Origin of the sequence: Paraburkholderia sp. LEh10, assembly GCF_017814945.1 — a bacterium.
Taxonomy (GTDB): Bacteria; Pseudomonadota; Gammaproteobacteria; order Burkholderiales; family Burkholderiaceae; genus Paraburkholderia.
Map to the genome: position 1 here is coordinate 1 of NZ_JAGIPX010000017.1, position 57,671 is coordinate 57,671.

At 64.2% G+C, this 57,671-nt stretch carries 50 protein-coding genes (1 of these 50 running past the window's edge); 19 read left to right on the top strand and 31 right to left on the bottom strand.

The genetic code is table 11. The features are described 5' to 3' along the window. The coding region (locus J8I87_RS16135; RefSeq protein WP_209932479.1) for a hypothetical protein at positions 1–257 on the bottom strand (257 nt) is incomplete at its 3' end. A 39-nt stretch (positions 258–296) separates the two neighbouring features. Here J8I87_RS16135 and J8I87_RS16140 point away from each other — a divergent pair. The 3 genes from J8I87_RS16140 (at position 297) to J8I87_RS16150 (ending at position 3,693) form a co-directional block, all read left to right on the top strand. Next, the gene (locus tag J8I87_RS16140) at positions 297–1,508 is read left to right on the top strand and encodes a DNA-binding transcriptional regulator (protein ID WP_209932480.1); all 1,212 of its coding nucleotides are present in this window, start codon (positions 297–299) and stop codon (positions 1,506–1,508) included. A 49-nt stretch (positions 1,509–1,557) separates the two neighbouring features. After that, entirely contained in the window at positions 1,558–2,649 is a 1,092-nt protein-coding gene (locus J8I87_RS16145; RefSeq protein WP_209932481.1) for an aldose epimerase family protein, read from the top strand. A 339-nt stretch (positions 2,650–2,988) separates the two neighbouring features. Further along, on the top strand, positions 2,989–3,693 hold the full coding sequence (locus J8I87_RS16150; RefSeq protein WP_209932483.1) for a PepSY-associated TM helix domain-containing protein: 705 nt from the start codon (positions 2,989–2,991) through the stop codon (positions 3,691–3,693). A 100-nt stretch (positions 3,694–3,793) separates the two neighbouring features. Here the strand turns inward: J8I87_RS16150 and J8I87_RS16155 are convergent, their stop codons facing one another. Further along, on the bottom strand, positions 3,794–4,567 hold the full coding sequence (locus J8I87_RS16155; RefSeq protein ID WP_209932484.1) for an SDR family NAD(P)-dependent oxidoreductase: 774 nt from the start codon (positions 4,565–4,567) through the stop codon (positions 3,794–3,796). 155 nt (positions 4,568–4,722) lie between these two features. On the opposite strand from J8I87_RS16155, the gene J8I87_RS16160 reads away from it, so the two are divergent. Beyond that, the gene (locus J8I87_RS16160) at positions 4,723–5,313 is read left to right on the top strand and encodes a TetR/AcrR family transcriptional regulator (protein ID WP_209932485.1); all 591 of its coding nucleotides are present in this window, start codon (positions 4,723–4,725) and stop codon (positions 5,311–5,313) included. Positions 5,314–5,536: 223 nt separating this feature from the next. After that, on the top strand, positions 5,537–5,848 hold the full coding sequence (locus J8I87_RS16165) for a hypothetical protein (protein WP_209932486.1): 312 nt from the start codon (positions 5,537–5,539) through the stop codon (positions 5,846–5,848). Positions 5,849–5,974: 126 nt separating this feature from the next. On the opposite strand, the gene J8I87_RS16170 is transcribed toward J8I87_RS16165, so the two are convergent. The 5 genes from J8I87_RS16170 to J8I87_RS16190 form a co-directional block, all read right to left on the bottom strand. After that, complete coding sequence (locus J8I87_RS16170) at positions 5,975–6,826, bottom strand: carbohydrate ABC transporter permease (RefSeq protein WP_209932487.1); 852 nt, start codon at positions 6,824–6,826, stop codon at positions 5,975–5,977. Between the two features lie 11 nt (positions 6,827–6,837). Next, a complete protein-coding gene (locus tag J8I87_RS16175) occupies positions 6,838–7,761 on the bottom strand; it encodes a sugar ABC transporter permease (RefSeq protein ID WP_313064724.1) in 924 nt (307 codons plus the stop codon). A 106-nt stretch (positions 7,762–7,867) separates the two neighbouring features. Further along, positions 7,868–9,139, bottom strand: a complete 1,272-nt coding sequence (locus J8I87_RS16180; protein ID WP_209932490.1) for an ABC transporter substrate-binding protein — start codon at positions 9,137–9,139, stop codon at positions 7,868–7,870. 81 nt (positions 9,140–9,220) lie between these two features. Next, complete coding sequence (locus tag J8I87_RS16185; protein ID WP_209932491.1) at positions 9,221–11,203, bottom strand: beta-galactosidase; 1,983 nt, start codon at positions 11,201–11,203, stop codon at positions 9,221–9,223. 11 nt (positions 11,204–11,214) lie between these two features. Further along, positions 11,215–12,366: an ABC transporter ATP-binding protein gene (locus J8I87_RS16190; RefSeq protein ID WP_209932492.1), complete on the bottom strand. Its 1,152-nt coding sequence runs from the start codon at positions 12,364–12,366 to the stop codon at positions 11,215–11,217. A gap of 246 nt (positions 12,367–12,612) precedes the next feature. Between J8I87_RS16190 and J8I87_RS16195 the strand changes: the two genes are divergently transcribed. Together J8I87_RS16195 and J8I87_RS16200 are read left to right on the top strand one after the other, a co-directional pair. Beyond that, positions 12,613–13,635, top strand: a complete 1,023-nt coding sequence (locus J8I87_RS16195; protein WP_209932493.1) for a LacI family DNA-binding transcriptional regulator — start codon at positions 12,613–12,615, stop codon at positions 13,633–13,635. 229 nt (positions 13,636–13,864) lie between these two features. Next, entirely contained in the window at positions 13,865–14,848 is a 984-nt protein-coding gene (locus J8I87_RS16200) for a MerR family transcriptional regulator (RefSeq protein WP_209932494.1), read from the top strand. 55 nt (positions 14,849–14,903) lie between these two features. On the opposite strand, the gene J8I87_RS16205 is transcribed toward J8I87_RS16200, so the two are convergent. The 3 genes from J8I87_RS16205 to J8I87_RS16215 all read right to left on the bottom strand — a co-directional run bounded on the left by J8I87_RS16205 (position 14,904) and on the right by J8I87_RS16215 (position 18,539). After that, positions 14,904–15,863, bottom strand: a complete 960-nt coding sequence (locus J8I87_RS16205; RefSeq protein WP_209932496.1) for a sensor domain-containing diguanylate cyclase — start codon at positions 15,861–15,863, stop codon at positions 14,904–14,906. A 166-nt stretch (positions 15,864–16,029) separates the two neighbouring features. Further along, positions 16,030–17,631, bottom strand: coding sequence for a histidine kinase famiy protein (locus J8I87_RS16210; protein ID WP_209932497.1), 1,602 nt, complete (start codon positions 17,629–17,631; stop codon positions 16,030–16,032). A 311-nt stretch (positions 17,632–17,942) separates the two neighbouring features. Beyond that, positions 17,943–18,539 (bottom strand): lipocalin family protein, encoded by a 597-nt coding sequence (locus tag J8I87_RS16215; protein ID WP_209932498.1) that lies wholly within the window; start codon positions 18,537–18,539, stop codon positions 17,943–17,945. A 193-nt stretch (positions 18,540–18,732) separates the two neighbouring features. On the opposite strand from J8I87_RS16215, the gene J8I87_RS16220 reads away from it, so the two are divergent. Further along, a complete protein-coding gene (locus J8I87_RS16220; protein ID WP_209932499.1) occupies positions 18,733–19,728 on the top strand; it encodes an aldo/keto reductase in 996 nt (331 codons plus the stop codon). A gap of 15 nt (positions 19,729–19,743) precedes the next feature. Here the strand turns inward: J8I87_RS16220 and J8I87_RS16225 are convergent, their stop codons facing one another. The 8 genes from J8I87_RS16225 to J8I87_RS16260 form a co-directional block, all read right to left on the bottom strand. Continuing rightward, positions 19,744–20,316, bottom strand: coding sequence for a YbhB/YbcL family Raf kinase inhibitor-like protein (locus J8I87_RS16225; protein ID WP_209932500.1), 573 nt, complete (start codon positions 20,314–20,316; stop codon positions 19,744–19,746). Positions 20,317–20,423: 107 nt separating this feature from the next. Further along, positions 20,424–21,221, bottom strand: coding sequence for an ROK family protein (locus tag J8I87_RS16230; RefSeq protein WP_245253973.1), 798 nt, complete (start codon positions 21,219–21,221; stop codon positions 20,424–20,426). Positions 21,222–21,261: 40 nt separating this feature from the next. Beyond that, positions 21,262–22,866, bottom strand: a complete 1,605-nt coding sequence (zwf, locus tag J8I87_RS16235) for a glucose-6-phosphate dehydrogenase (protein ID WP_209932502.1) — start codon at positions 22,864–22,866, stop codon at positions 21,262–21,264. Positions 22,867–22,948: 82 nt separating this feature from the next. After that, positions 22,949–25,684: an MGH1-like glycoside hydrolase domain-containing protein gene (locus tag J8I87_RS16240; protein WP_209932503.1), complete on the bottom strand. Its 2,736-nt coding sequence runs from the start codon at positions 25,682–25,684 to the stop codon at positions 22,949–22,951. A gap of 56 nt (positions 25,685–25,740) precedes the next feature. Next, the gene (locus J8I87_RS16245) at positions 25,741–27,726 is read right to left on the bottom strand and encodes an amylo-alpha-1,6-glucosidase (protein ID WP_209932504.1); all 1,986 of its coding nucleotides are present in this window, start codon (positions 27,724–27,726) and stop codon (positions 25,741–25,743) included. A 109-nt stretch (positions 27,727–27,835) separates the two neighbouring features. After that, positions 27,836–29,218: an ATP-binding protein gene (locus J8I87_RS16250; protein WP_209932505.1), complete on the bottom strand. Its 1,383-nt coding sequence runs from the start codon at positions 29,216–29,218 to the stop codon at positions 27,836–27,838. Continuing rightward, positions 29,215–29,928 carry a response regulator gene (locus tag J8I87_RS16255; protein WP_209932506.1) on the bottom strand — a complete coding sequence of 238 codons (714 nt, stop codon included), beginning with the start codon at positions 29,926–29,928 and terminating at the stop codon, positions 29,215–29,217. The genes J8I87_RS16250 and J8I87_RS16255 overlap by 4 nt, the downstream gene beginning before the upstream one ends. 75 nt (positions 29,929–30,003) lie before the next feature. After that, positions 30,004–30,297: an EF-hand domain-containing protein gene (locus tag J8I87_RS16260; RefSeq protein WP_209932507.1), complete on the bottom strand. Its 294-nt coding sequence runs from the start codon at positions 30,295–30,297 to the stop codon at positions 30,004–30,006. 343 nt (positions 30,298–30,640) lie between these two features. Here J8I87_RS16260 and J8I87_RS16265 point away from each other — a divergent pair, with 343 nt between their 5' ends. From J8I87_RS16265 to J8I87_RS16275, 3 genes are all read left to right on the top strand, one after another. Next, complete coding sequence (locus J8I87_RS16265) at positions 30,641–30,997, top strand: hypothetical protein (RefSeq protein ID WP_209932508.1); 357 nt, start codon at positions 30,641–30,643, stop codon at positions 30,995–30,997. Positions 30,998–31,100: 103 nt separating this feature from the next. Next, positions 31,101–31,574, top strand: a complete 474-nt coding sequence (locus J8I87_RS16270; protein ID WP_209932509.1) for a bacterioferritin — start codon at positions 31,101–31,103, stop codon at positions 31,572–31,574. Positions 31,575–31,956: 382 nt separating this feature from the next. Next, positions 31,957–33,561 carry an efflux transporter outer membrane subunit gene (locus J8I87_RS16275; protein WP_209932510.1) on the top strand — a complete coding sequence of 535 codons (1,605 nt, stop codon included), beginning with the start codon at positions 31,957–31,959 and terminating at the stop codon, positions 33,559–33,561. On the opposite strand, the gene J8I87_RS16280 is transcribed toward J8I87_RS16275, so the two are convergent. Beyond that, entirely contained in the window at positions 33,522–33,707 is a 186-nt protein-coding gene (locus tag J8I87_RS16280) for a hypothetical protein (RefSeq protein WP_209932655.1), read from the bottom strand. The genes J8I87_RS16275 and J8I87_RS16280 overlap by 40 nt on opposite strands. Here J8I87_RS16280 and J8I87_RS16285 point away from each other — a divergent pair. Both J8I87_RS16285 and J8I87_RS16290 read left to right on the top strand, forming a co-directional pair. Further along, complete coding sequence (locus J8I87_RS16285) at positions 33,667–34,818, top strand: efflux RND transporter periplasmic adaptor subunit (protein WP_209932511.1); 1,152 nt, start codon at positions 33,667–33,669, stop codon at positions 34,816–34,818. The genes J8I87_RS16280 and J8I87_RS16285 overlap by 41 nt on opposite strands. A gap of 11 nt (positions 34,819–34,829) precedes the next feature. After that, complete coding sequence (locus J8I87_RS16290; RefSeq protein ID WP_209932512.1) at positions 34,830–37,883, top strand: efflux RND transporter permease subunit; 3,054 nt, start codon at positions 34,830–34,832, stop codon at positions 37,881–37,883. A gap of 36 nt (positions 37,884–37,919) precedes the next feature. Here J8I87_RS16290 and J8I87_RS16295 read toward each other — a convergent pair whose 3' ends face one another. The 5 genes from J8I87_RS16295 to J8I87_RS16315 form a co-directional block, all read right to left on the bottom strand. After that, entirely contained in the window at positions 37,920–39,002 is a 1,083-nt protein-coding gene (locus J8I87_RS16295) for an ABC transporter ATP-binding protein (RefSeq protein ID WP_209932513.1), read from the bottom strand. Beyond that, positions 38,999–40,042 (bottom strand): carbohydrate ABC transporter permease, encoded by a 1,044-nt coding sequence (locus tag J8I87_RS16300; protein WP_313064656.1) that lies wholly within the window; start codon positions 40,040–40,042, stop codon positions 38,999–39,001. Before J8I87_RS16300 ends, J8I87_RS16295 begins: the two co-directional genes overlap by 4 nt. Beyond that, complete coding sequence (locus tag J8I87_RS16305; protein WP_209932514.1) at positions 40,039–41,205, bottom strand: carbohydrate ABC transporter permease; 1,167 nt, start codon at positions 41,203–41,205, stop codon at positions 40,039–40,041. Before J8I87_RS16305 ends, J8I87_RS16300 begins: the two co-directional genes overlap by 4 nt. A gap of 27 nt (positions 41,206–41,232) precedes the next feature. Continuing rightward, positions 41,233–42,711, bottom strand: coding sequence for an extracellular solute-binding protein (locus J8I87_RS16310; protein ID WP_209932515.1), 1,479 nt, complete (start codon positions 42,709–42,711; stop codon positions 41,233–41,235). 146 nt (positions 42,712–42,857) lie between these two features. Then, positions 42,858–43,598 carry a GntR family transcriptional regulator gene (locus J8I87_RS16315; protein WP_209932516.1) on the bottom strand — a complete coding sequence of 247 codons (741 nt, stop codon included), beginning with the start codon at positions 43,596–43,598 and terminating at the stop codon, positions 42,858–42,860. Positions 43,599–43,813: 215 nt separating this feature from the next. On the opposite strand from J8I87_RS16315, the gene J8I87_RS16320 reads away from it, so the two are divergent. Then, positions 43,814–45,112 carry an L-fuconate dehydratase gene (locus J8I87_RS16320; RefSeq protein WP_209932518.1) on the top strand — a complete coding sequence of 433 codons (1,299 nt, stop codon included), beginning with the start codon at positions 43,814–43,816 and terminating at the stop codon, positions 45,110–45,112. Positions 45,113–45,302: 190 nt separating this feature from the next. Continuing rightward, complete coding sequence (locus J8I87_RS16325) at positions 45,303–45,962, top strand: LysE family translocator (protein ID WP_209932519.1); 660 nt, start codon at positions 45,303–45,305, stop codon at positions 45,960–45,962. A gap of 97 nt (positions 45,963–46,059) precedes the next feature. Here the strand turns inward: J8I87_RS16325 and rarD are convergent, their stop codons facing one another. Then, complete coding sequence (gene rarD / locus J8I87_RS16330; RefSeq protein ID WP_209932520.1) at positions 46,060–46,935, bottom strand: EamA family transporter RarD; 876 nt, start codon at positions 46,933–46,935, stop codon at positions 46,060–46,062. A 360-nt stretch (positions 46,936–47,295) separates the two neighbouring features. Here rarD and J8I87_RS16335 point away from each other — a divergent pair, with 360 nt between their 5' ends. Continuing rightward, positions 47,296–48,084 (top strand): sulfite exporter TauE/SafE family protein, encoded by a 789-nt coding sequence (locus J8I87_RS16335; protein WP_209932521.1) that lies wholly within the window; start codon positions 47,296–47,298, stop codon positions 48,082–48,084. A gap of 58 nt (positions 48,085–48,142) precedes the next feature. Here J8I87_RS16335 and J8I87_RS16340 read toward each other — a convergent pair whose 3' ends face one another. From J8I87_RS16340 to J8I87_RS16355, 4 genes are all read right to left on the bottom strand, one after another. Continuing rightward, a complete protein-coding gene (locus J8I87_RS16340; protein WP_209932522.1) occupies positions 48,143–48,397 on the bottom strand; it encodes a hypothetical protein in 255 nt (84 codons plus the stop codon). Between the two features lie 200 nt (positions 48,398–48,597). Then, entirely contained in the window at positions 48,598–50,718 is a 2,121-nt protein-coding gene (locus tag J8I87_RS16345; RefSeq protein WP_209932523.1) for a D-(-)-3-hydroxybutyrate oligomer hydrolase, read from the bottom strand. A gap of 385 nt (positions 50,719–51,103) precedes the next feature. After that, positions 51,104–51,451, bottom strand: a complete 348-nt coding sequence (locus J8I87_RS16350; RefSeq protein WP_209932524.1) for a BON domain-containing protein — start codon at positions 51,449–51,451, stop codon at positions 51,104–51,106. Positions 51,452–51,741: 290 nt separating this feature from the next. Then, complete coding sequence (locus tag J8I87_RS16355; RefSeq protein ID WP_209932526.1) at positions 51,742–51,945, bottom strand: hypothetical protein; 204 nt, start codon at positions 51,943–51,945, stop codon at positions 51,742–51,744. Positions 51,946–52,477: 532 nt separating this feature from the next. Here J8I87_RS16355 and J8I87_RS16360 point away from each other — a divergent pair. The 3 genes from J8I87_RS16360 to J8I87_RS16370 all read left to right on the top strand — a co-directional run bounded on the left by J8I87_RS16360 (position 52,478) and on the right by J8I87_RS16370 (position 56,122). Further along, on the top strand, positions 52,478–53,959 hold the full coding sequence (locus J8I87_RS16360) for a TAXI family TRAP transporter solute-binding subunit (RefSeq protein ID WP_209932527.1): 1,482 nt from the start codon (positions 52,478–52,480) through the stop codon (positions 53,957–53,959). Between the two features lie 230 nt (positions 53,960–54,189). Beyond that, a complete protein-coding gene (locus J8I87_RS16365) occupies positions 54,190–54,834 on the top strand; it encodes a 2-hydroxychromene-2-carboxylate isomerase (protein WP_209932528.1) in 645 nt (214 codons plus the stop codon). A gap of 259 nt (positions 54,835–55,093) precedes the next feature. Further along, on the top strand, positions 55,094–56,122 hold the full coding sequence (locus J8I87_RS16370) for a LysR substrate-binding domain-containing protein (RefSeq protein ID WP_209932529.1): 1,029 nt from the start codon (positions 55,094–55,096) through the stop codon (positions 56,120–56,122). Between the two features lie 3 nt (positions 56,123–56,125). On the opposite strand, the gene xdhC is transcribed toward J8I87_RS16370, so the two are convergent. Together xdhC and xdhB are read right to left on the bottom strand one after the other, a co-directional pair. Further along, on the bottom strand, positions 56,126–56,716 hold the full coding sequence (gene xdhC, locus J8I87_RS16375) for a xanthine dehydrogenase accessory protein XdhC (RefSeq protein WP_209932530.1): 591 nt from the start codon (positions 56,714–56,716) through the stop codon (positions 56,126–56,128). Between the two features lie 22 nt (positions 56,717–56,738). Beyond that, positions 56,739–57,671, bottom strand: partial view of a xanthine dehydrogenase molybdopterin binding subunit gene (gene xdhB, locus J8I87_RS16380; protein ID WP_209932531.1) — the end only. It continues 1,419 nt past the right edge of the window; 933 of the gene's 2,352 nt are visible here — the last part of the coding sequence; its start codon lies off the right edge, out of view — the gene reads right to left on this strand; it ends in the stop codon at positions 56,739–56,741.

Here is a 57,671-nt window from a genome sequence, read left to right on the forward strand (position 1 = left end):
GGTGTGAGCGGCTTTCTTTGCCTACTTTCTTTGCCGCGGCAAAGAAAGTAGGTGCCGCCCCGCACAGGGGCGACGCCTGCGCCGCGAGGCGCATCGCGGATGCCAGCGAAAGCGGCAAAAGAGCAAACCGCGTCGCGGAAGCCAGCGAAAGCGGCAAAGAGCGAACCGCGTCGCGGATGCCAGCGAAAGCCGCAAAGAGCAAACCACATCGCGGATGCCAGCGAACGCGGCAAAAGGGCTGCCAGCGAACGCAGCAAATGAGCTGCCAGCGAAAGCGGCAAACACCTGGAGACCCAATGACTCATCGCACGCATCGGATCGCACTGCTCTTCAACGCGAACAAGGTCTACGATCGCGAGATCATCACGGGCATCGGCCAATATCTGCTATCCACCCGCGTCGCGTGGGACCTGTTCCTCGAAGAAGATTTCCGCGCGCGTCTGAATGGCATCGAGCGCTTCGAAGGCGATGGCTTCATCGCGGACTTCGATGATCCCGCCGTCTGTGCAGCTCTCGCCGATTCCCATCTGCCCGTGATCGCCGTCGGCGGGTCATATGAAGATCCTTCGAAGTACCCACCAAATCTCCCGTATATCGCGACCGACAACATGCAGCTGGTGTCGCTCGCGTACAAACATCTGATCGGCGCAGGGCTGCAACGTTTCGCGCTCTATAGCCTGCCCGAATCGCCGACCAACCGCTGGGCGCAGGAACGAGAGCTCGCATTCAATGCGCTTCTCAAAGCAGACGGACTCGAAGGCGACGTGCATCGCGGGCTGCCCACCAGCGCGCCCGTGTGGCATCAGGCGAGCGTGCAGCTGACGGAATGGCTGCAAGGCCTGCCGAAGCCCGTCGGCATCATCGCGGTGACGGACGCGCGCGCGCGTCAGGTGTTGCAGGCGTGTCTGATCAGCGGCATTCCCGTGCCCGAACAGGTGGCGATCATCGGCATCGACAACGATCCGTTGACGCGCTCGCTCACGCGCATCCCATTGTCGTCGGTGATCCAGGGGACGGAGGAGATGGGCCGCACGGCAGCGCATCTGCTGCATCAGATGCTAGGCGGCGCGCGCTTCGCCGGCCGCCGCATTCTCGTGCCGCCCGTCGGCATCAACGTGTGCGAATCGACGAAGCATGAACCGCTCGCAAGCCCTTACGTGATGCGCGCGCGTCACTACATCCGCCAATACGCGTGCCAAGGCATCAAGACGGAACAGGTCGCCGACTACGTGGGCGTGTCGCGTTCGTCGCTCGAAGACTATTTCCGCCGCGAACTGGGCTGCACCGTGCATCAGGAAATCCTCAAGCACAAGCTCGATGTCGCGAAGCAACTGCTCGTGCAGCAGGACATGTCGAGCGCGGAAGTCGCGATACGCTGCGGCTTTACTTCGTTGCAGTACATGTACGCGGTGTTTCGCCGCGAACTCGACTGCACGCCGCGCGAGTATCAGGAACGCATGCAAGCCGCCCAGGGATCGCACGCTGCGCCGTCGGCGCAAATGCCTTAATCTGGTTTCGATATCCGGGTTCAATAGCTGACCTTACGCCGCGACCGTCATGAATTTCGCCGACATGCAAAGCACCGACTCCTTCACTTCATCCAGCGTCCAGGTCGAACGCTGGGGCACGTTGCCCGGTCTCGGCGACATTCGTCTGTTCACGCTGCGCAACGCGCACGGCATGCGCGCGGTGATCAGCGATCTCGGCGCGACCCTCGTCGCGTGGCACGCGCCCGATCGCGCGGGGCGCATCGCCGATGTGCTGCTCGGCCACGACACGCCCGCCGGATATCTCGCGAGCCGCTGGTTTTTCGGCTCGACGATCGGGCGCTGGGCAAACCGCATCGCGCATGCGCGCTTTACGCTCGATGGCGTCACATATCAACTCGATCGCAACGATGGCGACAACCTGCTGCACGGCGGCGTGAGCGGATTCCACAAGGCGCTATGGAGCGCGCGCGAGGCGGACGGCGCGCTGGTGCTGTCGTACGAATCGCCCGAAGGCGACGCGGGCTTTCCCGGCGCGGTGACGGCCACGGTGCGCTATGCGCTCGACGACGACGGCGCGCTTACGATCGACTATGACGCCACGGCCGACGCGCCCACGCCGCTCAGCCTCACGAACCACGCGTACTTCAACCTGGCGGGTGACACGCGCGCCGACGCGCCCGATATCCGCGGCCACGTCATTTCAATCGACGCCGATGCCTTCTTCGCCGTCGATGAAGCAATGATCCCCATTGAGAGAAAGGATGTCGCGGGCAGCGTGTTCGATTTCCGCGCGGGCGCGCCCATCGGCGCGCGGCTCGACTGGCCGGATGCGCAGCTCGCGCGCGCGGGCGGCTTCGATCATTGCTATGTGCTGCGCGAATGCGCGGGCGCGATGCGCGCGGCGGCCGTTCTGTATGACCCGGCGAGCGGCCGCGAACTGACGGTATCGACGGACGCGAAGGGGATGCAGTTCTATACGGGCAATTTTCTTGCGGGCGTCGACGGCCGCAATGGCAGGACGTACAGCAAGCATGCGGCGCTGTGCCTCGAAACGGGCGCGTTTCCGAACCAGATCAACATGCCGGATGCCGAAGACGTCGTGCTGCGCCCAGGCGAGCGCTACACGCACACCACCGTCTACCGGCTCGGCGTGCGCTGAATATCGGCGATCGCGAGCCATCCGGTGCGCAAGGGTCGTAATCGGTCGAAACATTCACGGTGTTGTAAATCGCGTCCGGCGATTGCGGCATTCATTACGCCGTGAAATCATAAGCTCCCTTAGCTGTTTTACCTGATCGCAAAGCCAGCCCACTGCAGCGCCCCATTTGCTGGGCAAAGCGGCCAGCCAGCCAACGCCATCGCCTCCCCCGTCGATGGCCATTCCGTATCGAAGCACAACGCGCGTCGCGAGCCTTCACGGCCTGCAACGTGTGCGCGGCTGTTCGATCACGGTTGAGGTCAGTTGCAACCGCGCGTTGTCTTGCCCCTGGAGCGACCTGTGAATACACCCGAAACCGTGGCCATCGATCCCGCGACGCGCGGCAATGGCCAGCACAAAAACACCGGCAATGGCGCGCCGCCGATGACTTCGCGCCGCATCACGTTCATCAAATGGCTGCGCAAGGTGCACAGCTGGATTGGCCTGTGGGGCGCCGCCCTCGGCCTGTTGATGGGCACGAGCGGCTTCCTGTTGAATCATCGCGGCGGACCGCTGCGCGTACCGACAGGCGAGCCGCAAGTCGAGTCGCTGCAGGTGCAGTTGCCCAAGCCCGCGCCCGAGTCGCCGCGCGATCTCGCCCAATGGCTCAAGCAGGACCTGAAGGTGCAAGGCAAGCCGGGGCGCGTGCAGAAGGAGCCATCGCATCCCGTCGCATGGGGCGATCGCAAGGCGATGCAGCCGGAGCGCTGGCAGGTGTCGTTAGCGTCGCCAGGCGAAAACACATCGGCGGAATACTGGGTCGGCAACGACTACGTGAGCGTCAAGCGCAGCGCGAACACGTTCCTCGCCACCCTCACGAATCTGCACAAGGGCGTGGGCCTGAGCGTCGGCTGGGTGCTGCTGATCGACACGTTCGCGGGCGGCGTGATCCTGCTGTCGCTGACGGGCGTGCTGCTGTGGACGCAGTTGAACCGGCGCAGGACGGTCGGCGCCGTGCTGGTGCTGGGATCGATCGTCGCGGCGATGGTCGCGGGCCTGATTTGACGCTGCGCTAGCTGCGCATCGCGCGCATCAACACGGCAAAAGGGCGATGGCAGCCGCAAGGCTGCACATCGCCCTTTTTGCGTTCAGCCCTTACGGGCGCTTACTTGCGGAACGCCGGCGCGCCCATCGGCGCACCCGTGTTGCCGCCGTCGACGACGATTTCCGCCGCGGTCATGCCCGACGCCGCATCCGACGCGAGGAACACGGCGGCTTGTGCAACTTCCTCGGCCTCGGCGAAGCGGTTCATCGGGATCATCGGCTTGAGCGCGGTTTCCGTGGCGTCCAGCGTCGCGCCTTGACGGTCGCCGCGCGTCCAGATCGACGTGCGCGTTCCGCCCGGGATGACCGTGTTCACGCGGATGCCGCGCGTGACCAGCTCCGACGCGAGCACGCGCGCCATCCCCGAAATCGCCGCCTTCGAAGCCGAATACGCCGACGAGCCCGGGCTGCCCAGCTGGCGCATCACCGATCCGTTCAGCACGATCGCGCCGCCCTCGCCCATCAGCGGCACCGCAGCCTGCACCGTCAGGAACACGGCCGTCACGTTGGTGCGCATGATCGATTCGAACTTTTCAGCCGTCGTGCCGCCGACGGGCGTCGCACCGCTGACACCTGCGTTCGCGAACAGCACATCGAGCTTGCCGAACTTGTCAGCGATCACTTTCATCACTTCGTCGATGGCTGCCGGGTCGTTGAGATCCGCGCGAATCGCGAGCGCCTTCGGGCCGAGTTCGGCGACGGCTTCGTCGAGCTTCTTCTCGTCGCGGCCCGTGATCGCGACCCGCGCGCCCTGCGCGATCAGCAGACGCGCCGCCGCGAAACCGATACCGCCGTTGCCGCCTGTCACGAGCGCCGTCTTGTTTTCGAAGGACATATGTATTTCTCCAAGGTGGAAGGGTCGATGCGGATATTCATCCGCTTGCAGCCGCGTTATAATTGCAAGTGCAATCTTAAATTAATCATAGTGAGCGCAATCAATACGTGTCAAGCGTTTTTTGCGCTCGCATCGTTGGGCACGGTGAACAAGCGATGAAAGTCAGCAAGGAAAAGGCGGCGCAAAACCGGGCGGCGCTTGTCGAGACGGCCGCTCGCCTGATCCGCGAGCGCGGTATCGACGGCGTCGGCGTGGCGGAAATCGGCAAGGCGGCGGGACTCACGCACGGCGCGCTCTATGCGCACTTTCCGTCGAAGGAAGCGCTGGCGGCAGAGGCGCTCGCGCATGGGCTGCACGCGAGCCACGCGCGCATGACGACGTCGCACGACGGCCGTCTGCCGAGTCTCAAGGATCTGCTCGACAGCTATTTGTCGGAGGAAAAGCGCGACGACATCGCGAACGGCTGCGCGATGGCGGCGTCGGCGAGCGAGATCGGCCGTCAGGACGAGACGATCAGCGCGCGCTACAGCGAGGGGTTCGAGATGATGGTCGCCGTGTTCGAGCAGCATCTGGCCGCGCACAAGGTCAAGGGCAACCAGCGCGACAAGGCGATCGCGATATCGTCGGCGCTGATCGGCGGTATCGCGGCGTCGCGTGCCGTGTTAAAGGCAAAGCCCGAACTGGCCAACCAGATCCTGCGCGCGGTGCGGCGCACGGTCGGTGAGATCGCGGGCGAGCACGCCTGAGCGCCGCCGCCGGGTCGATGAACGACGCGCGATATGTTCGCGCATGCTGTCGTCATTGCGCTTGCACGCCCGAACAAATGCAACAAAAGCGCGACATGATGACGTCCGCGCACGTCACGCCTTGAACTCCCGCATCCGATATCCAATAGTTAAAGCGGACTGCGGGTGCGCCATGCCGGCTCCTTTCGCACGAGCGCGCCATTCTTCGAGCAAGGAGTGCATCGTGCGCAAGCCCCTCGTTTCCCTTCAACTAGCAACCGCTGTCGCGCTTTTAGTCAGTGCCGCCGCGTCGCATGCGCAAGGTTTGTCCGTGTATGACGACATGAACGCACCCATCAACAACACGCGCCTGATGCCGAACGCGGCGCTCGGCAGCGAATATCCGACACACGGCAACCAGCAGGCGGGTGAACTCAATCTGAATCCCGTCGATCCGCGCGCGCAACTCGTCAATGGTCTGCCGAACAATGCCAATTCGGGCGGTTATGGATCGCCGCTCGCCGGTGTGCGCACTTATGTGCAACCGGGGCAGTAGCATATCGGCGCGTAGGCCCCATGGAAAAAAGCCCCCTTTCGCGGGCAACCTTCTACGAGGAGAGAAACAGGGACACGCGCAGGAAAAAGCGCAGGAAAGCGCACAGGAAAAGCGCGCAAGAAACTGCTAACCTTTGGTCGCGCCGAACGTGAGACCCGCGACGAAGTGCTTTTGCATCGCGAAGAACATCGCGACGGAAGGCAGCGCAGCCAGAATCGAACCCGCCGACACGAGATTCCACGCAGTCGTCCATTGGCCCTTGAGCGCCGCGACGCCGACCGTGATCGGCGCCGCCTCGTCGCCTTGCGTCAGACACAGCGCCCAGAAGTAATCGTTCCAGACGAACGTGAAGACGAGAATCGCGAGCGCAGCAAGCGCGGGCCGGATCAGCGGCAACACGATGCGGTAGAACACCGTCCACTCGCCCGCGCCTTCGATGCGCGCCGCCTCGATCAGTTCATAGGGCAACTGCTTGATGAAGTTGCGCAGAAACAGCGCGCAAAAGCCCGTCTGAAACGACACGTGAAAGAGAATCAGCGCGCCCAGCGTATTGAAGAGCCCGAGGCTTAGCGACAGATCGCGCACGGGAATCATCAGTATCTGGATCGGCACGAAGTTGCCCGCGACGAAGGTCGCGAAGAGCGTCGTGTTGCCGCGAAAGCGGTAGATCGCAAGCGCGAAGCCTGCCATCGACGCGAGCACGATCGCGCCGATCACGGAAGGCACCGTGATCAGCACGCTATTCCAGAAGTAATGCAGCATCGGCGACGTGGTGAGCGCTTCGTGGTAGTTGTCGAAGAACGCGATGTGCTTCGGCCAGCCCCAGTAATTGCCTTCGCTCAGCTCTTGCGTCGAGCGCACCGACGTGACGAGCACCGCGATCATCGGCAGCAGCCAGATCAGGAGCGCAACGGGCAGCGACAGTTTGTACAGCCGCCGGTTGAACGGCTTCCATTTGGCGACGGGCATCGGATACATGGTCCGCTCCTTTACTGTTCGTGGCGCAGCATGCGGCGCAGGTGATAGACGATGTAGACGAGCATGATCGCGAACAGCACAACGGCAATCGACGCCGAATAGCCGATCCGGTAATACTTGATCGCCTGGTCGTACATGTAATACGCGAGCACGGTCGAACTTTCGAACGGGCCGCCGCCCGTCATCACCGAGATCAGATCGAAACTGCGCAGCGCGCCGATCACGGTCACGACGATCGCCATGAACGTGACGGGTCGCAATTGCGGCAGCACGACATGCCACAGCATCGACCAGCCCTTCGCGCCTTCCATGCGGGCGGCTTCGAGCTGCTCGCTGTTGAGCGTCGTGAGGCCCGTCAGATACAGGATCATGCAGTACGCCGTCTGCGGCCACAGCGCGGCGAAGATGATGCCGAAGGTCGCATAGCGCGCATCGCCGAGCACGGGGATGCCGTGACCGAGCATCATCGCGAGCAGGCCGAAGGTCGGGTCGTAGAACCACGAGAAGATCAGCCCGACGACGACGCCCGACAGCACGAACGGCGCGAAGAACAGCGACTTCACCACACGCATGCCCGACACCGCCTGATTCAGATACAGCGCGACGGCGAGTCCCATCGGCGGCGCGAGCAGGAACAGCACAAGCCAGATCAGGTTGTTCTTCAGCGCGGTATAGAACGTCGGCGCCTGGAACAGCTCGATATAGTTCGCGAGTCCGACGAACGCCTTGTCGGTCATGCCGTCCCAGTTGTAGAAGCTGAGCCAGATCGACGACAGGATCGGCCAGACGACGTACACGGCGACCATGAAGCACGCGGGCGCGAGAAACAGCAACGCGGCCTTGCGCTGCCGGCGCGCGGTCGGCGACGGCCCGCGCCTGCTGCGCGCCGCCTTCGGCGCAGGCGCGGCTTGCGGCGACGGCGGCGTCGCATTGATATCCTGACGTGTGACGGAGTGCGACACGACGGTTCTCCCATCCTGAGCTTTCTGCTATGCGCGGGACCGCAGGTTCAAGGCGGTCCCGCGCCACGGCTTTACACCCTTACTTCTTGTAGATCCGCTTGCGCGTCTGTTCAAGCTGCGCGAGGACCGCATCGAGCTTCGCCGGATCCGCGACGAACTGCTGCATGCCCTTCATCCCTTCGTCGGCCATTTCCTTCGTCATGTCGCGGTCATAGAACTGCGCGATGCCGCCCTTCGTATTCGACAGGATCTGGAACCCGATCTTCGAAATGGGATCTTCCGGTTCCGGCGACTTGCTGTTCGCCGACAGCGAACCCAGGCCCGCCGCGAGCTTCGCGCCCTGCTCCGGCGTTTCGACGAACGCGAGGAACGTCTGCGCGTCGGCCTTGTTCTTCGCCTTCGCCGGAATGTGCAGCGATTCGACGGGACCATCTTCCGCCGTCGGCACATTCGAGTCGATGATCGGGAACTGGAAATAGCCCATGTTCGGCTTCACGCTCGCCGGAAAGCCGCCCGTGATGAACGTGCCCATCAGCATCATCGCGGCCTTGCCCTGGAACAGGAACGGCTGCGCCGCATCGAGGTCGTAGGACAGCGAGTTGTCGATGAAGTCCTTGTCGTCGAGCAACTGCTTCCACGCCGTATAGACCTTCTTCACGCGCGGGTCGGTATAGGGCACGTCGCCCGCCATCAGCTTCTGATGAAATGCGTTGCCGTTGATGCGCAAGTCGAGGTAATCGAACCAGCCCGCGAGCGTCCATGCATCGCGGCCACCGACAGCAAACGGCGTGATGCCTGCCGCCTTCAGCTTCTTGCAGGCGTCCATCAACTGGTCCCACGTTTTCGGCTCGGACGTGATGCCGACCTTCTGGAACAGGTCCTTCCGATAGAACAGGCCCCACGAGTAATAGACGGTCGGCGCCGCGTACTGCTTGCCGTTGTACGTCGACGATTCCTTCGTCGATGCGTACATGCTGTCCCAGCCGTTCTTCTTCCAGTCGCCGCTCAGGTCTTCGAAGAGGCCGCGCCGCGCGTAGTACGCCATGCGCTCGCCGTTGTGCCAGTTGACGACATCAGGCGCGACCGTCGACAGCCAGCCCGGCAGTTGCACCTTGTACGCTTCCTCGTCGACGAACGACGCCTTCACGTCGATGTCGGGATGCGCCTTCCTGAAGTCGTCGATTACCGATTGCCACACGGCGCGCTGGCTTGCGCCCTTGAACGCGATGTTCATCGTCATCGTGCCCGCTGCGGCATTCGTCGCGGTGACGGCCAACGACGACACGGTGGCTGCGACGGCGAACGCCAGCGTGGCCATCGCTTTGCGCGGGTTGAATTGCCTTGCTGTCATCCTGTTGTCTCCTGTCATTTTATTGCGTGGTTTTTAGATGCCGGATCACTGCTGTATTACTGGTGTTAGCCATTCGCTGCGCTACGCCGTCCGATAAGCCGATACGCCTTGCGGCTCCACTTCATGCGTGCCGATCACGAAACGCGACCCATCGACGCCTTCGATCAGATGCTTGCCGTTCGCGTAGTTGAAGACATAGGTGAGACCGCCGCGACGGCTGATGCGCACGCTGTCGCCCAGCGGCGTCGGCGTGAGTCCGGCCTGCGTCGCGATGCGCGCGAACAGCGACTCGGTCAGGCGGTCGTCGAACAGGCTCGCGAAGTAATGAACCGAGCCGTGCTGCACATACGCGGGATGACCATCGGCGAAGCGCGCGCGCACAGCGAAGCTGCGCTCGTCGGCGGCGTCGATCAGATCGCGCCAATGGCGCGCAAAGCCTTCGCGCGGCGTATCGCCCGCGCCGTTGAAATGCACGGGCTCCGTCACGTTGGGCCGCATCGATTCGACGCGCCACACGCGGATCGGCAGCAACGATGCGAGCGCGCCGGGCGGCAGGTTCGCGGGAATCTGCAGGTCGCGCGTCTTCGAGCCCGTGCGCGGACCGAGCACGACTTGCGCGCCCGACGCCGCGAGCCGCGCCGCGAAGTCGCCGGGCACGACGGGCAGCGGCGGCACGACGATCATCCTGTAGCCGTCGAGCGGCGCATCGGCGGCAATCACATCGACGTCGAAACCGAGCGAGCGCAACGCCGAGTAGTACTCGAACGCGAAACGCGGATAGTGAAAGTCGGCGCCCTGCGGATGGATTTCGAACAGCCACTTGGCTTCGTAGTCGTAGATGAGCGCGATCTTGCTGCGCAGGTCCGCATTCGCGTCGGCGTTCGACGCCGACACGCGCACGATCTCCTGCGCGACCTGCTCCGCTTCGCTGCCGCCGATATCGAGGCGATTGTCGGGCGTGTTCAGACCCGCATGCATCTGCTCCTGCGCGAACGGCGCCTGACGCCATCTGAAGTACGACACGCAGCCCGCGCCGTGCGCAAACGCTTCCCAGCTCCACAAGCGCACCATGCCCGGCAGCGGCGCGGGATTCCAATGCGCCCAATTGACAGGACCGGGCTGCTGCTCCATCACCCAGAACGGCAGCTTCGACATGCCGCGATACACGTCATGATTGAACGAGGCGAAGTCGGGATGCCCCGTGCGCAGGAACTTTGCCTTGATCTCCGGCGCGAACCACTGCTCTTCGAGCGCGCCGAGCGGGTAGCTGTCCCACGTCGCCACATCGAGATCGCGCGCGACCTCGTAGTGATCGAATTCCGTGAAGAGCTGCATGAAGTTGTGCGCGACGGGCCGTCCCGGCGAATGCGCGCGAATGATCTCGACCTGCATGCGGTTGTAGCGCGCGACTTCATCGGACGCGAAGCGCCGGTAGTCGAGACGCTGCGACGGATGCGCTTCCGTGACGGTCGCGACGGGCGCATCGATTTCGTCGAAGCTGCGGTACTCCATGCTCCAGAACACAGTGCCCCAGGCGCGGTTCAACGCGTCGATGTTCAGGTAGCGCTCCTTCAGCCACAGACGAAAACGCGCAATGGCGGCCGGCGAATAGCTGACCACCGTGTTGTGGCAGCCGTACTCGTTGTCCGTCTGCCAGAAGGCGACAGCGGGATGCTTGCCGTATCGTTCGGCGACGGCCGTGCAGATCTTGCGCGACGCGTCGAAATACGACGGCGACGAAAAATCGTAGTGACGCCGCGAGCCGAATGCGCGCGGGCGTCCATCGGCGCCGACGGGCAAAATGTCCGGGTGACGGTCGATCAGCCACTTCGGCGGCGTCGCCGTCGGCGTGCACATCACGACCTTCAGGCCCGCGTTGCCGAGCACGTCGATCACACGATCGAGCCAGCCCCAATCGTATTCGCCGGGCGTCGGCTCGATACGGCTCCATGCAAACTCCGCGATTCGCACCTGTTCGATGCCGAGCGCCTTCATCCGGCGCGCGTCGTCTTCCCACATCGATTCCGGCCAGTGCTCCGGGTAATAGCAGACTCCAAGTCGCATGCGCATGTCCCTTATGCGTAGTGTTCAACGGAGTTGAGCGCCTTCACGGCGAATCCGTCTTCGGTGAAAAGATGGCAGGCGCTGGCGGGCGCCGCGAAGACGGCACGCTCGCCCTGCCCGATGCGCGCGTTGCCGGGCACCTTCGCGATCAGCACGTCGCCGCCGGGTTGATCGAGATGCACGTAACTGTGTTCGCCCAGATGCTCGATCAGCGAAATGGTGCGCGCAAGCGTTGCATCATCTTGTGATATATCGCTCGCGACGAGTTCGAGATGCTCCGGGCGCACGCCGAGCGTGACAGGTTGCGCGCCCTGCAGCGCGCTGCCGTCGACGGCGACGCGCACCGGCTCGTTCGTATGATCCAGCGCGACGACGACGCCTTGCGCGTCGATCTGCGTCACGCGCGCGGGCAGAAAGTTCATGCGCGGCGAGCCGATGAAACCCGCGACGAAACGGCTGTCCGGCCGGTGATAGAGTTCGAGCGGCGCGCCGATCTGCGCGATGCTGCCGTAACGCTCGGTGTCGTTGCCCGCATGCAGGAGCACGATTTTGTCGGCGAGTGTCATCGCCTCCGTCTGATCGTGCGTCACATAGACGACGCTCGCCGTCGCGAATTGCTTGTGCAGGCGCGCGATTTCGATGCGCGTCTGGCCGCGCAGAGTCGCATCGAGATTCGACAGCGGCTCATCGAACAGAAACACGCCGGGCTCGCGCACGATCGCGCGGCCAATTGCGACACGCTGCCGCTGCCCGCCCGACAGCGCGCGCGGCTTGCGATCGAGCAGCGCTTCGAGTTGCAGGATGCGCGCGGCTTCCTTCACCTTGCGGTCGATTTCCGCTTTCGGCTTCTTCGCGAGCTTCAGGCCAAAGGCGATGTTCTCGTACACGCTCATGTGCGGAAAGAGCGCATAGCTCTGGAACACCATCGCGACACCACGCTCGGCAGCGGGCACGTCATTGACGATGCGCCCGCCGATCGACAGGTCGCCGTCCGTCACGTCTTCGAGACCGGCGATCATGCGCAGCAGCGTGGACTTTCCGCAGCCCGACGGGCCGAGGAACACGCAGAACTCGTTCTCGCCGATCTCCAGATCGACGTTGCGGATCACGGGCGCGTTGTCTCCATACGCTTTCTGCACGCCCTTCAACGAAATGCTCGCCATCGCTTCGACTCCGTGATTTAATCAGCCCGAAGCGGAGATTAAGCGCTTAATCTGCACGGCCAAAAAATGATCGCATTGCGATCGCTGGCCGAGGGGGTTGAGCTTTGGTGGGCTCTCATGGCCAGTTGTTGGCCGACTGGCGCTGTCTCCGCTATTCGTTCTGTCGTTTCGCGCATGGTGCCGCGCCTTCAAGGCCAATGCAAATGATGAACGCATGTCCCATATATTGAAGAAGCACCGCGAATCATGTCCACTCTGAGCGAAGTCGCACGGCGCGCCGGCGTCACGTCGGCGACGGTATCGAATGTGCTGCGCAACCGCGGACGCGTCGGCGAACAGACGCGTCAGCGCGTGCTCGAAGCCGTCGAGGCGCTCAACTACCGGCCGCATCTCGCTGCGCGCGCGCTCGCCGAGGGCCGCGCGCCGACCATCGCGCTGATGGTGTCGAGCATCGCGAACCCGTTCTATCCCGAGTTCGCGCTCGCCGTCGAGCGCGCGGCGCGCACGAGCGGCCACTTCGTCATCATCTGCAACACGAACGAAGATCCGCAGGCGGGCCGCGCCTATCTGGAGCAGATTGCGGGCACGCTGTCGGAAGGCGTGCTCGTGATGAACGCCAATCTCGACTTCGACGATCTGCATAAAACGCAAGCGCGCGGCGCGCCCGTGGTGCTGTGCATGTGGGAACGCCCCGACGATCCGCCCGGCCTGCCCTGCGTCGCCGTCGACTTTCGCCTCGCAGGCCAGCTTGCCGCGCGGCATCTGATCGAGCTCGGCCATCGGCGCATCGGCGCGATTGTCGGCAGCAAACCATCGGGCATTCATGCTTCGCGCTACGAAGGCTTCGCCGATGCAATGCGAGAAGCGGGCCTGAAAGTGCCCGCGAAAAACGTGCGTTATGCGCCCGACACGATTGAGGGCGGCTACATGGCCGCGCGCGGTCTGCTCGAACGCGATGCGAAGATGACGGCCATCTTCGCGACCAACGACCTGCCCGCGCTCGGCACGATCCACGCTGCCGCCGATCTCGGACGCGAGGTGCCGCGCGATCTGTCCGTGGTCGGCATCACCGACATTCAACTGGCGCAGCAATCGCGCCCGCCGCTGACGACCGTCGCGGTGCCGACCGTCGAAGCGGCCGGGCTCGCGGTGTCGCTGCTGCGCGATCTGATCGAGCAGCCCACGCATGGCGCGCAGCGAAAAGCGCCGCGCGTGTGCGTGACATCCGCGCCGCAATTGATCGTGCGCGGCTCGACGCAGCAGCGCTGACTCGTCCCCGCCGATCCGGGTCAAAACCGATACAACGCGATAGCGGCACACGCCGCCTGCTTCGCGCGCAAGTCCGGCGATTCGCCCGCGCGGCCTTGCGCGCCAACGGCGCGCGCTCCGCAAAGCGTGTCTGCATGCGGCTTTGCGGCACGATCGACCAAAAAAATCTGCTTCAGATCGGCGTCGCGCTTGTTAGACTCGAACCGGCTCCCCCACGGATTTTCGATTCATGATCAAGACAGTGGATGATCCAGAAGCCGTACCGCGCTATCGGATCGGGGCCGTGGCGCGCATGGCGAATCTCCCCGTTGGCACGCTGCGCATCTGGGAGCGCCGCTATGGCGTCGTCGCGCCGCCCACGACGCAGTCCGGCCACCGCCTGTATAGCGACGCCGACGTGCGCCGCGTCGCGATGATCAAAGGGCTTGTAGATCGCGGCTACGCGATCGGCTCCATCGCGTCCTTGCAGACGAGCGAGTTGGAGCGGCTCGCGTTCATGCATGTCGACAAGACGCCCATGTCGCCGCTCGCGGAAGGGCCGCCGGGGCTGCGATTGCGGATCGTCGGCAGCGCGCTCGCGCACACGATCCGCCAGCATCTGCATGCGATGAACGCGGACCTCGCGAGCGAGCCGAAGGTCTTCGAAAACATGACGGCCGCGTTCGCGGAGCGGATGGACCAGCCGACGGATGCGCTGATCATCCATCTGCCGTCGCTGCACGCGGACGATGTGGAGCGCGTGCTCGCATTGAGCGCGTCGACGCACGCGGAAAACATCGCCGTCGTGTATTCGTTTGCGGCCGCGAGCACGCTCGGCCTGCTCGAACGCGTGGGCGTTCGCGCCGTTCGCGAGCCGCTCGATCAGGCATCCGCCGCGCAGATGATGGCGGACATCCAGCGCAAGAGCGGCGTTGCCGCTGACCAGCCCGATACCCGCGAGCCCGCGCCGCAACGGCATTACTCCGACGAGGCGTTGATGGCGATGGCGCAGGCGTCGACGACCATCGCATGCGAGTGCCCGAAGCATCTCGCGAGCATCATCATGCAACTGAGCGCGTTCGAGCAGTACAGCGTCAGTTGCGCGTCGCGCACGCCTGCCGATGCGCTGCTGCACGTCTATCTGGCGAACATCTCGGGCCGTGCGCGTGCGATGTTCGAGCATGCGCTGCTGCGTCTCGAGCGCGAAGAGCGCTGGGTGCTGGAGAACCGCTGAAAGCATGCGATTCGACGAAGCGGCTGCGCTAAACGTTTGCGCAGCCGCGCGTGCGCTAGCGTTGAGCGCGCTTGTTCGCGTACATCGCGCCATCGGCGCGCGCCAGCAGTTCGTCGATCGACAGTGCGCTGTCGGGTGCGTACGTCGCCGTGCCCACGCTGCAATGCAGGTGATAGTCCGCTTGCGCCGACTGGTTGTAGATGTGCAGTTGATGCCGCAGCCGTTCAATGGTCTGCATCGTGCCATCTTCATCCGAGTCTGACAGCAACACCACGAACTCGTCGCCGCCCAACCGGCCGATCACGTCGCTGTCGCGCAACGTGGTGCGCAGCACCGTTGCAAATGCGATCAACGCGCGATCGCCTTCCGCGTGACCATGCACGTCGTTGATCTGCTTGAAACCGTTCAAATCGAAGAACAGCAGTGACGCGGGCTTTTGCGCACGCTTGCAAAGCCTGATTGCGTGCTGCGCAAGCGCTTCGAAGCCGCGGCGGTTCGACAGGCCCGTCAGTTCGTCCGTCGTGGCGAGCTGCACGGCGGCAATTTCCTGCTCGGCCATGCGCGCGAGATCGCGCAGCAACATGCGCTCTTCGTCGTCGAGCGCGCGCGGCTTCACGTCGATCAGGCACAAAGTTCCGAGACGGCTGCCGTTGTCGACCGTCAGCGGATAGCCCGCGTAGAAGCGGATATTCGGCTCGCCTTTGACGAGCGGATTATCGGCGAAGCGCGCATCGAGCGATGCGTCGTTCACGAGAAACAGTTCGTCGCCGAGTATCGCGTGCCCGCAAAAGGAAACATCGCGCGGTGTCTCAGACGCTTCGAGGCCCGGGTGCGACTTGAACCACTGGCGGTGGCTGTCGACCAGCGTGACAGCCGCAATGGGCACGCCGAACAGGCGTCGCGCGAGGCGCGTAAGACGGTCGAACCGCTCTTCGGGCGGCGTGTCGAGGATATGCAGCGAACGCAAAGTCTCCATTCGCTCGCTTTCGTTGTCTGGTATGCGAGGTCGCAACATTCGAGATCCGGTTAAAACGTGAATGCGCTGTATCGGTTTGGCACCGCGCGATTCGCCTCAGGTTGAACGGAACCGAACGTAAATTTTATCTCAGGACTTGCAACGGATGGAATGGCGGCTCCATCTCCCGCTCCATCTCCTGAAACGCGGCCTGCTCCTCTGCCCGCTAGACGACACCCGTCGGGCCACCCAGCACGATGCGCACCTTGCGCGCCAGTTCCGCGCGACGATAGGGCTTGTGAACGATGTCGAACTCCTTGCCATTCGCATCCGTGCGTTCGAGCGACGCATCCGCGTAACCCGTCGTCAGCAGCACCTTGATCTTCGGGCGCAGGCGCCGCGCCTCGCGTGCGAGCATCACGCCGTTCATGTTGCCGGGCATGATGAGATCGGTGAACAGCAGATCGATGGGCGCATCATCTTGCAGAACCTCCATCGCGTCCTTCGTGTTCAGCGCGACACGCGTGCGGTAGCCGATTTGCTCCAGCATCGCCTGCGCGACTTCCGCCACTTCGACGCGGTCGTCGACGATCAGAATCATTTCGTGGCCCGCCTTCTCGACTGCTTTCGGCGCGCACGGACGGCGTTGCGCATTGCCTTCCACCGCCGGGAAATACAGCCGCAACGTCGTGCCGACATTCGGCTCCGAATACAGGTTCACCGCACCGCCCGACTGCTTCGCAAAACCGTAGACCATCGACAGCCCGAGCCCCGTGCCCTTGCCTTCGCCCTTCGTCGTGAAGAACGGGTCCATCACCCTGTCGAGAATCCCGGCAGGAATGCCGCAACCGTTATCGGAGATCGCAATCGTTACGTAGCGGCCCGGCCGCAGATCGGCGAAGCCGATCACCTCCTGCTGATCGAGCTCGACCGTTTCCGTGCGCACCGTCACCATGCCGTCGCGCCGCGCGGCGAGCGCATCGCGTGCATTGAGCAGCACGTTGAGCAAGGCCACTTCGAGCTGGGTCGAATCGACGCGGCAATTGCCGAGACCTTCTTCGTATTCTGTTTTCAGCGAGATGTTGCCGCCCAACGTGCGGCGTGCGAGCTCTACCATGCTGTCGGCGAGCGTATTCAGGTTGACGGTGCGCCCGACGAGTTTCTGCTTGCGCGCAAATGCAAGCAGTTGCTGTGTCAACGTCGTCGCCCTCGCGACCGCGCCTCGAATGCGGTCGAGACTCTGCGACATCACCGCCCTTTCCGCGTGGCCTTCGATACCCGTCTGCAACACGTCCACATAGCCCGCCATCACTTGCAGCAGATTGTTGAAGTCGTGCGCGATGCCGCCCGTCAGCTGCCCTAGCGCCTCCATCTTTTGCGCCTGATGCAGTGCGTCTTCCGCGTCGCGGCGGCGGCTCACGTCGAGATGCGAGCCGAAGAAATACACGAGTTCGCCCTGCTCGTTGAACACAGGCGAGATGAACAGCGCGTTCCAGAATGTCGAGCCGTCCTTGCGATAGTTGAGGATCTCCGTTGCGAGCTCGCGCCGGTCGGCGACGGCGCTGCGCACTTCGTCGATGGTCGCGCGATCCGTTTCCGGTCCTTGCAGAAATCGGCAGTTGCTGCCGATGATTTCACTCAGCTCGTAACCCGTCATGCGCAGAAACGCATGATTCGCGAAGATCACGGGATTGTCGGGCAGATGCGGGTCGGTGACGATCATCGGCATGCATGTCGTCGACACCGCGGCAAAGAAAATATCGTCCCGATGATCGCTGATCCGGTGTTCGCCGCTTCGAATGGTCGTTAAAGTACGATTGGTGTCCATGGCAATTGACGCAGTCAGGTGCGATAGGCCACGGTTCTTTCGCTCGGCTCTTTACGTGGGCAGTTCACACCCCGGTTGAAAAGAAAACCGCGGCGATCTGCACTGACCGATGCGGAATTGCTATGCGTGATGTGATGCGAAATCCATGCCGGTACGGAAAGCGGCATGAATTCCGCGAGGACTGGCCGCTGAAAAAGCAAGAGTTACCGCGCAGTGCCCAATTCGCGTCATTACGCAGCGCAATAGCCCGATCATGGATTTGCAAAAAGAAACGGCCCCTAGAAAAATTTTCAACCGGCCTTCATGTGTATTCATTGCTGCGTTTTGCGCAGCATTGACAGGTCATAACCCAGCGCACGGACCCGCTCGAGCAGTGCATGCTGCAATTCGGCCGCGGGCCTGGCCTCGCGCGTAAGAATCCATAGGTACGTCCCCGTCGGTTCGCCGACGATCGACCAGCCATAGTCTTCGGCACGATCGAGCACCCAGTAGTCGCCGACGTAGAACGGGCCGAAGAACGACACCTTGAGCTTCGCATTGTTCGAGTCGGGCATCACACGCGCCTTGCCTCGCGCAATGCGCCGCGTGCCGTTCGCGCCGCCTTCGCGAGCCGTGTTGATCACGCTGATCAAGCCGTCGTCGCGTTTCGCGTAGACGGCCTTAACGAAATCGCGGCCGTGTTCGAAAGGGTTGTCGTAGCGCGCGTACTCGTACCAATGTCCCGTGTAGCGGTCCAGATCGACGCTTCTCGCCGGTTCGGGCACGCGCTGGTTGCCCGCTTTTCTTCTCAAGCCGATTGCGCACGCGACGATCACGCCCACGGCGACGGCGGCCGCAACAGTGATCGCCGCGCGCATGTGGGCACTGCCGGGCCCGATATCCTGACGGTCAGTTCGTGAATCGTTCATCGGACAAGAACCTCGACGCGATGACAAAGCCGTTTAGACCTTACGCGTGTGAAAAGTTTTCCCCATCCCATGTCAGCGATATGAATGCGTACTGGCGAGGTCGCAACGCAAATTTGCATTAGCCGCTATGCTCTCTTTTCTGCATTTCTGACCGGCTGTATCAAACCACTCACTGCTATTCGCGGAGTCGACCATGCAATATCGCAAATTCGGCAATACTGGCCTTACTGTTTCGCGTTTATGTCTCGGTACGATGACCTTCGGCTTGCAAACCGAAGAAGAAGTATCGCGCGGCATTCTCGACAAGGCGACGGACGCGGGCGTGAATTTCATCGATACCGCCGATGTCTATCCGTTAGGCGGCGGCGAGAACCTCGCGGGCCGCACGGAGGAGATCATCGGACGCTGGCTCAAAGGCAAGCGCGACCGCTTCATTCTCGCGACGAAAGCCGTCGGCAAGGTCGGCCCGCATCCGTGGAACCAGGGTGCATCGCGCAAGCATCTGCTCGATGCAATCGATGCGTCGCTGCGCCGCCTGGGCACCGACTACGTCGATCTGTACCAGTTGCATTCCGACGACCGCGATACGCCGCTCGACGAAACGCTGGAAGCGCTCGATGTGATCGTGCGTTCGGGCAAGGCTCGCTATATCGGCGTGTCGAACTATCTGGCGTACCGGCTCGCGCGCATGCTGGGCCGCGCCGACGTGCTGCGCACCGCGCGCTTCGTCTCGGTGCAGCCGCGCTACAACCTGCTGTTCCGGCAGATCGAGCGCGAACTGCTGCCGCTCGCCGACGAGGAAGGACTGGCCGTGATTCCGTATAACCCGCTTGCAGGCGGGCTGCTGACGGGCAAGCATCGTCACGACGCGAAGCCCTCGGAAGGACGCTTTACCGAAACGGTCGGCAAGGCGGGCGCGATGTATGCGGAGCGCTACTGGCACGAGCGCGAGTTCAAGACCATCGACGCGCTGCGCGACATCGTTGCGAAGTCAGGCGAGCCGATGACGCGAACAGCAATCGCATGGGTGCTGGCGAATCCCACCATCACGTCGGCGATCATCGGTGCGAGCCGCGTCGAGCAGTTGAACGATTCGCTCGCCGCCGTCGACCATGCACTCGACCCGGAGCTCAAGAAAGCGCTCGACGATGCAACCGTCGAGTACCGTTGGGGCGATGCGCCGCGTTGAGCTTCGAACGCTGCGCTAGCGTCCGTAGCGCAGCACGGTGCTGCTCGCGGCCAGCACATGACCCGTGACGGCTGCGAGAAACGCATCGTGATTCAGGTTGGGCGGCAACGCATCCTGCGCGAGATCGAGTGCATACACCTGCAGTACGTAGTGATGCGGTACGTCGCCGACGGGCGGGCACGGGCCGTAATAGCCGGGCTGCCCCGTACGGTTGATGCCGCTCACGCTGCCAGTGGGCGCGGGCGCGCCATGCGCCATCGAGTTCGTCGAAGCGGGAATGCCGTACAGCACCCAATGAATCACGCCGATGCCTTTCGCGCCGTCTGGATCGAAAAGCGTCACCGCGAAGCTGCGCGTGCCCGCAGGCGCGTTGCGCCACTGCGCGGCGGGCGTCTGATTGGCGCCGCCGCAATTGTTCGCGCTCGCCGCGTGGCTCGAATCGATCGTGCCGCCGTCGGGCGTACCCGGCGACGTCACTTCGAAGGCCTCGGCTGCGAACCCCTGCGCGAACGCCGCCGACAGCGCGACACCTGGCGCGGCGCGTAGCAAGGCACGGCACGCGAGCCGGATATCAGAGAAAGTTTTCATTGGACGGCTCCGTCGAAACACGCGCGGTCGCCCCTATGCGGCCGCCGTCGAGCAAACGAACCAGGCCTTCCGTTTATTCCCCTATTTCGCGCGCGTTGGCCGCGACCTTAGCGGAACGCGCCCGTCTCGCGGTTCGCTTGCGGCAACTGCCGCGTCTCGCGCACCGACTTCGGTTGCCAGAGCTTCGCGCCGCCTACGATGCCCGCCGCGTTCGGCACGACGGCCACGTTCGGCGGCAGCTTGAACGTGAGCCGCGCCGCGTTGCCGCCGCCAATCCACAGCCGGTCGTAATTGACGAGTGCGGCAAGAATGCCGATCACCTTCTCGACGCGCCGGTTCCAGCGCTTGTTGCCCGCTTTCTCGCGCGCTGCGTTGCCGATGTACTCGTCATAGGTGCGGCTCTTGCTGACGGGATGATGCGCAAGCTCCAGATGCGGCATCAACTCGCCGTCGCGAAAGAGCGCCGTGCCCGCGCCCGTGCCGAGCGTCAGCACCAACTCGATGCCGTGTCCTTCGATCGCCGCGAAGCCTTGCATCTCGGCATCGTTGATCATGCGCACGGGCAGGCCGCCCACCCGCGCCGTGAGCTTGTCCGCGAGCGCAAAGCCGTACCATTCCTTGCCGCCGAGATTCGGCGCAGTGAGCACGCAGTTCTCGCGCACGACGCCCGGAAAGCCGATCGACATCAACGTCGGATGATGCGTGCCGACAAGCGGCTGCACCAGCGCTGCAAGCGTGTCGACGAGCTGTTCCGGCGCACAGGGATGCGGCGTCGCCACACGCACACGCTCGCTCTTCAGCGTGCCCTTTGCATCGACGACGGCTGCCTTCAGGCCCGTGCCGCCGACGTCGATCGCGAGTATCCGTTCATCGCCGCTTGCAGCGGCTGCTTTGCCTGTAGCCAAAGTCGTCCCCTTTGATCCGAGGTTGTATCGAGTGTGGTGTTCATCGTGTCGCGTCGTGCAGCGGCCGCCATGCGCGGCCATCGCGTGCAAGCAGTTCATCGGCCTGCGCGGGACCGCAGCTGCCCGCCGCATAACCATGCACGGGCAACGCACCGCCTTCGGGATGCAGCACGCGATCGACGATACACCAGCTCGACTCGATGCTGTCGGCGCGCTGGAACAGCGTCGCGTCACCCAGCATGCAGTCGTAGAGCAGCGTTTCATAACCGACATTCGCGCGTTCGGCAAAGAAGTCGTCATAGTTGAACGCGGAGCGCGCCGCGCCGATCTGCATCGTCGGGCCGGGCACCTTCACGTTGAAGTCGAAGCGCGTGCCGTGCGCGGGATCGATGCTCAGCGTGAATACATTGGGCGTCAGCGTGTCGACGGGTGTGTCGCGGAACATCAGGAACGGCACGCGCTTCAGTTGCACGGCGATTTCCGTGCGTCGCGCCGTCATGCGCTTGCCGGTGCGAAGATAAAACGGCACGCCTGCCCAGCGCCAATTGTCGATGAACACGCGCGCGGCCGCATAGGTCTCCGTCGCGCTGTCGCGCGCGACATCGGGCTCTTCACGGTAAGCCACGCCCGCATCACCTTTTTCGTACTGGCCGAATACGACGTCGTTGGGAGTCAGCGGCTGGATCGCATCGAAGAGTTCGGCCTTCCGGTCGCGCACGGCTTCGGCGTCGAACGAGTTGGGCGGCTCGAGCGCGACCATCGCCAGCAACTGGAACAGATGGTTCGGCACCATGTCGCGGAATGCGCCCGTCAGCTCGTAGAACTTGCCGCGCCGCTCCACGCCGAGTGTTTCCCCCGCGGTGATCTGCACGCTGTCGATGTACTCGCGCCGCCACACCGGCTCGAACATCGCATTCGCGAAGCGCACGGCAAGAATGCTTTGCACCGTGTCCTTGCCGAGAAAATGATCGATGCGATAGACCTGTGACTCGCTTGCATGACGCAGAATATGCGCGTTCAGATCGCGTGCGGAAGCGAGGTCCGTGCCGAATGGCTTTTCGATCACGAGACGCCTGAAGCCGCCCTTGCCTGTGCCGTCTTTTTCGTCTTCCTTCAGCAGACCGTGCTTGCCGAGGCGCTCGACGATCGGCTTGAAAAAGCGCGCGCCGACGGCGAGATAGAAAATCGCATTGCCGTGCGGCGTTTTGTCGATGCGCTGCTTGAGCGTCTCGAAGACGTCGTCGGTTTCGAACTCGCCCGCCAGGTACTCCATGCGCGACGACAGCCAATGCCACGCGTTGTCGTCGATCTTGCCGGTATGAAACTCGCCCGCCTTGTCGGCCGCGAACTGTTGCAGCGACTGGCCGAGATCGTCGAGCCACGCTTTCGTTTCGCGCTCGCCGTGATTGACGCCGATGATGCGCATGCCGTCGTCGAGCAGACCGTCGACGCTCAGGTTGTACAGCGAGGGCGTCAACAGCCGCTTGGTGAGGTCGCCGCCCGCGCCGAAGATGACCAGCATGCACGGCGGCGCGGGCTGCTTGCCGACGGGCCCCGCCGAAGCGGGATGCGGCCCGGCGTCGAGCTTGCAGCTCGCGGGCTGGGCGCTCGATGAAGCGTTGGTGTCCTTCGCGTCATTGGACATGGCACCCTCTTCGATGAATGAGCGATGAATGAGCGATACGAACTGGCGATAGCTGAAAGACCCGCCGCAACCTCGCTGCGATCTATTTCACGGCGGCGGCAACGCGCTCGGATTCCGGCACCTCGCCTGTCGCCGGCACGATCCCCGAGCTGGCAAGCTCGCGCGGCTGCAACAGCAGCGCGACGAGCCCCGTCCAGCCCGTCTGATGCGACGCGCCCACGCCGCGTCCATTGTCGCCGTGAAAGTACTCGTGAAAGAGCACGAGATCCTGCGAGCGCGGGTCCGCCTGCAACAACGGATACGCGGCCATCACGGGACGTTCGTTGTTCGCGTCCTTCAGGAACAGCGTGGTGGTGCGCCGCGCGAGCGCATCGGCGATCTCGGCCAGCGACAGCTTGTTGCCCGAACCCGTCGGGTACTCGACCCGGAAATCGTCGCCGTAGTAGCGATGAAACTCATACAGCGACTCGATCAGCAGATAGTTGACGGGCATCCATACCGGCCCGCGCCAGTTCGAATTGCCGCCGAATACGCGCGAATCCGATTCGGCGGGCAGATACTTCACGCAAAAGCTCTGGCCGTCGTGCCGATAGACATACGGATGATCGCGATGCACGCGCGACAATGCGCGCACGCCATGATCGGACAGGAACTCGGCTTCGTCGAGCGCGCGCTTGAGCAGCGCCTTCATCCGGTGTCCGCGCAGCAGCGAAAGCAGCAACGCGTTGCCGCGCCCCGGCTCGTTCCAGCGCGACACGAGCCGCGCGAGATCGGGCCGGTTACGCAAGAACCATACGAGGCGATCGCGCAGACCCGGCAGCGAGCCATGCAGCCGCTCTTCGAGCACATGAACGGCGAGCAGCGGAATCAGGCCCACAATGGAGCGCACGCGCATCGGCACGCTGGAGCCGTCGGGCAGCCGCAGCTTGTCGTAGAAGAACTCGTCCTCGCCGTCCCACAGGCCCGTATCGCAGCCGTCCTCGCAACTCACCGCCTGCGCGATGTACAGGAAGTGCTCGAAGAACTTCACGCCGATATCGACGAATACGTGGTTCGCAAACGCGAGTTCGAGCGCGATGCGCATCAGGTCCAGCGCATACGCGGCCATCCATGCCGTGCCGTCCGCCTGATCGATGTGACCGCCCGTCGGCAGCGGCGACGAACGGTCGAAAATGCCGACGTTGTCGAGCCCGAGAAAGCCGCCCTGGAAAATATTGCGGCCGTCCGCGTCCTTGCGGTTCACCCACCACGCGAAGTTGAGCAGCAGCTTGTGAAAGACGAGCTCGAGAAAATCGCGGTCGCCTTTGCCCGTCAGCGCGCGATCGATTTCATAGACGCGCCACGCGGCCCATGCATGCACGGGCGGATTGGCATCGCTGAACGCCCATTCGTAGGCGGGAATCTGTCCGTTCGGATGCATGTAGCGGTCTTTCACGAGCAGCAGCAACTGGCGTTTTGCAAACGCGGGATCGATCAACGCGAACGCCGCCGCATGAAACGCAAGGTCCCACGATGCGTACCACGGGTACTCCCACTTGTCGGGCATCGATACGATGTCGGCATTGCACAGATGCCGCCAGTCGCGGTTGCGGCCCTGCTTGCGCGACGCGGGCGGCGTGGGCTGCGCCGGATCGCCGTCCATCCAGCGCTGCACGTCGAACTGGTAGTACTGCTTCGACCACAGCATGCCCGCCAGCGCCTGGCGCTGCACGAGCCGCTCGTCCGCGCCCGCGATATCCTGCTGCAACGCCGCATAGAACGCATCGGCTTCGGCGATGCGCAGCGCGAACAGCTCGTCCGCATCGAGGGGCGCTTCGTCGACGGCGAACTCGGGCCGCCAGCGCAGATAGACGACGGCCGCACCGTGCGGCGGCAGATTGAGGGGCACGTGCGCAGCCGCCTTCGTCCCCTCGTCGCGCCGTATCGCATTCATGTCGCCATGCACGATGTAGTCGTTGAAGCCATCCTTGAATGGGCCTTTAGCGTCGATGTCGAAATGACGCCTGACGTTCGTGTCGTTCTCGCAGAAGATCCATTCGAGCACTGTCGTGTCGGGCGACCATGCCGTCACGATGATCGGCTCGTGACCGGGATGCGTGCCGAGTAGACGCGTGACGCCGTGCACCGTTTCTTTCGCGAGCCTGGGGCGCCCCTCGACCTCTTTCCACGACCACCTGTTGCGCGCCCAGATCTGCGGCAGAAGATCGAGCGACGCGGACTCGTCCGCGCGATTCTCGACGGTGACGCGCATCACGATGTCTTCAGGCGTGTTCTTTGCGTATTCGACGGTCACGTCGAAATAGCGCAGGTCGTCGAACACGCCCGTATCGAGCACCTCATATTCGGGCATATCCGCCCCGCGCCGCGCGTTCTCTTCGACGAGATCCTGATACGGAAACGCGGCATGCGGGTACTTGTACAGCATGCGCATATAGGAGTGCGTCGGCGTGCCGTCCACATAGAAGTACAGTTCCTTGACGTCCTCGCCGTGGTTGCCTTCCTGATTCGTGAGACCGAACAGCCGCTCCTTCAGGATGGGATCGATGCGGTTCCACATCGCGATCGATACGCACCAGTTCAGCGTGTCGTCGCCGAATCCGCCTATGCCGTCCTCGCCCCAGCGGTACGCGCGGCTGCGCGCGTGATCGTGCGGGAAATAGTCCCATGCGGTGCCGTTCGCGCTGTAGTCCTCGCGCACCGTGCCCCACTGCCGCTCGCTCAGATACGGACCCCAGCGCTGCCATCGCGCGCACTCGCTCGTGTGCAGGCGTATCCCTTCAACGGTTGAAAGCAGATTTTCGGCGCGCAGCACGGGCATGGCAGCGTCCTTCGTCTCGGGTTGACGGCGGGACACTCATCGTAGCGCGGAATGGGCTATTCGCGCGGGTGAACGGGCAACCCGGCGCCCGTGTCTTCGCCAAGCAGCGCGCCGATGCGCAACCGCTCGCCAAGCGACCATGCCTGAAACGGCGTGCCTCCGGGCGCATGCGGCGCATCGCCATCCGCAATCTCCGACAGATGATCGAGGCCCGCGCGGTCCAGATGCGCGTCGAGCGGCGCGAGAAAGCGGGCGCGCGCCGCTTCGCGCGCGGCCGCGTCGGGACGTTGCGCGCGCAGCCATGCTTCGACGAACGGGCCGAGCAGCCACGGCCATACGGTTCCCTGATGATAGGCACCGTCGCGCTCGAGTGGCGTGCCTACATATCGCCCGCGATAGGCAGGGTCTTGCGGCGACAGCGTGCGCAAGCCAAGCGGCGTCAGCAGATGGGCCTGCGCCTGCGCGACGACGGCGCGCGCCGTCTCGCCTCCGACGAGCGCGAACGGCAACCCGCCCGCCGCGAAAATCTGATTGGGCCGGATCGATCGATCGACGGCACCGCGCACATGATCGACATCGACGTTATCGAATAGCGCGCCCGATTGCGAATCGACGAAGCGTTCCACAAACGACTGCGCCGCGCGGTCGGCGGGCGCGTTCCAGCGCGCATTCCATTGTGCTGCAATGCGCAATGCGTTGAACCATAGCGCCTGCACTTCGACGGGCTTGCCGATGCGCGGCGTCACCACCCAGTCGCCCATCTTCGCGTCCATCCATGTGAGCTGCACGCCCGGCACGCCGGCGCGCAACAGGCCGTCGTCGTCGGCGCGGATGCCGTAGCGCGTGCCTTGCGTGTAGCCCGACAGGATCGTCTCGACGGCCTCGTAAAGGCGCTCGCGCGTGGACGCCGATGCATGTGCCGCCGCGAGGTAGTCATGCACGGCAACGGCGAACCATAGCGATGCATCGACCGAGTTGTATTCGGGCTCGCCGCCGTAGTCGGGAAAGCGGTTCGGACACATGCCTTCCGATATCGTCCCTGCCCATGCGAGCAGGATCGATTCGGCTTCAGCGTGCCGCCCCGTTGCGATCAGCAGGCCGCGCATCGCGATGAACGTGTCGCGTCCCCAGTCGGTGAACCACGGAAAACCCGCGACGATCGTGCGGCCTGTCGCGCGCGCGACGACATACGCATCGGCGGAACGCTGCAGGCGCGACGCGAACGAAGCGCGGCGCGCGGCTTCCGCTTGCGCCAGCGCGCTGGCATGCAAGGCGGCGCTGCGCGGTGGAGGTGAAGCGGCGCCCGTCGTGCTCGCGCTCAACACCACCACAGCCGCATCGCGCAAAAGATCGAAAGTGAAAATGCCAGGCGTCGCGAGGTCTTCGATGAAGTCGAGGCCGCGTTCACGTTCGCGCACATAGCAGAAGTTGCGATACCAGTCGGGCGCGTGCTGGTACGCGCCGTTCGTCGTCGCGCGGATCGCGGGCAAGTCGTGATACGGCTGCCACTGCACGCGCTCGCCATCGACTGAAGCGAAGAAATCGAACGCGCCATTCTCGCGATGCAGCGCGTGATAGTCGCGCCCCGACAGCAACGGACGCACGTGCAGCACAATGCCGCCGTCGCGAAGCCCATCGCCGCTCGCCTCCACACGCCAGCGCAGCACCGTTTCACAAGTCGCCTTCGCGACGAACGCTTCCGCGATCACGCATGTCCGCGCGTCGATCTGAAAGCGCCACGTCGGCCACGGCGTCGTGTCGAAGCCGCTCATGAACGCGTCGATGCCGGGGTAGACGATATCGGGTGCATAGCGTTGCATCGTGAGGGGATAACGCTTGCCGTTCGCGTCGATCCACGCCTCGACCCCGTTGACGAGCACGACGCGTCCCGCGGGCGCGCGCGTCGCCGTCAGCAGCAGCGCGTGATAGCGGCGCGTGCGCAACGTGCCGACCGTGCCCGACGCAAAGCCGCCGAAGCCGTCGGCTTCCAGCCACTCATCTTCCAGACGTTCGATATCGAAAGGTCGCTCGACGCGTGTCATCGCTATTCCCGCCATCCATCTGCGTGCCCGGTCAGGTCAGCCGACAGATTAGCGGCTCGCGCGTGAAAAGTCTTGATGTGCAGGAAGGGGGCTCTCTCGGGCCGCGCTTTTATTGGGCCTGCTGCGCGGCCGGCTGCTCAGGCGACGGCATCTGCGCGGCGCGCAGAATGGGCAGCACGGCCCGCACTTCAAGCCCGCCGCCCTCGCGCGGATGAAACGTCAATGCGCCGCCATGCAGGCGCGCAATGCGCTCGACGATCGCGAGCCCGAGTCCCGTGCCGCCCGTCTTGCCATGCGCGTTCTTGCCGCGCTGGAACGGCGCCTTGAGCCGTTCGAGTTCTTCCGCGCTCAATCCCTTGCCGCGATCGCAGACGGCCACATGAATGGCATGCGCATCCGCCCAGGTCCTGACGGCGAGGCCCGTTTGCCCGTACACGACGGCGTTTTGCATCAGGTTCATCACGAGACGCATCATCGTGATCGGCCGGAACGCGTGGTCGGGCAATGCGCCCAGCTCCAACTCGAACTCATGGCCAAGGCCCGCGAAATCGGCGGCAAGCTGGCTGATCAACGCGTTCAGATCACCTGACTGCGGCGTTTCGCGCTCGCCGCTGCCCGCATAGTCCATGAACTGCTGGAGGATCGTGTCGATCTGGTCCAGATACGATTCCGCGGCGCTGACGAAGGCTTCGTCGCCGCCTGTGCCGTTGGCCATCGCCATCGCGAGACGCAGCTTCGTCAGCGGCGTGCGGATATCGTGCGAGATGCCCGCGAGCATCAGCGCGCGCGTCGCCTCGGCTTGCTGCAACGCCTGCGTCATCTGATTGAACGCGCCGCTCACCTCGGCGATTTCCGTCGGGCCGTCGACGGGCAGCGGCGGCGGCGTTTCGCCCGCGCTCACGCGGCGCGCCGCGTGCGCGAGTTCCCGCAGCGGACGGTTCAGATAAGCCTGCAGCGCGAAGCCCGTCAACGCCGCCAGCATGCCGAGCGCGAGCGACAGCAGCACGGCCGTCAGCAGGCCGCCGCCCTGTGCTTCTTCCGGCAACTGCAAGCCGACCCAATAGGGCTTGCCCGCTACGTGCATGCGTATCCACATGCGCGGGGTCGCCGCCCCTTGCCAGCGCACTTCCGTGCCCGGCGGCAAATAGCGGCGCAGGCTTTCGAGAAACACGTCCAGCTGATACACGCGGTAGAACGTCGGAAACCGTACATGCGGTTCCATGACGGCATCGGCGGGCGGTTCGTCGCGCGCGTCAAGACGCGCGACGAGCGTGTCGCGCGCGATCTCGGGCGATGCGGCAAGCGCATTGTCCAGCGTCTTGATGTAGGTGCCGAACACGGCGGCCGCGCGTTCGATGCGCGGCTTCTGCACGTAATGAATCAACACGCTCAGCGAGCACACCTGGCTGAACGCCATCAGCACGATCAACAGCGCGATGTTGCGCGCGAGCACGCTGCGCAGCAGCAGGAGCGACATCAGGCGCGCTTTCATGCTTCGACGTCGGCGACGAGCATATAGCCGATGCCCCACACCGTCTTGATGAAGCGAGGCTTCGACGGATCGCTTTCGATCGCTTGCCGCAGACGCAGAATCTGCACGTCGATGCTGCGGTCGAGCGCGCCGTGGTCGCGCCCCCGGGCGCGCGCGATCAGATTGTCGCGGCTCACCGCGCGGTTCGGCGACGATGCGAGCGCCGTCAGCAGCAGCATTTGCGCGGAATGAAGCTCGATGGGATCGTCGTGACGATAAAGACACTGCTTGCCGACGTCGAGCCGGAAGTCGCCGAAACGCAGCGTCTGCGTCGTGACGGTCGGGTCGTTCGACGCGATCTTCTGGCGGCGCAGCAGCGCATTAATGCGCGCGACCAGTTCGCGCGGCAGGAACGGCTTGGCGAGGTAATCGTCGGCGCCCGTTTCGAGGCCGATCACGCGATCGAGGGGATCGCCCTTCGCGGTGAGCATCAGGATGGGCAGCGTATGCCCTTCGGCCCGCAGCCGTGCGCAGATCTGCAAGCCGTCTTCTTCGCCGATCATCAGATCGAGCACGAGCAGATCATACGGCTCGCGCTGCAAATAGCGCTCGAGCCGCTTGCTGTTCTCGACGGCGCGCACTTCGAAGCCGTGTCCGCTCAGGAAGCGCTGCAGCATGTTGCGCAATTCCGCTTCGTCGTCGAGCACCATGATGCGGGCGGGTCGGTCCATGCAAAGACTCCTTCGTCGCTGATGTTGCAAGGCCTCGGTTGCAACAGTTTAGCTTCATGCCGACCCGCTTTTCCGTTAGTGCGATCCCGCGCGCTGCGCCATGAATTGCTCGATCTGCGCGAGCGTCACGTAGCCCTGCTTCTGCGTATCGATCTCGTTGAAGTACTGGGCGACATGCGGCATGCCCGCCTGGGCCTGGGCGAGCGTCAGCTTGCCGTCGTGCGTCGTGTTGGCGGCGGCGAAGCGCTCCTGCAACTGCTCCATCATGCGCTCCATGCGCGGCGAAGCGGTCATTGGTTGCGGCGCCGTCTGGGCCATCACGCCCGTCGATGCAATGCACAAGGCCAGAATAGCGATCAACTTCTTCATTTCCATCTCCATCGGTTCATTCAACTTCTTCGCTACGTCGTGTTGCGATTCGTCGTTGGCGAAGCGAATTCTTGCTGTCCGATGCGCGGATGGCAATTTCAAAGTTATGTCGATGTATGTCATGCGTTTGCGGCGCGTTTGCGGCGCCTTCGCAGCATTCATGTGCGGCTCACGCATCGCGTGCTACGCAGCAAACGCTACAAATATGGTCGTGCTTTTCACGACATCGAATGAAACAAGTTATGGCTGCCCTTAGGCGGATGGGTTGCGTATCGTTTGCACGTCGGCGGCAACGTCAGGACTTCGCATCGCACCCGCCGATGTCCGCATCAAGGAGTTTCATGTGAACATTCGCTCTGCTTATACATCCGCGATCGCCGCGATGGGGATCGCCTGCTCGACGAGCGCCTTTGCCGGCACCGTCTTCGTTCATGCCGCCTATGTGCCCGCCGCCGTCTATGCACCGGCGCGCACGCTGTATTACGTGCCGCCGCAACCGCCTTACGGGGTACCTGTTATTCCCGCCGTGCAAATCGTGCCTTACGTCGCCGTCGTGCCGCCACCCGCGCCCGCGAAGCCCTTGCCATACGCGACCGTCGCCGTGCCCGTCGTCGCCGCACCTCCCTATCCCATCGTGCCTGCAAAAAGCATCGTGTATGCGCAACCCGTGGCCGTCACGCCCGTCGTCGTCACGCGCTGATCCTGCGGCCCGATTCACTTGATCTTTGCCCAGGTGCGGCCAACAATGAAACCTCGGCCGCACCGATATGCGCCGACATTCGACAAGCGTCGCGGAGGGCCACATGCCAGAGATCGAAAAGGACAAGGTCATCGCCGTGCTGAACCAGATTCTCGAATCCGAGCTGGCAGGCGTGGTCCGTTATACGCACTACTCTTTCCTCGTGTTCGGCTTCGGCCGCATTCCGATCGTGTCGTGGCTGCGTCAGCAGGCTGACGAGTCGTTGCAGCACGCGCATCTGGCAGGCGAGTGGATCACGACGCTCGGCGAGTATCCGTCGCTCGGCATCGGTGCTCTGCTCGATTCGCATACGACCGACATCGCATCCATTCTGCGTGAATCGCTCGCGTCCGAAGACGTGGCGCTCGGCCTCTATCGCGATCTGCTGGCGCTCGTGAAAGACCGCTCGGTTGCGCTTGAAGAGTACGCAAGGCAAATGATCTCGGTCGAAGAGATGCACGCGGGCGAAGTCGACAAGATGCTGCGCAAGCCGGGCACGGTCGCGACCTCGGGCGAGCGCGGCGCGGACGCACATTGAACCGCGCGTCTCGTCATGCCGCCAGCCGAGTCCTGCACACTGCTGCGCTGACGCACTGTAAGGGCGTGATCGAACGAAACGAGCCATCACGCCTGCAATCGCGACCACCTTGCTGAATTGTCCAATTGCGACGCGAGCAGGACGCCCGACCGCTCACTTTTCATCCACATCGAAGAGCGCCGCACGCGGCGCTCTTTACTTTTCGAATGCGCACGGACTGCATTTAACGTTTATCGACGCTCAAGCGCTTTTATTCCACTAAAGCTTCTGCATCCATGATGGAGTTTGCAACGACCCATGCTAGGCTATGCGCGGCATCAGGCTGTCGAATACCGCATCTGCTATTTCGTTCGTACTCCGCGCAGTGAAACAAGGTGGATAGATGATCGATGACGTCAACGGCAGTTTCAGTCGCAGTCGTTTGCAGCAATCCTCGCGCATCGCGTCTCGCCGCGCCGTCGCCCAACCCGCGGGCGCGCTCGCCGCATCGATCACCACCATCGTCACCATGCTGGGCGCGGCCATGCTCCCGCTGTCCGGCTGCATGGTCGGCCCCGATTACCGCACCCCCGCCCCGCCCGCCACCGAAACCTATACGCCCACGCCGCTGCCCGATCAGACGGCGTCGGCGCCGGGCGCGTCGGGCGTGCCGCAACAGTTCGCCGCCGGGCAGGACATTCCCGCGCAATGGTGGTCGCTCTTTCACTGCGAGCCGCTCGACGCGCTGATACGCGAAGCGCTCGCCAACAGTCCGAACGTAGCCGCGGCGCAAGCGGCGCTTCGTCAGGCGCGCGAGAACTATCGCGCACAAGTGGGCAGCTCGCTGTATCCCGCCATCGATGCGAAGGCCAGCGCGACGCGCGAGAAGTTCAACGGCGTCACGTTCGGCGAGCCTGGGCTCACGGAAGAACTGAACCTGTACAACGCGTCGGTGAACGTGTCGTACAACCTCGACGTGTTCGGCGGCGCGCGGCGGCAGGTCGAATCGCTGCGCTCGCAGGTCGATTACGAGGGCTATCAGTTGCAGGCCGCCTATCTCGCGTTGTCGGCGAACATCGTGACGGCCGCCGTCAAGGAAGCATCGCTGCGCGAGCAGATCGAAGCGACGGAGCGCATCGCCGCCGACGAAGACGCGCAGCTAGGCGTCTTGCGCAAGCAGTTCGAGCTCGGCGGCGTGAGCCGCGTCGCCGTGCTGTCGCAGGAAACGCTGCTCGCGCAAACGCGCGCGACGCTGCCGCCGTTGCGCCAGTCGCTCGACCAGACCCGTCATCAGCTTGCCGTGCTCGCGGGCAAGCCGCCGAGCGAAACGGGCATCCCGGAGTTCCGGCTGTCGATGTTCACGCTGCCGCAGACGCTGCCCGTCAGCCTGCCTTCGTCGCTGATCAAGCAGAGGCCCGATATTCTCGCCGCCGACGCCACGCTGCATCAGGCGAGCGCCCAGGTCGGCGTGGCGACGGCGAACCTGTATCCGCAGATCACGCTGTCGGCGAGCTACGGCCCGCAAGCACTGACGCCCGCGGGCCTGTTCAAGTACGCCGACATGATCTGGAGCTTCGGCGCGGGCATCACGCAGCCGCTCTTCCACGGCGGCCAGTTGACCGCGCAAAAGCGCGCGGCTGAAGCGGCATTCGATCAGGCCAACGCGCAATACCGGCAGACGGTGCTGCTCGCGTTCCAGAACGTCGCCGATACCTTGCGCGCGCTCGAGCACGACGCCACGGGCCTGTTCGCCCAAACGGAAGCATGGCGCGCGGCGCGCGACTCGCTCGATCTGACGCGCGGCCAGTTTCGCGTCGGCGGCGTCAGCTATCTATCGCTGCTCGATGCGCAGCGTCAATACCAGCAGACCGTTGTGAATCTCGCGCAGGCGCAGGCCGCGCGCTATGCGGACACGGCCGCGCTGTTCCAGGCGCTGGGCGGCGGCTGGTGGAACGACGCGACGCCGGCTCAGGCCGCCCAGAGCACGCCCGCCGCCACGCCGCAGTGAACCCGCTTGCAGTCGCCGCGCGCCGCATGCGAGCCGAACGCAGCGCCGCCCGACGAGTTTGTGCCCACGCAACAACGATGCAGCTTGCAGTGCAAGGACATGACGATGACGACAAAACGACGAATGGCGAAGCGGATGATCATCATGCTGGTCTGCGTGTGCGTACTGCTCGGAGGACTGATCGGCTTCAACCTGTTCAAGGCGCACATGCTCAAGAAGTTCATGGCGGGCAATGCGGCGCCGCCCGCCACCGTCACGGCCGCCGTCGCGGGCTTTCAGACGTGGCAGCCGCAGCTTGCCGCCGTGGGCAGCCTGCGCGCGGTGCGCGGCGTCGACGTGACGACTGAAGTGCCGGGCCTCGTGCGCGAAATCGCGTTCAGCTCGGGCCAGGAAGTGAAAGCGGGCCAGCTGCTCGTGCGCCTGAACGATGACTCAGACCGCGCGCAACTCGCGTCGCTGCAAGCGGCCGCCGACCTTTCGCAAACGGTCTACAAGCGCGACAAGGCGCAGTACGACATTCAGGCCATCTCGAAGGCGCAGCTCGACGCCGATGCCGCCGACCTCAAGAGCAAGCGCGCGCAGGTCGATCAGCAAGCCGCGCTCGTCGACAAGAAAACGATCCGCGCGCCGTTCGCGGGACGCGTCGGCATCACGACGGTCAATCCCGGCCAATATCTGAACCCCGGCGACGCGATCGTCACGCTGCAGGCCATCGATCCCATCTACGCCGACTTCTATCTGCCGCAGCAGCAGCTCGGACAGTTGCAGGTCGGCCAGGCCGTCGTGGTCGATACGAACGCGTTCAACAACCGGACGTTCGACGGCAAGATCCGCTCGATCAATCCGCGCGTGGACAGCACGACGCGCAACGTGCAGATCGAGGCGACCGTCGACAATCGCGAGCGCAAGCTGCTGCCCGGCATGTATGCGAACGTGAAGGTCGACGCGGGGAGCGAGCAGCGTTATCTGACGCTGCCGCAGACGGCGATCACCTACAACCCGTATGGCGCGACCGTGTTCGTCGTCAAGCCCGGCGAGCAGAAGGACGCGCACGGCAAGACGATGCCCATCGCGCAGCAGGTGTTCGTCACGCCCGGGCCGACACGCGGCGATCAGGTCGCGATTCTGAAGGGCATCAGCGAAGGCATGCAGGTCGTGACAAGCGGCCAGCTGAAGCTGAAGAACGGCACGCCGCTCGTGATCGACAATCGCGTGCAGCCCGCGAATAGTCCGAATCCGACGCCTCAGGAACAATAAGAGGCCGCACGATGAAATTCACCGATATCTTCATCGAACGCCCGGTGCTCGCCTCGGTGGTGAGCCTGCTGATCCTCGTGCTCGGTGTGCGCTCGCTGTTCGCGCTGCGCGTGAGCGAATATCCGCAGACGGAAAACGGCGTGGTCACGATCACGACCGCGTACTACGGCGCGAGCGCCGACACGATGGCAGGCTTCATCACGCAGCCGCTCGAAGCGGCCATCGCGCAAGCGCAAGGGATCGACTACATGTCGTCGACGAGCACCACGGGCGTCTCGACGATCACCGCGACGCTGCGCCTGAACTACGACTCGAATCGCGCGCTGACCGAGATCAACACGCAGATCGCTTCGGTGCGCAACCAGTTGCCGCCGCAGGCGCAGCAGCCCGTGCTGACGGTACAGGTCGGCCAGACGACGGACGCGATGTACATGGGCTTCTACAGCGACGTGCTGCCGAGCAACAACGTCACCGACTATCTGCTTCGCGTCGTGAAGCCGAAGCTCGACTCGGTCCAGGGCGTGCAGACTGCGGAGATACTCGGGGGCCGCCAGTTCGCGCTGCGCGCATGGCTCGATTCGAACAAGCTCGCCGCGCACAACGTCACGGCCTCGGACGTCTTCTCCGCGCTCGGCAGCAACAATTATCTGGCGACGCTCGGCACGACCAAGGGCCAGATGATCAGCGTCGACCTGAACGCGGGCACCGATCTGCATTCCGTCGAAGACTTCAGGAAGCTGGTCGTCAAGCAGAAGAACGGTGCGATCGTGCGGCTCGAAGACGTCGGCAACGTCGTGCTCGGCGCGGACGGTTACGACTTCAACGTCGCGTTCAGCGGCAAGCGCTCTGTGTTCATCGGCATCAAGGTCGCGCCGGAAGCCAACGTGCTCGACGTCGCGAAGCGCGTGAAGGCGATCTTTCCCGATATGCAGAAGCAGTTCCCGACAGGCATGACGGGCGACATCGTCTATGACGCGACCGACTTCATCAACACGGCCATCGATGAAGTGGTGAAGACGCTCGTCGAAGCGCTCCTGATCGTGACCGCCGTGATCTTCCTGTTCCTCGGCAGTTTCCGCGCGGTGATCGTGCCCGTGATCGCGATGCCGCTGTCGCTGGTCGGCACATTCTTCGTGATGCAACTGCTCGGCTATTCGATCAATCTGTTGACGCTGCTCGCGCTCGTGCTCGCCATCGGGCTCGTGGTCGACGATGCCATCATCGTGGTCGAGAACGTCGACCGGCATATGAAGGAGGAAGGCAAGCAGCCGTTCGAAGCGGCGCTGATCGCCGCGCGCGAACTGGGCGGGCCGATTCTCGCGATGACGGTCGTGCTGATTGCCGTGTATCTGCCCATCGGGTTTCAGGGCGGACTGACGGGCGCGCTCTTTACCGAATTCGCCTTTACGCTGGCGGGCGCGGTGACCGTGTCGGGCGTGATCGCGCTGAGCCTGTCGCCGATGATGTGCTCGCGCTTTTTCCGCATGGACCAGGAGTCGGGCCGCTTCGCGCGCTTCACCGACCGGCAGTTCGAGCGGGTGCATCACGGCTACGCGCGGCTTTTGCATGCGATGCTCGACACGTGGCCCGTGTTCATCGTGATGGGCGCGCTGTTATTGTGCGGCACCGTCTATCTTTTCATGACCTCGCAATCGGAGCTCGCGCCGCAGGAAGACCAGGGCATCGTGCTGTCGCAGGTCCTCGGGCCGCCGAATGCGACGATCCAGCAGATGCAGACTTACGCGGACCAGGTCTTCGATATCTCGAAGGGATTGCCCGAATATGCGCAGATGTTCCAGCTGACGGGCGCACCGACGCTGAATCAGGGCATCGGCGGCGTGCTGTTCACGACGTGGGACAAGCGCAAGAAAAGCGCCACGCAGTTGCAGCAGGAACTCCAGGAGAAATGGAACGGCATCGCGGGCGCACGCGTGGCCGCGTTCCAGTTTCCGCCGCTGCCTGGCGCGCAGGGACTGCCCGTGCAATTCGTCATCAGCACGACGGAGCCGTTCGAGAACCTGAACGAAGTGTCGCAAAGCGTGCTGCAGAAGGCGCGCGAAAGCGGGATGTTCTTCTACGTCGACAGCGATCTCAAGCTCGACAAGCCGGAAAGCGTGCTGCTCGTCGATCGCGACAAGGTTGCTTCGCTCGGCCTCACGCAAAGCGATGTTGGCCAGGCGCTCGGCGCGGCGCTCGGCGGCAACTACGTGAACTACTTCTCGATTGCGGGCCGCTCGTACAAGGTGATTCCGCAGGTGCTGCAAACGGACCGGCTCAACCCGTCACAAGTGCTCGACTACTATTTGCGCACGCCGGACGGCAGCGTGATTCCTGCTTCGACGGTCACGCATCTGAAGCAGACCGTCGTGCCCGAGTCGATCAATCACTTCCAGCAGTTGAACTCAGCGACGATTTCCGGCGTGATCGCGCCGGGCATCTCACAGGGCGAAGTGCTCGACTTCTTGCGCCAGGCGACCACGCAGGCCGCGCCGTCCGGCTACAGCGCCGACTATTCGGGCCTGTCGCGCCAGTTCGTGCAGGAATCGGGCGGCTTCGTGGTCACCCTGATGTTCGCGACGATCATCGTGTTTCTCGCGCTCGCCGCGCAGTTCGAAAGCTTCCGCGATCCTGTCGTGATTCTGGTGTCCGTGCCGATGGCGCTGTTCGGTGCGCTGATCTTCATCAACATGGGACTCTCGACGCTGAACATCTACACGCAGGTGGGGCTCGTCACGCTGATGGGGCTCATCAGCAAACACGGCATTCTGATCGTGCAGTTCGCGAACCAGTTGCAACGCGCGGGGCGCGGCAAGCGCGAAGCACTCGAAGTAGCGGCGAGCGTGCGTCTGCGCCCGATCCTGATGACGACGGCCGCGATGGTGCTCGGCGTGCTGCCGCTCGTGGTCGCTTCGGGCGCGGGCGCGGCGGGCCGCAATGCAATGGGTCTCGTGATCTTCACGGGTCTTTCGATCGGCACGCTGTTTACGCTCTTCGTGGTGCCGGCGATGTATATGTTCCTTGCGGCCGATCATCACCGGGACCGCGAGCATCCCGCAACCGTCTGAAGCAAGCCGCGACGCGGATCAGGCAGCGCACCGCCGCTACCTGATCCGCCCTCCCGTCTGCTGATCGAAGAAATACACCCGCTCCACGTTCACGCGCAGCCCCACCTCCGCGCCGATCTCGCCAGAAAACATATTCGACACCTTCACGACGACCTGTTGCTCGCCGACATTGAGCGTCACGAGCGAATGGTCGCCGATCAGTTCGACGGAATAGATGCGGCCAAGCCCGATGCCCTCCCCCGCCGCGACCAGCGCGCATTCTTCCGGACGCACGCCCAGCGTCGCGGCGCCCTGATAGCCGATATCGGCGTTGAGTGCGAGCCCTTCCGTGCCGAAGCGGTTGTTCGCCAGATTGCCGCGCAGAAAATTCATCGGCGGCGAACCGATGAAGCCCGCGACGAACAGATTCGCCGGATCGGAGTAGATCCGCGCAGGCGTATCGAGCTGTTGAAGCACGCCCTTGTCGATCAGCGCGACGCGATGCGCGAGCGTCATCGCTTCGATCTGGTCATGCGTCACGTAGATCGTCGTGATGTCCAGTTCGTGCTGCATGTGCTTGAGTTCCGCGCGCATATGGCCGCGCAGCTTCGCGTCGAGATTCGACAGCGGCTCGTCCATCAGGAACGCGGCGGGCCGCCGCACGATCGCGCGCGCCAGCGCCACACGCTGCCGCTGCCCGCCCGATAGCTGACGCGGATAGCGCAACAGCATGTCTTCGAGGTGCACGCTCGCCGCGACATCGCGCACGGCGGCTTCGATTTCGTCCTTTGGACGCTTTCTGACGATCAGCGGATACGCGATGTTCTCGAACACCGTCTTGTGCGGATAGAGCGCGTATGACTGAAACACCATCGCGACGTCGCGGTCGCGCGGCAATTGCTGCGTCACGTCGCGCTCGCCGACATGCACCGTGCCTTGCGTCGCCGACTCGAGTCCCGCGACGATGCGCAGCGCCGTCGTCTTGCCGCAGCCCGATTCGCCGAGCAGCACAAGAAACTCGCCCGCCTTCACATCGAGCGACAGGTTGTGCAGCACGCGCGTATCGCCGAACACCTTGCTGACGTTGCGCAGCGAAACGCTTTTCGAATGCTGGAGTGCGACCGTGTGCCTGTCGTTCATCCTTTGACTGCCCCCACAAGAATGCCTTTGACGATGAAGCGTTGCAGCGTGAGCGTGAGCACCATCACGGGCGCGATCATGATGAGGATCAGCACCGACATGTTCCACCATTGCGGCCCGCGCGTCGCGTTCTGCGCAGCGACGAGAAGCGGCAGCGTCTGCGCATTCGCCGTCGACAAAAAGAGCGCGAACAGGTACTCGTTCCACGCCAGGATCAGCACCAGCAGTCCCGTCGCGACCAGCCCCGGCGCGACCAGCGGCAGCACGATGCCGAACAGGATCGAGAAGCGCGTCGCGCCGTCGATCTGCGCGCTCTCTTCGATTTCCTTCGGCACGCTCGTAAAAAAATCGAACATCAGCCACACGACAATGGGCACATTCGCCGTCGCATACGTGATGATCAGCGCGATATGCGTGTCGAGCAGGCTCACGCTCTTGAACATCAGATAGATGGGAATCACCGTGACAACGGGCGGCAGGATGCGCTGCGAGACGATCCAGAACAGGATGTCGTCGTTCGCCAGATGACGGCGCGCGCGCCGGACGATCGGGCGCAGCAGCAAAAAGAAAAGCGCGATGCACACGGCGACGGAGACGCGCAGATCGATGCGCCCCCAGCCCGTCGCCGCGATCACGACGGCGAGCAGCAATACGCCCAGCGCGACGGCCGCCACGGGCGGCTTATATTCGATGCGCGCGAGTGCATACGCCGCCATCGAGCCGAGAAACACGGCAGCGAGCGTGCTGCACGACGCGACGATCAGCGAGTTCACGTACGGCCTGAGCGTGTCGGGCCCGAGATCGACGAAGATGTAATGCCACGCGTCGAGGTGCGGCTTGAAATCCACGAACGGAATGTAGGCGGGGCCGTTCGATACGTCGATGGGCAGCTTGAACGATGTGATCGCCATCCAGTACAGCGGAAACAGCACGACGAGCGCCCATATGCCCAGCAGCGCATACGCGGCGACGCGCATGCCGAGCGGCATTTCGTCGAGCCTCGCGCGCACGAACAGACGTTTGATCTGATAGTCGCTCACGTCGATTGCCCCCTTGCGCGCCGCACGACGAGCTGGAAGAACGATACGCACGCGATCGTCGAGATGAAGAACAGCATGTACGCGACGGCCGACGCGCCGCCCAGATTCAGCGTGCGCCAGTCGATGAACGCATGCAGCGTCATCGATTCCGTCGCGATGCCAGGGCCGCCGTTGGTCAGCACGTTCGGCAGATCGACGATCTTGAACGCTTCGATCAGGCGGATCAACACGGCGCCCGCAGCGACGGGCGCGATCGACGGCCAGATCACGTCACGGAAGATGCGCCAGCCCGACGCGCCGTCCAGTTGGGCCGCCTCGATCTGGTCGCGCGACGTGCCTTCGAGCGCGGCGAGCAGCACGAGAAACATGAACGGCACCCACTGCCACGTATCGCCGATCACGACGACGATGCGCGCGAGCCACGGGTCCGCCGCCCACGCGATCTGGCCGAGGCCGAGCGCCGCCCACAGCGGCGCGAGCGGTCCGACGGCCGTGTCGGCCATCATCCGGAACATGTACGCGATGCCGACGGGCGTCACCATCAACGGCAGGAAAAACAGGATGCGGAAGAAGCGCATGCCTTTGAGCGGCAATGTGCAGAGATACGCGAGCCCGAGGCCGATCAGGAACTGCAGAGCGACGCCGAGCACCACGTAGAACATCGTGACCATCAAGCTGCCCGGCTGACCGCCGCCGCCCATCGTGTTCGCCGCGAGCCAGACGAGCGACAGCAGCGCGGCCGCCGCGATCAGGCGGCCGAGCGCGCCGGCGATCGAGCGCCGCGCGCTCATCGCGTAACGCGCGAGCCACCACAACACGGCAATGGCGGCAATCGCCATCACGGCGATGCTGATCGCACCCGGCGCGCGAAACACGCCGACGAAATGAAACTGCTGGCTGCCGCCGAACAGCCGCTCGTAATTGCGCAAGCCGACGAACTTCAGCCCGTAGCCGCCCTCGCCCAGCGAAAAGCGCATCAGCGAAAGATACGCGGACGTGACGAGCGGAAAGATCGAAAACGCGAGTATCAGCAGCACGGTCGGCAGCACGAACACAAAGGGCGCCTGCCGGTCGAGCCAGTTCGCCACCGACGACCTGCGCAACTTGCCGCGCGCGTCATCGCGCGGCGAATCCGTTGACGAAGCATGCTGCGATGAATGCATACCCGATACTCGCGTTTGCCGTGAACACTATTTCGCGCCGATCGACGCCTTGTACGCGGCCAGTTGACTGTCCTTGCCGACGTCCTCGGTAATTTCGTCCCAACCCGACTCGATCGCCTTCATCGTCGCATCGGCATCGAGTTCGCCGGCGAGGTAGCGCGACACCGCCGTATCCAGCACGACCTGCTGATAGCGCTGGTTCTGCGGAATGCGCAAGTCGATGACCATGTTCGGGCTTTGCAGGCTTGCCTTGATCGCGCCGAGATATGACGCTGCTAAAGCATCGCTCATGCCTGCCTTCTTCCAGATCGACATGTCGGTGAATTGCGAACGGCGATACGGATTGAAGCCCGTCGCGCCGATCGTCACGTCGACATTCGATTGCGCCGGCTGGCTCATGAACGACAGGAACGCATAGGCCGCGTCCTTGACCTTCGGCTTGGCCTTCGCGCTGATGCCGCCCGACCAGCCGCCGAACGCCGCGAACGGCGCGTGATTCACGCCGTCGATCATATACGGACAGGTCGCCTTGTCGCACGCCATCAGCTTGCCCGTGTCGCGGTTCAACACCTGCTTCGAGCCCGGCAGGATCACGGCGCCCGTCGTGTCGGCCACCTTCGACTGCTTCGGATCGATCGCGAGCACGCCGACGTCGCCCCAGTCGAGCGTCAACGCGCAATGCCCGGAGATGAACCCGCTGCGCGTATCGCCGACATCCATGTTGATCTCGTTCGGCGGGCCGTATTGCGTCGATTGCTTGAGCACGTTGAGCGCGGCCTTGAAGGCGTCGTTGTTGACGAGCGGCTTGAAGTTGCGCGGATCGAAGAACGCGCCCTGGGCCGTGCCCTTCGACTGGATATAGCCGCCCGCAATCGACGTGATCGCCCAGTACGCCTGCGCATTGCGCTTCTTCGAAATGCACGAGCCCGCCACCGGCTTGCCGTCTCCGCCGAAGACCTTGCCGTTGGCCGCCTTCGCGATGTCGAGATAGTCGTCCCATGTTTGAGGCGGCTGCTTGCCGAGCGCCTTGAGAATATCCGTGCGGTAGTAGACCATCTGAAAGTCGCCGTCGAGCGCGATCAGATAGGTCTTGCCGCTATAGCGCTGCGAGAACTCGCGGAAGAACGGCATCACGTCGTCCTCTTTGAGCGCCTGGTCTTTCGCGACGCGCCCGCTCAGGTCTTCGAGGAAGCCGCCTTTCGTGTAGTCAGGCATCCATTGCGGCGCGAATACGGCGGCATCCACCGAGTTCGTGCCGGACGCCCAGTCGGTCAGGAGCTTCTGGTACAGATCGGAAAACGGCACCGTCAGGATGTTGATTTTCGCACCCGTCAGCTTTTCGAATTCGGGTGCGCGGCGCTGCAGCGGCTCGGCAATCTGCGGACCGACGAAAGTCATCACGTTGACCGTGACGCCGTGGAAGTCTTCGGCGCGCGCCTCCCCGCTCGTGATCAGGCATGCAGCCGCGAGCGTCGTAGCCGCGCTCAAGGCCTTGATGAATTTCATTTCTTGTCTCCTCCGTTCCGAGTTGACTACGCAGAGATCGAACTTCGGCAAACTGCGCATTCGCCGCGCTGTTGCAAAGCGCGAGCAAATGTCTGGTGCAGTGGCTCGCGCGCGAAACCCAGCTGAAACTCACTACGCGCGCGTCGCTATTCCTCGAACAGATCCGGCCTTTCGCCCGCGAAACGGCGCAATTCGGCAACGACCTGATCGAGATGGCCATGCATCGATTTCGCCGCAGCGTCGGCTTTGCCGCTGCGGATTGCTTCGAAAATGCGCTCGTGCTCCTTGAGCGTATGCGCGAGGCGCTCGGGGCTTGCCAACAATTGCCTTGCGCGATCGAGCGCGTTGCGCGACACCGCGACGATTTCCTTCACACGCGGCAGGTTGATCGCGTCGAGCATGATTTCGTGAAAGGCCAGATCGAGCACATGGAACTCATGACGCCCGCCGCCCACGACGGCTTCGCGCTGCCTGTCCAGATTCTCCGCGAGCGCGCCGATGGTCGCTTCGTCGCGCGCGATGGCCACGCTGCGCACCGTTTCGACTTCGAGCGCACTGCGAATGAAGAGATGCTGGCGGATATCGTGAATGACGATGGGTTTGACGCGCGTACCGCGCTGCGGCAGCACTTCGACGAGGCCCGCGTGCGCGAGCCTCGCCAGCGCAGCGGAAACGGGAAAGCGCGACACCCCCATCCGTTCGCACACCGCCAGCTTGTCGATCATCATCCCGGGCTCCAGCGCCAACGTCACGATAGCTTCGCGCAGCGCCTGCTCTACCGCGTCGGTCAAGCTTCCGCGTTCGCCGCCCTGTAGCTTCTGCAGCGCGCTGTAGGGATCGGCGGCGGCGCTGTTGACGAGACTCGCTTCATCGGCTGAAGAGCTCACGGCACGCTTGATTTCCGACTAACATGCTAGCATGCTAGGAGGCGGATTCAGCGCTGTCAACGGGTGCAAATGCCTAAGGTTACGCGTAAGGCTGCGTCGCGAGTGGCAGCGTTTTTGCGCCGCAACCCGCCATTGCATTGCACAAGACAAGCGTCTGCGATGGTTGGCCGATGGTGGGTACAAGTCGATAGCTGTCGCCCTTGGAGGGTGTTCAGATGACTACGATCACGAAGCTGTCCGTGCGGGATATCCGCTTTCCGACCTCGCGTTCGCTCGACGGCTCCGACGCGATGAATGCCGCGCCCGATTACTCCGCCACTTACGTCACGCTCGACACCGATGCGCCGCACCCGCTCGCGGGCCACGGCCTCACGTTTACGATCGGTCGAGGCAATGAAATCTGCGTGACGGCCGTGAATGCGCTCGCGCCGCTCATCGTCGGCAGGAAGCTCGAAGACATCGCCGCGAACATGGGCGCATTCTGGCGCGCGTTCACGTCGGATAGCCAACTGCGCTGGATCGGCCCCGACAAGGGCGCGATTCATCTGGCGACGGCGGCCGTCGTGAATGCCGTGTGGGATCTGTGGGCGAAAGCGCAAGGCAAGCCCGTCTGGAAGCTGCTCGTCGACATGAGCCCGGAAGAACTGGTGCGCTGCCTCGACTTTCGCTACGTGACGGATGCGATCACGCCCTATGAAGCGCTCGCGATGCTGCACCGCCACGCAAAGACCAAGGGCGCGCGCGAACAGGAAATGCTCGCCCAGGGATATCCCGCATATACCACGTCGGCGGGCTGGCTCGGCTACGACGACGAGAAGATCCGCCGCCTCGCGCGCGAAGGCGTCGCGCAAGGATGGACGCATTTCAAGCAGAAAGTGGGCGGCAATCTGGACGAAGACGTGCGGCGCGCCCGCATCCTGCGCGAAGAGATCGGCGAGGATCTCAAGCTGATGATGGACGCGAACCAGGTGTGGGACGTCGACGAGGCCGTCGCGAACATGCGGCGTCTCGCGGAGTTCGACCCGTGGTGGATCGAGGAGCCCACCAGTCCCGACGACATCCTCGGTCATGCCGCCATTCGCCAGCGGCTCGGGTCGATCGGCGTCGCGACGGGCGAGCACTGCCACAACCGCGTGATGTTCAAGCAACTGCTTCAGGCGCATGCAATCGACTTCTGCCAGGTCGACAGCTGCCGCCTCGGCGGACTGAACGAAGTGATCGTCGTGCTGCTGATGGCCGCGAAGTTCGGCGTGCCCGTGTGTCCGCACGCGGGCGGCGTCGGATTGTGCGAGTACGTGCAGCACATTTCGCTGTTCGACTATATCTGCGTGTCGGCGTCGCTGGAAAACCGCGTGCTCGAATACGTCGATCATCTGCACGAGCATTTCATCGATCCCGTCGTGATCCACAACGGCCGATATATGCCGCCGCAACGGCCGGGATACAGCATCGAAATGCACGCGGCGTCGCTCGATCAATACCACTTTCCCGACGGCATCGCCTGGCAGCCGTGACGCGCCGCATCTGCCGGCCACCCCGCGCGCCGCGAAATTTTTGGCCGCATTGCCGCCCGCGCGCCGCGCGGCTATGCTTTCGGTTTGCTTGCCGCTACGGACAGGCTCGTGCAGAAGGGGTCCATGCGGGGGTCCATGCGCGGTTCATGGCCGTCTTCGTCACACCTCTATCAGGCACTCAGGAGCACGGATGTTCAGTCCCGGTCTATTTCTCACGGCAGCGGGCGTCGGCCTCGCGGTCGCGGCGCCCGTCGGTCCCATGGGCATGCTGTGCATTCGCCGCACGCTCACCGACGGCCCGCGCGCCGGTCTTGCCATCGGCTTCGGCATTGCGAGCGGCGACGCCGTTTATGGGCTGATTGCCGCGCTCGGCCTCGTCAGCGTGTCTCAATTCATGCTGGCCTACGACAAGCCGCTGCATATCGTCGCCGGGCTCTTTCTGCTGTATCTCGGCATCCGCACGATGCTGCAGAAAGTGCCTGCGGACAATGGCAACGACAACGCCAATGGCAACGGTAACGGCGAAGGCAAGCTTGCAGGAATCGGCCATGCAGGCGCGTTGAAGGCTTTCGCGAGCGCGCTGCTGCTCACGCTGACCAATCCGCAGACGATCATCATGTTCGCGGCGCTTTTTACGACGCTCGCGCCGCGCGGACCGTTTTCATCGAGCGTCGCGTTCACCACGGTCTGCGGCGTGTTTTGCGGATCGATCGCGTGGTGGTGCTTTCTGGTGACGGCGGTGTCGCTCGCGCGGCATGCGATCGGCCACAAGCTGCGCGTGATCATCGACCGCATTGCGGGTTTCGCGCTCGCGGCCTTCGGCGTGGCCGAGGTGAGGCGCGCGATCTGACGCGGGTTGACGCGGGTTGACGCGGGTTGACGCATCGATACACGACGAGGGCCGCTTTTGAGCGGCCCTCGCTTCATTCGCGCAGGATGGCGGACGCTCAGGCCCGCGCGAGCCGCGCACGCCACAAGCCGTCGAGCGAATAGATGGCAAGCGCAATCCAGATCGCGCCGTAGCCCATCAGCTGCACGTGCCCGAACGGCTCGTGATAGATCAGCACGCCGATCAGCAGTTGCAGCGAAGGCGTCACATACTGGATCAGCCCGAGCATCGACAGCGGGATGCGCCGCGCGCCCGCCGCGAACAGCAGCAGCGGCACGGCCGTGATCGGCCCGGCGAGCGCGAGCAGAACCTTCACGCCGAACGACGCCGCGCCGAAGCCGCTCGCCCCATGCGGCGATACGAAGAACAGATAGAGCACGGCAACAGGAAAAAGCAGCACCGTTTCGAGCGTCAGCCCTTCGAGCGCGCCGAGCCGCGCCGTCTTGCGCAACAGGCCGTACCCCGCGAAGCTGAACGCGAGCGCAAGGCTGATCCACGGCGGATGGCCGTTCTCCCACGTGAGGTACAGCACGCCGCACCCGGCGATCGCGACGGAAAGCCACTGTACGGGCCGCAGCCGTTCGCGCAGAAACGCGAGGCCGAACAGCACGTTGATCAGCGGATTGATGAAGTACCCGAGGCTCGCTTCGACGATATGCCCCGCGTTGACGGCCCAGATATAGATGCCCCAGTTCGTCGACAGCAGCAGCGCGCTCGCCGCGAAGCGCGCGAGAAGGCGCCCGTCGCGCAGCACGGGCCCCAGCCAGCGCCACTGCTGCCGTATGCTCAGTACGATGAAGAGAAACAGCAGCGACCAGACCATCCGGTGCGCGAGCATTTCAACTGGGGAAATCTGATGGAGTGTCTTGAAGTAGACGGGAAACAATCCCCAGATGGTGAACGCGAGCAATGCGTAGGCGACGCCGTAATTCATTTTTGTCGGTTTGCGGTTGGAAGGAGACGGGCGACGCATCGCCCGGCGCGGCCGTACGTAAGCGGGCCGCGGCGCGTCCACGGGAAGCGGCGGGCAGGCCGCGAAAGTGCCGCCCGGTGCGCCGCATCGCGCCTTGAACGATCATTGTAAGCGGTCAGTTGAAATCAGCCGGAAACGCGTGCATGCGGCGGCAAGCGTACGCGGCGGCGCCGGTTTTGCGACAATAGCGGACTTTAGCCGCGCCGCCGCCCTTTTTGCAGGACCTTGCAGCACCTTGCAGCCTGACGCTCAGGCATGACGGCAGTACCGGCAAGCTTGCCTGCAACCCCGAACTCTTTATGACCGTCCGCGGTCCGCGCAATGGCACTTCCCCACATCGATCTTCTCTATTCGGCATCGGGTCTTTTCGTCGGCTTTCTGGTCGGGCTGACGGGCGTCGGCGGCGGCTCGCTGATGACGCCGATCCTCGTGCTGCTGTTCAACATCCATCCGGCGACGGCCGTCGGCACGGACCTGTTGTACGCCGCCGCAACCAAGGCGACGGGCACGCTCATGCATGGGATGAAGGGTTCAATCGACTGGCAGGTGACGTTGCGCCTCGCCGCCGGCAGCGTGCCCGCGGCGACCGTCACGCTGATCCTCTTGCACCGCTTCGGGATGGATTCGCCGCGCGGCGCGCATCTGATTTCCGTGGTGCTGGGCGTCGCGCTGCTGATCACCGCGACCGCGCTGGTGTTCCGGCCGCAGCTCACCAAGTTCGCCGCTGCGCGCCGTCGCGCGACGGGCCAAGGCAGCACGCTCGCGCTGACGATGCTCACGGGTGCCGTCCTCGGCATGCTGGTGTCGCTGACGTCCGTGGGCGCGGGCGCGATCGGCGTCACCGTGCTGCTGCTGCTCTATCCGATGCTGCCGACCACGCGCATCGTCGGTTCGGATATCGCGCACGCCGTGCCGCTCACGCTGCTCGCGGGCGCGGGCCACTGGCTGCTCGGCTCGATCGACTGGTCGCTGCTGGCTTCGCTTCTGCTCGGCTCGCTGCCGGGCATCCTGATAGGGAGCTATCTGTCGACGAAGGCGCCTGAGAAGCTGCTGCGCAACCTCCTCGCCGCGACGCTGACGCTCGTCGGCGTGAAGCTCGTGACGGCCTGACGGCCGCCCGCCGCATCCGCCGCAAAGCCACGCCGCCAACCGCGCTGCAATCAGCGGATCATTTGAAGAAGCGGCAGTTCAGATCCGTCTCGAACTGGCGGACCCAGTGCCCCGCCGTGTCCTCGTGATACGACTGCGCCCAGCCTCCGCGCCGTATCGTCAAAAGGCGCGAATGATGCGACGCGTCGCCGGGGTCGTCGCTCGCCGTGATGTCGAAGTGCGCCGGCGCAAAGCCGTGGCGCGCGCATACAAGCTCGAACGCTGCACGTTCGCCGATGGGAAGATCGGTGTAGGTGAAGCGGGTCGTGTCCATGGCCGTCGCTCCGGAAGCTTCCATACCTTCACAGTACTGCACTCGACGGGTAAACAGTATGTCAAGGCGAACAAGCACGAATCTCCGTCGCCTATGGACGATACGGGCGATGCAGGGGGCATGCGTCGCATGATTCGCCAACGCCGTGTCGTGCCGCCGTCACGCGGCACCGCGTGACGCGTGACGCGCGACGCCGCACTTCACTTCGGCACGTTCACTGCGCCCGCGCCCACCTGAATCGCGTTCGAACCCGGGCTCATCGAGATCGCGGGCAGATTGGCCGTCGTGAGCGCGGGCGCGGCGCCGGGCGTGCCGCCGCGCGGCACCGCGCGCACCACCTGCGACGGCGGCAGCGGCGCGCCGCTCTTCAGGTGATTCCACATCAGGTTCAGCGCCTGGATGTCGTAGTAGTGCACCGGAATGAAGCGCGAGTCGAAGCCGGGCGTGCTCAGGAAAGCATCGAAGTGCTGGCCGTTCATGACTTCGTAGAACGACAGCTGGCTCTTCGATGCTTCCGTGATGCTGTTCACGGCCAGGTACGCGCGCGACGCTTGGTTCACGGGCACGAGCGCATCGCTGCGGCCCTGCACGATGATGGCTGGCTTGCCGCGCAGGTTCGCGTTCACGCGAATCGCATCGACGTTCTGCTGCATGCGCGGGTCGCCCGTCGTCCATAGCGCGCGCAGGCAGGCGGCGCCCGTGAAGCTCGCGTCCGGCGTGGCGAGCCGATGATCCGCGCCGGCCGGCGACGCCGACAGGTTGTAGACGAGATTGATCCCGTCGGTGGGCGGCACGCCGTTGCCCACGCCAAACACGTTGAACATCGGCGACACCGTCGGCGTCACGCCCGCTGTGCCTGTCGTCGCATTCGTCGTGCCGAAGCTGAAGCCGCACAGGTTGTCGATCACGCTCGACTTCGTGTAAGCGTTCGCGTACGTGACGGCGACAGCGGGCACAGCCTGCGAATCCCACATCGGTGCATGCAGCAGATCGGAATCCGTCTCGTAGCCAGCGTCGTGCAGCCTCGTGAGCGCGTCGTTCGCCTGGCTCGTCTCGTCCGCGCCGCTCACGAATCCGCCCGCCGCGAGCGATGCGCAACGCGCCTTGCGGATCGCCTGCGTCGTCGCCGTCGGCAGCGCCGTCAGGTAGGGCGAGCCCACGGCCGCCGTCGCGGCCGCCGCACACGGCTGCAGCATGTTCGCGTAGGTCATGTAGTCGGCGAGCGGCGCGCCCGCTGTGGGAATCTGCACGCCGCTCTCGAACACCTTCGCCGCCGACACCATGTTCAGGTTGATCTGCGGCTCGCCGACCACGACGGCTGTGATCCATCCTTGCGTATCCTGCTCCGCCGCCGCGAGCGACGCGCCGCCGCCGTTGCTGACGGAGGCTGCGATCGTCGTGATGCTCCCCGTGCCGTAGCGCACGCCCTGAGAGCCGCTGCCCGTGGACAGCGGGAACTGGTTGTTGAGCGCCCAGTACGCGAACTGCACGGCTTTGAGCGTGTTCCTGCCCCAGTCCTGCTCGGGGTTCTGCTGCGAGTGAGCGTGCTTGAACGCATAGCGGTTCGGTGTCACCGCGTTGAACGACGTCAGATCGCTCGACGACACGTTCGCCGTAAAGAGGCTCGCCGTGCCCGCCGCCGAAGCCGCCGCAACCGTGCCGTTCATCAGCGTGACGAGTCCCGACAGCAGCTCGTGCGCGCCGTTGCCGCTGCCCTTGTCGGTGTAGGCCACCGCGCAGCCGCGCTTGAGGCCCCACTCGCCCGCCGCCGAGATCGCGCCGTAGATGCCGCGCGAGCCCGACGACGTCGCCGTGACGATGCAGGGGTTGTTCGGGTCGAACGTCGATGGCACCTGGACCATCAACGTCACGTTCAGCTTGCCGGTGCCGTTGTCGGCGTACGCAAGGTATTCGGTGCCCGCGATCTTGCCTTCGCCGAGCGTGTCGTTGCCGTTCAGATCGACGTTGGGCCCCCAGAAGCGCCCATAGCCGCCGTTCGCCGACATGTCGACGAGCGCGCGATAGTTCGACCAGATCGCCAGGCGCCGCAGTTCGGACGGCTTCGGACTCGCCGAGTTCGAAAACGAAGGCGGCGTCGCGGACGCGAGGCCCGTCTTGCCGAGGCCGCCTGTCAGCAGGTCGTCGCTGTTGCCGTCGTAAGTGGTCGTGGTGACGCTGCTCGACACCACGAAGGCCGGCAGCGGATTGGTGTTCTGCGAAGAATGCTGATCGTCGCTGTGGCCGCACGCGGCGAGGAGCACCGAAGCCAGTGCGCTGCAAAGGGCCGTGGCGGCCCGTCTGAACGGCAGATTCCCTGTCATCGTCGTCTCCGTTGCCTTGTTGTCGACGCCGTGCCCTCGCCTCGCCGCACCAGCCATGACCTGACATGACCGGATAGAGCCGCTGCGGGCTCGGCGACGGCCGCTACTCAAGCACAAGTTTCGCGCCGAATGCGCTCACCTTGCCAACGAGGTCGCACGACGCCCACGCGCATGCACGCTATCCCATCACGCCCGATGCGCGCGCAGCGCAATGCCGCGCGACACCGCGCAAAAACGAAACGGGCTCCCGTTCGTCACGGGAGCCCGCTTGTCATTCGAACCGGCAAGCACGCCGCATCCTGCCGTATGCCGTTTGCCGCCTACCGGCCAGCCGCGGCCCACGCCCGGGCGGATCGCAATCCGATCGGGGCGCGGCTGTCATCGCTTACTGCTGCTGGACGTTGATCTTGTTCGTCACGGAAGTCACACCTGCCACGCCCTTCGCGACTTCGCCAGCCTTCTGGATCTGGTCGTTGTCGGGAGCGGTGCCCGTCAGCGTGACAGCGCCGCTACGGGCGCGCACGTTGATGTTCGACACATCGAGACCTTGCGTCTTCGCGAGCGCCGAACGGACCTTCTTGCCGAGCGCGCGGTTTTCCTTCTTCGAGCTGGCGGCGGGTGCAGCGGCCGTCGTGCCGGTGGATGCGGAGTCGCTTGCCTGGGCATACGTGTGGCATGCGACGACCATTGCAACAACACCACCCACTGCCTTCAGAAAATCGACCGATTTCATGACTTCTCCTTTTGCTTTGGTTTGGACCGCGTTTGGCTAGCGGCTTCGTTACGACTACATGCGGCCCGATCGCACGCCGCGCACGAAGGCGCAACGAGGCAATGGCGAGCCTGGAGCGGTGTCACGATCTGCGAGAGAGGCATTGGAAGTGGCGGCCGCGCGATGCACGCGCGCTTGGCGATGCACCGGACGGGCCGTGCGCCGCGCGGCGGACAACGCGCCCTGGTCTCGTCGGTCTGCCCGGGTCGCGCTGCGCACACGTCGATTTGCGGCAGCGATGCCAATGTAATCTAGCCGGGCAAGATGTGCAAAGGATATTGCGCGATCGCCGCGCTTCCCGTTGCTTCTGACGGCTTTTTGCCGGGGTATTTTGCCGAGGCTTTTTTTCCGGTCGAGGCAACGGAATCTAAAGATTTCCCGGCAGCCTTTCGCGCGTCCGTCGCGAGCGGCAACGGGCGATGTCTGCGCTCGCTCCGCGCCAGTTCCTCCGTCATTTGAAGGTCATCTGAAGGTCATCTGCGGGGCACGCGCGGGTTCACGTGCGGGTCACGTGCGAGGCACGCGGGTTCACGCGCGAGGCACGCGGGTTCACGCGCGGGTCACGCGCGGGTCACGCGCGAGGCACGCGGGTCACGTGCGAGGCACGCGGGTTCACGTGCGGGTCACGCGCGAGGCACGTGCGGGCCACACGTTTTGTTACGCGTTTGTGGCGCCAAGCTTGCGCCCCGCGCGCCGCCGCGTCACCAATCTCATGTACCATCGGCGCGAACGTCGAGGCGCTCGCGCCCGGCTGCGCGCTCCATCGCCAAGGGGCTTGCGGCCTTCGTGCGCCCCCGGGCTCCGGCAATGCTGCGGCGCGCGGCCCTTGAAGCTCACTTGACGGGCGGCCCACGCCACGCGGACCACGTGTGGGCGAGCGAGATCCGTACCTGGCATAGCTCCTGCAATGCGCCCTGCCGATCGCACGCATCCCCTCGGCGGACGCCCGCTCGACACCATTGAACTCACCAGAACGCAACACATCCAATGAAGCCTTCCGACGGACGTCGCCCGGCACGCATTTCCGAACGCAAGCCACCACCGCGCCTCGTCGCGCGGTTCGTGGCGATCTCATGGCGCGACCTCGCGGTATCGTTCGGCCCGATCCTGCTGATCAGCGCCATCGCGATCTATATCGCCGTGCGCCTGATCCAGCCCGCGCCGCCCGACACGCTGACGATGGCGGCCGGCCCGAAAGGCAGCACCTTCTGGGTCGCCGCGCAGAAGTACAAGAAAATCCTCGCGCGCAACCGCATCACGTTGAACGTGCTGGAGACAGAAGGCTCCGCCGACAACCTGAAACACCTGACCGATCCGCACGCGAACGTCGACGTCGGCTTCGTGCAGGACGGCATCGCGCCTTCGCGTGCGACGGACGGCCTGATGTCGCTCGGCAGCGTCGCGTATGTGCCCGTCGCGATCTTCTATCGCGGACCGCTTGTCACACTGTTGTCCGAGTTCAAGGGCAAGCGCGTCGCGATCGGCGCGGAAGGCAGCGGCACGCGCGAGCTCGCGTTGCAGTTCCTGAAGGCGAACGGCATCACGCCCGACGGCCCGACGAAGCTCCTGCCGCTGTCCGGTGACGAGGCCGCGAAGGCGCTGACGGAAGGCAAGATCGACGCCGCGATTCTCACGGGCGACTCCGCGCAGCCGCCCGTGATGGGCAAGCTCTACCGCACGGCGGGCGTGCAGTTCTACGACTTCACGCAGGCCCCGGCGTACGCGAAGCGCTTCCCGTACGTGACGCAGCTCGAAATACCGATGGGCTCGTTCGATCTCGGCAAGAACCTGCCGTCGACAACGCTGCACATGGTCGCGCCCACCGAGGAACTGGTCGCACGCGACTCGCTGCATCCCGCGTTGTCCGATCTGCTGATCGAAGCGGCGCGCGAGGTCCACGGCAAGGCGACGGCGTTGCAGAAAGCGGGCGAATTCCCCGCACCGCTCGCGCACGACTTCCCGATCAGCGACGACGCGTCGCGCTACTACAAGTCGGGCAAGGGCTTCCTCTACCGGATGCTGCCGTTCTGGCTCGCGAGCCTCGCGGACCGGCTGCTGGTCGTGCTGGTGCCCGTCATCGTCGTGCTGATTCCGGGGCTGCGGCTCGTGCCGTCGTTGTATGCGTGGCGCGTGAAATCGCGCATCTACCGCTGGTACGGCGCGCTGATCGCGATCGAACGTGAGGCGCTTGGCGATACCTCGGCGGCTGAGCGCGAGGCGCTCGTCGAGCGGCTCGACAAGATCGAGGAATCCGTCAACGGACTGAAAATGCCGCTGGCGTACGCGGATCAGTTCTACGTGCTGCGCGAGCATATCGGCTTCGTGCGGGCGCGCCTGACACGCGATCCGGAAGCCGCCACGCGTGACGGCGGCGGTGCGCCGGACACTGGCCTTGCGGCGGGCGCCCAACCCGCCACCGTCGGCCGCGCCGAAGCCCGCGCGGCGAGTCACGAAGGCCACGGCAAATAGGAGAGCCGCGCGGGCCAGGCAGCCCTGGAAGGCAAAGCCGACGACGAGAGCGGCCGGCCCGCGCGTGCCTCGCGACTGGGTTGCCGGCGTCCGCTGAAAACCTGCTGCCGCAACGTCATTTCGTCAAATGATGCGCACGCGGCGTGCTCCGCGTAAGATCGAAACAACCAGAACGGGCTGACGCACGGCATCCTCCGACAGCCCTCTGATTCAGGTAACCGGGAGACATCATGACCGATGGCATCGACGCCAGGCAGCCACTGTGGTTTTACGATTTTGTCTCACCGTTCTCCTATCTGCTGCTAGAACAGCACGACAAGTGGCCTGAGCTGCCGTTCACGCTGACGCCCGTGCGTCTGAACGATCTGTATCGCCACTGGGGCCAGCGGGTCGCCTATGACGTGCCCGCAAAACGCATTTTCACGTACCGGTACGCACTCTTTCGCGCGGAGCAGTTGGGCATTCCGTTCCGCATGCCGCCTGCACATCCGTTCGACTCTTCAAAAGCGATCCTGCTCGCCGTCGCGCTCGGCTCGGAACTGACCACGGTGCGGGAAATTTTCCGCTTCATCTGGCGCGACGGGCGCGATCCGTCGAGCGCCGACGGCTTTGCCGATCTTTGCGAGCGCCTGAAAGTGCCGGACGGGCTGGAACTGATCGAGCGCGAATCGACGCTCGCGCAGCTGTCGCGCAACTGCGCAGACGCGATTGCGCTCGGCGTGTTCGGCGTGCCGACGTTCTGGCTGAACAACCAGTTGTTCTGGGGCGAGGACGCGCTGCCGATGGTGCTCTACTGCGCGCGCACGCCGAACTGGCTCGACTCGAAGGAAGTGAAACGGATCACGTCGCTGCCGTCGGGATTGGCAAACGCTTGAGCGGCGCGTTCGTGCATCGCGTTCGTTGCACGTCGCCTGTTGCACGTCGCCTGTTGCACGACGCTCCCAACTCCGGCGGAGGGCTGGCTGTTGTGATCCCCGTCATACCGCGCCCGCTATGGCCGGCGCGTGGCAAACGGGCCTAAGGTTATAGCCTCGCGCGCGGCGAGGCGTCGATCAACGCCGCCGCATGCGCGAATGCACCATCTGACAAAAGCATTCGAACGCCATCAACGGGCCTTCCCCGCCCCGCCGATACATGGACGACAACGCCGCTTCACTCGATATCTGGCTCGTGCGCGTGCTGCGCACGCTGCTCGTCGAGCGCAGCGTCACGCAAACCGCGCTGCGGCTGAACCAGACGCAGCCTGCCATCAGCACCGCGCTGCGCAAGCTGCGCGAAACGCTGAACGATCCCATCCTCGTGCGCGGCAAGTCGGGCATGGTGCCGACGGAGTATGGCGAATCGCTGCTCGCGTCCGCGCAGAAGGTATTACGCGATGTCGATTTCGTCGCGACGCCGCACGGCGACTTCGACCCGGCGCGCTCGCGCCGCACGTTCCGCATCGCCGCACCCGATTACCTGAACGACTTCTTCATGCCGACTGTGATCGCGCTGTTTCGCGAAGCGGCGCCGCACGCGAGGCTCGAAATCGAGTCGCTCGGGCCGCTGCTCGATCACGTGTCGGCGCTCGATGCAGGCGAACTCGATCTCGTGATCGGCAACTGGCCGAAACCCGATCCGCGCTTCGAGCGCAGCGATCTGTTCGCCGATACCGTCGTCTGCATGATGCGCGCCGATCATCCGCTGGCAAAAGCGCCGCTCACGCGCGACGCCTATCTCGCCGCTCCGCATCTCGCACCGGCGCACTACAGCGGCGCGCGCGGCGGCGCAATCGATACGGGCTTCGCGCGCGCACACGCGGCGCGCCGGATCGTCGCCACGCTGCCCTACTTCGGGCTCGTGCCGCAAGTGCTGCTGCAATCGGATCTGATCTTCACGACGACGCGCCGCTTCGCGACGCACTACGCGGCGTTGCTGCCGCTCGCCGTCGTCGATGTGCCGATTCCGTTTCCGCGCATCAAGTGCTATCAGATGTGGCATCCGCAGCCGGACCGCCCAAGCGATGTCGCATGGCTGCGCGGGTTGATGTCGCAGGTGTCGGAGATGCTGGTGGCAAAGAAGGGACGGCGCTCGCGTGCGAGCGCGGGGAGCGACGACGAACGGAAAGAAAAAACGGGCGCAGCGCCTGTTCCCGCTGCGCCCGCTGGAGGAATCAGCCGGTGATCATCAGGCGCTGACGCAAACGGCGTCCTGAGCAGACCCGTGATCAGCCAGAGAAATCTGCTGAGAACGCACTTGCAGCAGTTCAGCGCAGACGGCGATTGCAATGGAAGGCGGCGCCTTGTCGACGATACCCGGCACGCCGATCGGACAGGTCATCTCGCACAGACGCTGCGCATCGACGCCGCGATCGATCAGACGTCGCTCGAACTTCACACGCTTGGTCTTCGAGCCGATCATCCCGAAGTACGCAAAGTCGCGCCGCCGCATGATGCGCTCGGCGAGCGAGAAATCCAGCGCGTGGTTGTGCGTCATCACGAGGAAATACGCGCCGGGCGGCGCTGCGTCGACGATGGCGTCGGGCGTGTCGGTCGCTTCGATCTGCACGTTCGCGGGCACTTCGTCCGGAAAGAGTTCGTCGCGCTCATCCACCCATTGCACGACGCACGGCAGACGGCCGAGCAGCGCGATCAGCGCATGGCCGACGTGGCCTGCGCCGAACAGCACGACATGCATCGGCGGCGGCAACCTTGTCGCGTGGGAACTGCGGCGGCCGATCTGAACCGGCATCTCCGCAAAAGACGGAACCTGCACCATGACGAGTGCCCTCTTCTGAAGTTTAGCGTGCGGCGCGCACTGCGCGGATCGCCTTGAGGATTTCCTCGCCCGTCGCGGGCGCGTTCAGCGGCGGATTCACCTGATAGTTGCCCACGGCGGCGACGGCATCGCGGATCGCGAAGAACACTGAGAACGGCAGCAACAGCGGCGGCTCGCCTGTCGCCTTCGAGCGGTGAATGCTGTCCTCCGCGTTGCGGTTCTTGAACAGCCGCACGCGGAAATCGGGCGGCGTGTCGTTGACGGTCGGAATCTTGTACGTGGACGGCGCGTGCGTCATCAGCTTGCCGCCCGCGTTCCACCACAACTCTTCCGTCGTCAGCCAGCCCATGCCCTGGATGAAGCCGCCTTCGACCTGGCCCACGTCGATCGCCGGGTTCAGCGACGCGCCGACATCATGCAGCGCATCGGCGCGCAGCACGCGCATTTCGCCCGTCAGCGTGTCGATCACGACTTCCGACACGGCCGCGCCATACGAGTAGTAGAAGAACGGCCGCCCTTGCAGCTTCGCCTGATCCCAATAGAGCTTCGGCGTCGCGTAGAAACCGTCGGACCACAACTGGACGCGCGCGAGATAGGCCTTCGCGATCACTTCCTCGAACGGGACGATGGCTTCGCCGACCAGCACGCAGTCGCCCGCGAAACGCACCTGCGCTGCCGTCACTTCGCCCGCGCCGAACTTCTCGGCGGCGAATGCGGCGAGCCGCTCGCGCAACTGGCGCGCGGCATCCTGCGCGGCCTTGCCGTTCACGTCCGAACCCGTCGATGCCGCCGTGGCCGACGTGTTCGCGACCTTCGACGTATCGGTGGCCGTCACCCGCACGCGGCTAAAGCTCACGCCGAGTTCATGCGCGACGACCTGCGCGACCTTCGTGTTGAGCCCCTGGCCCATTTCCGTGCCGCCGTGATTCACGAGCACGGAGCCATCCGTATAGAT

Coding starts and splice junctions, on each gene's coding strand:
- J8I87_RS16140 (WP_209932480.1), top strand. CDS start 297: ATGACTCATCGCACGCATCGGATCGCACTGCTCTTCAACGCGAACAAG.
- J8I87_RS16145 (WP_209932481.1), top strand. CDS start 1,558: ATGAATTTCGCCGACATGCAAAGCACCGACTCCTTCACTTCATCCAGC.
- J8I87_RS16155 (WP_209932484.1), bottom strand. CDS start 4,567: ATGTCCTTCGAAAACAAGACGGCGCTCGTGACAGGCGGCAACGGCGGT.
- J8I87_RS16160 (WP_209932485.1), top strand. CDS start 4,723: ATGAAAGTCAGCAAGGAAAAGGCGGCGCAAAACCGGGCGGCGCTTGTC.
- J8I87_RS16170 (WP_209932487.1), bottom strand. CDS start 6,826: ATGTATCCGATGCCCGTCGCCAAATGGAAGCCGTTCAACCGGCGGCTG.
- J8I87_RS16180 (WP_209932490.1), bottom strand. CDS start 9,139: ATGACAGCAAGGCAATTCAACCCGCGCAAAGCGATGGCCACGCTGGCG.
- J8I87_RS16185 (WP_209932491.1), bottom strand. CDS start 11,203: ATGCGACTTGGAGTCTGCTATTACCCGGAGCACTGGCCGGAATCGATG.
- J8I87_RS16190 (WP_209932492.1), bottom strand. CDS start 12,366: ATGGCGAGCATTTCGTTGAAGGGCGTGCAGAAAGCGTATGGAGACAAC.
- J8I87_RS16195 (WP_209932493.1), top strand. CDS start 12,613: ATGTCCACTCTGAGCGAAGTCGCACGGCGCGCCGGCGTCACGTCGGCG.
- J8I87_RS16200 (WP_209932494.1), top strand. CDS start 13,865: ATGATCAAGACAGTGGATGATCCAGAAGCCGTACCGCGCTATCGGATC.
- J8I87_RS16205 (WP_209932496.1), bottom strand. CDS start 15,863: ATGTTGCGACCTCGCATACCAGACAACGAAAGCGAGCGAATGGAGACT.
- J8I87_RS16210 (WP_209932497.1), bottom strand. CDS start 17,631: ATGGACACCAATCGTACTTTAACGACCATTCGAAGCGGCGAACACCGG.
- J8I87_RS16215 (WP_209932498.1), bottom strand. CDS start 18,539: ATGAACGATTCACGAACTGACCGTCAGGATATCGGGCCCGGCAGTGCC.
- J8I87_RS16220 (WP_209932499.1), top strand. CDS start 18,733: ATGCAATATCGCAAATTCGGCAATACTGGCCTTACTGTTTCGCGTTTA.
- J8I87_RS16225 (WP_209932500.1), bottom strand. CDS start 20,316: ATGAAAACTTTCTCTGATATCCGGCTCGCGTGCCGTGCCTTGCTACGC.
- zwf (WP_209932502.1), bottom strand. CDS start 22,866: ATGTCCAATGACGCGAAGGACACCAACGCTTCATCGAGCGCCCAGCCC.
- J8I87_RS16240 (WP_209932503.1), bottom strand. CDS start 25,684: ATGCCCGTGCTGCGCGCCGAAAATCTGCTTTCAACCGTTGAAGGGATA.
- J8I87_RS16245 (WP_209932504.1), bottom strand. CDS start 27,726: ATGACACGCGTCGAGCGACCTTTCGATATCGAACGTCTGGAAGATGAG.
- J8I87_RS16250 (WP_209932505.1), bottom strand. CDS start 29,218: ATGAAAGCGCGCCTGATGTCGCTCCTGCTGCTGCGCAGCGTGCTCGCG.
- J8I87_RS16255 (WP_209932506.1), bottom strand. CDS start 29,928: ATGGACCGACCCGCCCGCATCATGGTGCTCGACGACGAAGCGGAATTG.
- J8I87_RS16260 (WP_209932507.1), bottom strand. CDS start 30,297: ATGAAGAAGTTGATCGCTATTCTGGCCTTGTGCATTGCATCGACGGGC.
- J8I87_RS16270 (WP_209932509.1), top strand. CDS start 31,101: ATGCCAGAGATCGAAAAGGACAAGGTCATCGCCGTGCTGAACCAGATT.
- J8I87_RS16275 (WP_209932510.1), top strand. CDS start 31,957: ATGATCGATGACGTCAACGGCAGTTTCAGTCGCAGTCGTTTGCAGCAA.
- J8I87_RS16285 (WP_209932511.1), top strand. CDS start 33,667: ATGACGACAAAACGACGAATGGCGAAGCGGATGATCATCATGCTGGTC.
- J8I87_RS16280 (WP_209932655.1), bottom strand. CDS start 33,707: ATGATGATCATCCGCTTCGCCATTCGTCGTTTTGTCGTCATCGTCATG.
- J8I87_RS16290 (WP_209932512.1), top strand. CDS start 34,830: ATGAAATTCACCGATATCTTCATCGAACGCCCGGTGCTCGCCTCGGTG.
- J8I87_RS16295 (WP_209932513.1), bottom strand. CDS start 39,002: ATGAACGACAGGCACACGGTCGCACTCCAGCATTCGAAAAGCGTTTCG.
- J8I87_RS16305 (WP_209932514.1), bottom strand. CDS start 41,205: ATGCATTCATCGCAGCATGCTTCGTCAACGGATTCGCCGCGCGATGAC.
- J8I87_RS16310 (WP_209932515.1), bottom strand. CDS start 42,711: ATGAAATTCATCAAGGCCTTGAGCGCGGCTACGACGCTCGCGGCTGCA.
- J8I87_RS16320 (WP_209932518.1), top strand. CDS start 43,814: ATGACTACGATCACGAAGCTGTCCGTGCGGGATATCCGCTTTCCGACC.
- J8I87_RS16325 (WP_209932519.1), top strand. CDS start 45,303: ATGTTCAGTCCCGGTCTATTTCTCACGGCAGCGGGCGTCGGCCTCGCG.
- rarD (WP_209932520.1), bottom strand. CDS start 46,935: ATGAATTACGGCGTCGCCTACGCATTGCTCGCGTTCACCATCTGGGGA.
- J8I87_RS16335 (WP_209932521.1), top strand. CDS start 47,296: ATGGCACTTCCCCACATCGATCTTCTCTATTCGGCATCGGGTCTTTTC.
- J8I87_RS16340 (WP_209932522.1), bottom strand. CDS start 48,397: ATGGACACGACCCGCTTCACCTACACCGATCTTCCCATCGGCGAACGT.
- J8I87_RS16345 (WP_209932523.1), bottom strand. CDS start 50,718: ATGACAGGGAATCTGCCGTTCAGACGGGCCGCCACGGCCCTTTGCAGC.
- J8I87_RS16350 (WP_209932524.1), bottom strand. CDS start 51,451: ATGAAATCGGTCGATTTTCTGAAGGCAGTGGGTGGTGTTGTTGCAATG.
- J8I87_RS16355 (WP_209932526.1), bottom strand. CDS start 51,945: ATGACGGAGGAACTGGCGCGGAGCGAGCGCAGACATCGCCCGTTGCCG.
- J8I87_RS16360 (WP_209932527.1), top strand. CDS start 52,478: ATGAAGCCTTCCGACGGACGTCGCCCGGCACGCATTTCCGAACGCAAG.
- J8I87_RS16365 (WP_209932528.1), top strand. CDS start 54,190: ATGACCGATGGCATCGACGCCAGGCAGCCACTGTGGTTTTACGATTTT.
- J8I87_RS16370 (WP_209932529.1), top strand. CDS start 55,094: ATGGACGACAACGCCGCTTCACTCGATATCTGGCTCGTGCGCGTGCTG.
- xdhC (WP_209932530.1), bottom strand. CDS start 56,716: ATGGTGCAGGTTCCGTCTTTTGCGGAGATGCCGGTTCAGATCGGCCGC.